This window comes from Providencia sp. 2024EL-00732, from assembly GCF_044006275.1.
GTDB lineage: Bacteria > Pseudomonadota > Gammaproteobacteria > Enterobacterales > Enterobacteriaceae > Providencia > Providencia huashanensis.
Genome location: NZ_JBIPDG010000001.1, coordinates 922,742 through 980,412, shown reverse-complemented (window position 1 = coordinate 980,412; position 57,671 = coordinate 922,742). Strand labels below are relative to the sequence as shown.

54 protein-coding genes (2 of these 54 running past the window's edge) are annotated in these 57,671 nt (G+C 39.8%); 33 read left to right on the top strand and 21 right to left on the bottom strand.

The genetic code is table 11. The features are described 5' to 3' along the window. From upp to hda, 3 genes are all read left to right on the top strand, one after another. On the top strand, positions 1–98 hold the 3' portion of the coding sequence (gene upp / locus ACHB7C_RS04525; protein ID WP_042843538.1) for a uracil phosphoribosyltransferase. It extends 529 nt beyond the left edge of the window; 98 of the gene's 627 nt are visible here — the last part of the coding sequence; its start codon lies off the left edge, out of view; its stop codon occupies positions 96–98. Between the two features lie 110 nt (positions 99–208). Continuing rightward, positions 209–1,504, top strand: coding sequence for a uracil permease (uraA, locus tag ACHB7C_RS04520; protein WP_042843539.1), 1,296 nt, complete (start codon positions 209–211; stop codon positions 1,502–1,504). Positions 1,505–1,630: 126 nt separating this feature from the next. Further along, positions 1,631–2,332 (top strand): DnaA inactivator Hda, encoded by a 702-nt coding sequence (hda, locus tag ACHB7C_RS04515; RefSeq protein ID WP_042843540.1) that lies wholly within the window; start codon positions 1,631–1,633, stop codon positions 2,330–2,332. A gap of 144 nt (positions 2,333–2,476) precedes the next feature. On the opposite strand, the gene arsC is transcribed toward hda, so the two are convergent. Both arsC and ACHB7C_RS04505 read right to left on the bottom strand, forming a co-directional pair. Further along, complete coding sequence (gene arsC, locus ACHB7C_RS04510; protein WP_048607347.1) at positions 2,477–2,833, bottom strand: arsenate reductase (glutaredoxin); 357 nt, start codon at positions 2,831–2,833, stop codon at positions 2,477–2,479. Between the two features lie 12 nt (positions 2,834–2,845). After that, positions 2,846–4,309, bottom strand: coding sequence for a M48 family metallopeptidase (locus ACHB7C_RS04505; protein WP_042843542.1), 1,464 nt, complete (start codon positions 4,307–4,309; stop codon positions 2,846–2,848). A gap of 197 nt (positions 4,310–4,506) precedes the next feature. Between ACHB7C_RS04505 and ACHB7C_RS04500 the strand changes: the two genes are divergently transcribed. Then, complete coding sequence (locus tag ACHB7C_RS04500) at positions 4,507–5,571, top strand: AI-2E family transporter (protein WP_042843543.1); 1,065 nt, start codon at positions 4,507–4,509, stop codon at positions 5,569–5,571. Between the two features lie 52 nt (positions 5,572–5,623). Here the strand turns inward: ACHB7C_RS04500 and bcp are convergent, their stop codons facing one another. Both bcp and ACHB7C_RS04490 read right to left on the bottom strand, forming a co-directional pair. Continuing rightward, positions 5,624–6,094: a thioredoxin-dependent thiol peroxidase gene (gene bcp, locus ACHB7C_RS04495; RefSeq protein WP_042843545.1), complete on the bottom strand. Its 471-nt coding sequence runs from the start codon at positions 6,092–6,094 to the stop codon at positions 5,624–5,626. Between the two features lie 14 nt (positions 6,095–6,108). Next, positions 6,109–6,666: a glycine cleavage system transcriptional repressor gene (locus tag ACHB7C_RS04490; RefSeq protein WP_042843546.1), complete on the bottom strand. Its 558-nt coding sequence runs from the start codon at positions 6,664–6,666 to the stop codon at positions 6,109–6,111. A gap of 324 nt (positions 6,667–6,990) precedes the next feature. Between ACHB7C_RS04490 and dapA the strand changes: the two genes are divergently transcribed. From dapA to purC, 3 genes are all read left to right on the top strand, one after another. Next, the gene (gene dapA, locus ACHB7C_RS04485; protein WP_042844313.1) at positions 6,991–7,863 is read left to right on the top strand and encodes a 4-hydroxy-tetrahydrodipicolinate synthase; all 873 of its coding nucleotides are present in this window, start codon (positions 6,991–6,993) and stop codon (positions 7,861–7,863) included. Between the two features lie 16 nt (positions 7,864–7,879). Beyond that, positions 7,880–8,932, top strand: coding sequence for an outer membrane protein assembly factor BamC (bamC, locus tag ACHB7C_RS04480; protein ID WP_042843547.1), 1,053 nt, complete (start codon positions 7,880–7,882; stop codon positions 8,930–8,932). A gap of 477 nt (positions 8,933–9,409) precedes the next feature. After that, complete coding sequence (gene purC / locus ACHB7C_RS04475; protein WP_042843549.1) at positions 9,410–10,123, top strand: phosphoribosylaminoimidazolesuccinocarboxamide synthase; 714 nt, start codon at positions 9,410–9,412, stop codon at positions 10,121–10,123. 66 nt (positions 10,124–10,189) lie between these two features. On the opposite strand, the gene ACHB7C_RS04470 is transcribed toward purC, so the two are convergent. The 5 genes from ACHB7C_RS04470 to ACHB7C_RS04450 are packed head-to-tail and all read right to left on the bottom strand — an operon-like array spanning position 10,190 to position 13,598. Then, entirely contained in the window at positions 10,190–11,011 is an 822-nt protein-coding gene (locus ACHB7C_RS04470) for an energy-coupling factor ABC transporter ATP-binding protein (RefSeq protein ID WP_166696688.1), read from the bottom strand. Next, a complete protein-coding gene (locus tag ACHB7C_RS04465; protein WP_395346512.1) occupies positions 10,995–11,861 on the bottom strand; it encodes an energy-coupling factor ABC transporter ATP-binding protein in 867 nt (288 codons plus the stop codon). The genes ACHB7C_RS04470 and ACHB7C_RS04465 overlap by 17 nt, the downstream gene beginning before the upstream one ends. After that, on the bottom strand, positions 11,852–12,556 hold the full coding sequence (locus tag ACHB7C_RS04460) for an energy-coupling factor transporter transmembrane component T (RefSeq protein WP_129465979.1): 705 nt from the start codon (positions 12,554–12,556) through the stop codon (positions 11,852–11,854). The genes ACHB7C_RS04465 and ACHB7C_RS04460 overlap by 10 nt, the downstream gene beginning before the upstream one ends. Next, on the bottom strand, positions 12,557–13,138 hold the full coding sequence (locus ACHB7C_RS04455) for a membrane protein (RefSeq protein WP_042843553.1): 582 nt from the start codon (positions 13,136–13,138) through the stop codon (positions 12,557–12,559). 34 nt (positions 13,139–13,172) lie between these two features. Then, a complete protein-coding gene (locus ACHB7C_RS04450; RefSeq protein ID WP_042843555.1) occupies positions 13,173–13,598 on the bottom strand; it encodes a PPC domain-containing DNA-binding protein in 426 nt (141 codons plus the stop codon). Positions 13,599–14,315: 717 nt separating this feature from the next. Between ACHB7C_RS04450 and ACHB7C_RS04445 the strand changes: the two genes are divergently transcribed. Then, positions 14,316–14,768 carry a DUF441 domain-containing protein gene (locus tag ACHB7C_RS04445; RefSeq protein WP_004911348.1) on the top strand — a complete coding sequence of 151 codons (453 nt, stop codon included), beginning with the start codon at positions 14,316–14,318 and terminating at the stop codon, positions 14,766–14,768. Positions 14,769–14,775: 7 nt separating this feature from the next. Continuing rightward, on the top strand, positions 14,776–16,797 hold the full coding sequence (locus tag ACHB7C_RS04440; protein ID WP_395346509.1) for a tRNA(Met) cytidine acetyltransferase TmcA: 2,022 nt from the start codon (positions 14,776–14,778) through the stop codon (positions 16,795–16,797). Here the strand turns inward: ACHB7C_RS04440 and ACHB7C_RS04435 are convergent. Beyond that, positions 16,778–16,969 carry a YpfN family protein gene (locus ACHB7C_RS04435; protein ID WP_042843559.1) on the bottom strand — a complete coding sequence of 64 codons (192 nt, stop codon included), beginning with the start codon at positions 16,967–16,969 and terminating at the stop codon, positions 16,778–16,780. The two genes, ACHB7C_RS04440 and ACHB7C_RS04435, sit on opposite strands and share 20 nt — an antisense overlap. 858 nt (positions 16,970–17,827) lie before the next feature. Here ACHB7C_RS04435 and ACHB7C_RS04430 point away from each other — a divergent pair. Further along, positions 17,828–18,220 (top strand): DUF454 family protein, encoded by a 393-nt coding sequence (locus ACHB7C_RS04430; protein ID WP_094301207.1) that lies wholly within the window; start codon positions 17,828–17,830, stop codon positions 18,218–18,220. Between the two features lie 57 nt (positions 18,221–18,277). Here the strand turns inward: ACHB7C_RS04430 and ACHB7C_RS04425 are convergent, their stop codons facing one another. The 4 genes from ACHB7C_RS04425 to ACHB7C_RS04410 form a co-directional block, all read right to left on the bottom strand. Next, complete coding sequence (locus ACHB7C_RS04425; protein ID WP_042844315.1) at positions 18,278–18,946, bottom strand: M15 family metallopeptidase; 669 nt, start codon at positions 18,944–18,946, stop codon at positions 18,278–18,280. 11 nt (positions 18,947–18,957) lie between these two features. Next, on the bottom strand, positions 18,958–20,088 hold the full coding sequence (gene dapE, locus ACHB7C_RS04420) for a succinyl-diaminopimelate desuccinylase (RefSeq protein WP_042844316.1): 1,131 nt from the start codon (positions 20,086–20,088) through the stop codon (positions 18,958–18,960). A gap of 13 nt (positions 20,089–20,101) precedes the next feature. Then, the gene (locus tag ACHB7C_RS04415) at positions 20,102–20,476 is read right to left on the bottom strand and encodes an ArsC family reductase (RefSeq protein ID WP_042843560.1); all 375 of its coding nucleotides are present in this window, start codon (positions 20,474–20,476) and stop codon (positions 20,102–20,104) included. Between the two features lie 168 nt (positions 20,477–20,644). Further along, entirely contained in the window at positions 20,645–21,265 is a 621-nt protein-coding gene (locus ACHB7C_RS04410) for a LuxR C-terminal-related transcriptional regulator (RefSeq protein ID WP_042843561.1), read from the bottom strand. Positions 21,266–21,880: 615 nt separating this feature from the next. Here ACHB7C_RS04410 and maeB point away from each other — a divergent pair. The 5 genes from maeB (at position 21,881) to ACHB7C_RS04385 (ending at position 30,656) form a co-directional block, all read left to right on the top strand. Further along, the gene (gene maeB, locus ACHB7C_RS04405; protein ID WP_042843562.1) at positions 21,881–24,160 is read left to right on the top strand and encodes an NADP-dependent oxaloacetate-decarboxylating malate dehydrogenase; all 2,280 of its coding nucleotides are present in this window, start codon (positions 21,881–21,883) and stop codon (positions 24,158–24,160) included. A gap of 128 nt (positions 24,161–24,288) precedes the next feature. Next, positions 24,289–25,161, top strand: a complete 873-nt coding sequence (locus ACHB7C_RS04400; RefSeq protein WP_166685068.1) for a ChaN family lipoprotein — start codon at positions 24,289–24,291, stop codon at positions 25,159–25,161. A 128-nt stretch (positions 25,162–25,289) separates the two neighbouring features. Next, positions 25,290–26,084 (top strand): energy transducer TonB, encoded by a 795-nt coding sequence (locus ACHB7C_RS04395; RefSeq protein WP_166685067.1) that lies wholly within the window; start codon positions 25,290–25,292, stop codon positions 26,082–26,084. A gap of 12 nt (positions 26,085–26,096) precedes the next feature. Continuing rightward, complete coding sequence (locus tag ACHB7C_RS04390) at positions 26,097–28,256, top strand: S9 family peptidase (RefSeq protein ID WP_395346505.1); 2,160 nt, start codon at positions 26,097–26,099, stop codon at positions 28,254–28,256. 141 nt (positions 28,257–28,397) lie between these two features. Next, positions 28,398–30,656, top strand: coding sequence for a TonB-dependent receptor domain-containing protein (locus ACHB7C_RS04385; RefSeq protein ID WP_395346503.1), 2,259 nt, complete (start codon positions 28,398–28,400; stop codon positions 30,654–30,656). Between the two features lie 62 nt (positions 30,657–30,718). Here the strand turns inward: ACHB7C_RS04385 and xseA are convergent, their stop codons facing one another. Next, positions 30,719–32,086, bottom strand: coding sequence for an exodeoxyribonuclease VII large subunit (xseA, locus tag ACHB7C_RS04380; protein WP_048607330.1), 1,368 nt, complete (start codon positions 32,084–32,086; stop codon positions 30,719–30,721). A 171-nt stretch (positions 32,087–32,257) separates the two neighbouring features. Here xseA and guaB point away from each other — a divergent pair, with 171 nt between their 5' ends. From guaB to ACHB7C_RS04360, 4 genes are all read left to right on the top strand, one after another. Continuing rightward, the gene (gene guaB / locus ACHB7C_RS04375) at positions 32,258–33,724 is read left to right on the top strand and encodes an IMP dehydrogenase (RefSeq protein ID WP_042843566.1); all 1,467 of its coding nucleotides are present in this window, start codon (positions 32,258–32,260) and stop codon (positions 33,722–33,724) included. 83 nt (positions 33,725–33,807) lie between these two features. Beyond that, positions 33,808–35,385, top strand: coding sequence for a glutamine-hydrolyzing GMP synthase (gene guaA / locus ACHB7C_RS04370; RefSeq protein ID WP_048607329.1), 1,578 nt, complete (start codon positions 33,808–33,810; stop codon positions 35,383–35,385). 309 nt (positions 35,386–35,694) lie between these two features. Further along, a complete protein-coding gene (locus ACHB7C_RS04365; RefSeq protein ID WP_395346500.1) occupies positions 35,695–36,882 on the top strand; it encodes a tyrosine-type recombinase/integrase in 1,188 nt (395 codons plus the stop codon). A 98-nt stretch (positions 36,883–36,980) separates the two neighbouring features. Next, positions 36,981–37,691 carry a DUF4238 domain-containing protein gene (locus ACHB7C_RS04360; protein WP_395346498.1) on the top strand — a complete coding sequence of 237 codons (711 nt, stop codon included), beginning with the start codon at positions 36,981–36,983 and terminating at the stop codon, positions 37,689–37,691. 281 nt (positions 37,692–37,972) lie between these two features. On the opposite strand, the gene ACHB7C_RS04355 is transcribed toward ACHB7C_RS04360, so the two are convergent. Further along, complete coding sequence (locus ACHB7C_RS04355; RefSeq protein ID WP_395346496.1) at positions 37,973–39,334, bottom strand: hypothetical protein; 1,362 nt, start codon at positions 39,332–39,334, stop codon at positions 37,973–37,975. Between the two features lie 29 nt (positions 39,335–39,363). Next, entirely contained in the window at positions 39,364–40,536 is a 1,173-nt protein-coding gene (locus tag ACHB7C_RS04350) for a hypothetical protein (RefSeq protein ID WP_243213234.1), read from the bottom strand. Between the two features lie 93 nt (positions 40,537–40,629). On the opposite strand from ACHB7C_RS04350, the gene ACHB7C_RS04345 reads away from it, so the two are divergent. The 9 genes from ACHB7C_RS04345 (at position 40,630) to ACHB7C_RS04305 (ending at position 46,502) form a co-directional block, all read left to right on the top strand. Beyond that, complete coding sequence (locus tag ACHB7C_RS04345; RefSeq protein ID WP_243213235.1) at positions 40,630–40,881, top strand: AlpA family transcriptional regulator; 252 nt, start codon at positions 40,630–40,632, stop codon at positions 40,879–40,881. Beyond that, on the top strand, positions 40,866–41,717 hold the full coding sequence (locus ACHB7C_RS04340; RefSeq protein WP_243213236.1) for a helicase RepA family protein: 852 nt from the start codon (positions 40,866–40,868) through the stop codon (positions 41,715–41,717). The genes ACHB7C_RS04345 and ACHB7C_RS04340 overlap by 16 nt, the downstream gene beginning before the upstream one ends. After that, positions 41,701–42,486 (top strand): ABC transporter ATPase, encoded by a 786-nt coding sequence (locus ACHB7C_RS04335; RefSeq protein ID WP_195569293.1) that lies wholly within the window; start codon positions 41,701–41,703, stop codon positions 42,484–42,486. Before ACHB7C_RS04340 ends, ACHB7C_RS04335 begins: the two co-directional genes overlap by 17 nt. A gap of 572 nt (positions 42,487–43,058) precedes the next feature. Beyond that, positions 43,059–43,424, top strand: a complete 366-nt coding sequence (traJ, locus tag ACHB7C_RS04330; protein WP_196544239.1) for a conjugal transfer transcriptional regulator TraJ — start codon at positions 43,059–43,061, stop codon at positions 43,422–43,424. 105 nt (positions 43,425–43,529) lie between these two features. Further along, on the top strand, positions 43,530–44,309 hold the full coding sequence (gene trbJ, locus ACHB7C_RS04325) for a P-type conjugative transfer protein TrbJ (RefSeq protein WP_124725527.1): 780 nt from the start codon (positions 43,530–43,532) through the stop codon (positions 44,307–44,309). 10 nt (positions 44,310–44,319) lie between these two features. Further along, a complete protein-coding gene (gene trbK, locus ACHB7C_RS04320; protein ID WP_166696696.1) occupies positions 44,320–44,556 on the top strand; it encodes an entry exclusion lipoprotein TrbK in 237 nt (78 codons plus the stop codon). A gap of 11 nt (positions 44,557–44,567) precedes the next feature. Then, positions 44,568–45,926 carry a P-type conjugative transfer protein TrbL gene (trbL, locus tag ACHB7C_RS04315; protein ID WP_395346491.1) on the top strand — a complete coding sequence of 453 codons (1,359 nt, stop codon included), beginning with the start codon at positions 44,568–44,570 and terminating at the stop codon, positions 45,924–45,926. Positions 45,927–45,938: 12 nt separating this feature from the next. Continuing rightward, positions 45,939–46,196 (top strand): hypothetical protein, encoded by a 258-nt coding sequence (locus ACHB7C_RS04310; protein WP_395346489.1) that lies wholly within the window; start codon positions 45,939–45,941, stop codon positions 46,194–46,196. A gap of 75 nt (positions 46,197–46,271) precedes the next feature. Further along, on the top strand, positions 46,272–46,502 hold the full coding sequence (locus ACHB7C_RS04305; RefSeq protein WP_260663966.1) for a type I toxin-antitoxin system ptaRNA1 family toxin: 231 nt from the start codon (positions 46,272–46,274) through the stop codon (positions 46,500–46,502). Positions 46,503–46,552: 50 nt separating this feature from the next. On the opposite strand, the gene ACHB7C_RS04300 is transcribed toward ACHB7C_RS04305, so the two are convergent. Next, positions 46,553–46,849: a hypothetical protein gene (locus ACHB7C_RS04300; protein ID WP_395346487.1), complete on the bottom strand. Its 297-nt coding sequence runs from the start codon at positions 46,847–46,849 to the stop codon at positions 46,553–46,555. 775 nt (positions 46,850–47,624) lie between these two features. Here ACHB7C_RS04300 and ACHB7C_RS04295 point away from each other — a divergent pair. The 4 genes from ACHB7C_RS04295 to ACHB7C_RS04280 all read left to right on the top strand — a co-directional run bounded on the left by ACHB7C_RS04295 (position 47,625) and on the right by ACHB7C_RS04280 (position 54,156). Then, complete coding sequence (locus tag ACHB7C_RS04295; RefSeq protein ID WP_395346485.1) at positions 47,625–49,970, top strand: AAA family ATPase; 2,346 nt, start codon at positions 47,625–47,627, stop codon at positions 49,968–49,970. Then, positions 49,967–50,692: an HNH endonuclease gene (locus ACHB7C_RS04290; protein ID WP_395346483.1), complete on the top strand. Its 726-nt coding sequence runs from the start codon at positions 49,967–49,969 to the stop codon at positions 50,690–50,692. The genes ACHB7C_RS04295 and ACHB7C_RS04290 overlap by 4 nt, the downstream gene beginning before the upstream one ends. A gap of 642 nt (positions 50,693–51,334) precedes the next feature. Then, positions 51,335–52,246, top strand: a complete 912-nt coding sequence (locus ACHB7C_RS04285; protein ID WP_395346481.1) for a hypothetical protein — start codon at positions 51,335–51,337, stop codon at positions 52,244–52,246. 1,040 nt (positions 52,247–53,286) lie between these two features. Further along, positions 53,287–54,156, top strand: a complete 870-nt coding sequence (locus ACHB7C_RS04280) for an SDR family oxidoreductase (protein ID WP_395346479.1) — start codon at positions 53,287–53,289, stop codon at positions 54,154–54,156. 55 nt (positions 54,157–54,211) lie between these two features. Here the strand turns inward: ACHB7C_RS04280 and ACHB7C_RS04275 are convergent, their stop codons facing one another. The 3 genes from ACHB7C_RS04275 to ACHB7C_RS04265 are packed head-to-tail and all read right to left on the bottom strand — an operon-like array spanning position 54,212 to position 56,130. Further along, positions 54,212–54,529: a DUF1634 domain-containing protein gene (locus ACHB7C_RS04275; protein WP_042843574.1), complete on the bottom strand. Its 318-nt coding sequence runs from the start codon at positions 54,527–54,529 to the stop codon at positions 54,212–54,214. Next, complete coding sequence (locus ACHB7C_RS04270; protein ID WP_272678875.1) at positions 54,526–55,377, bottom strand: sulfite exporter TauE/SafE family protein; 852 nt, start codon at positions 55,375–55,377, stop codon at positions 54,526–54,528. Before ACHB7C_RS04270 ends, ACHB7C_RS04275 begins: the two co-directional genes overlap by 4 nt. A gap of 3 nt (positions 55,378–55,380) precedes the next feature. Then, positions 55,381–56,130 (bottom strand): GntR family transcriptional regulator, encoded by a 750-nt coding sequence (locus ACHB7C_RS04265; RefSeq protein WP_264402774.1) that lies wholly within the window; start codon positions 56,128–56,130, stop codon positions 55,381–55,383. A gap of 407 nt (positions 56,131–56,537) precedes the next feature. Here ACHB7C_RS04265 and alr point away from each other — a divergent pair, with 407 nt between their 5' ends. Next, positions 56,538–57,671: the 5' portion of an alanine racemase gene (alr, locus tag ACHB7C_RS04260; RefSeq protein ID WP_395346476.1), read on the top strand. The gene runs 99 nt beyond the window's last position; only the first 1,134 of its 1,233 coding nucleotides appear in the window; it begins with the start codon at positions 56,538–56,540; the stop codon falls past the right edge of the window.

The window sequence follows — 57,671 nt, the reverse complement described above, 5'->3', positions numbered from 1 at the left end:
AATTATATACCGCTTCCATAGATGAGCGTCTTAATGAAGATGGTTATATCGTTCCGGGTCTGGGTGACGCGGGTGATAAGATATTTGGTACAAAATAATGATAAGCCGACTGAGAAGTCGGCTTTTTTTTGATTTATTCGTAGAGAACCACTGTATTTAAAGTGATAAGCCAATTCAGTAAAAAATTGCTAAAAGGGGATAAAATAAAATGACACGTCGCACCATCAGTGTTGAAGAAAGACCGCCATTACTCCAAACCATACCACTGAGCTTCCAGCATTTATTTGCTATGTTTGGCGCAACCGTTGTCGTACCGATTCTGTTTGGCGTAAACCCAGCCACAATATTATTGTTTAACGGGATAGGCACCCTGTTGTATTTATTTATCTGTAAAGGGCAAATTCCTGCTTATTTAGGGTCTAGTTTTGCTTTTATTTCGCCGGTATTGATTTTATTGCCACTCGGTTATGAATTGGCACTGGGTGGCTTTATTATTTGTGGTGTATTGTTTTGTCTTGTTGCATTGATTGTTAAAGTTGCGGGAAGGGGGTGGATTAACGTGATGTTCCCACCCGCGGCTATGGGGGCGATTGTTGCCGTTATCGGTTTAGAATTAGCTCAAACAGCAGCAAGTATGGCTGGCTTATTGCCTAAAGATGGCGCCACAGTCGATAGCAATACACTAATCATTTCCCTGACGACATTATCTGTAACTATCCTTTGTGCGGTTGTTTTTCGTGGTTTTTTATCTATCATTCCGATTCTAATTGGTTTTTTAGTTGGTTATGCACTTTCTTACTTTATGGGCATTGTCGATTTTACACCCGTAATCGAAGCACCTTGGTTTGCAATTCCAACTTTTTATACGCCACGCTTTGAATGGTTTGCTATCTTAACCATTTTGCCTGCTGCATTAGTGGTAATTGCAGAACATGTTGGCCACCTAGTTGTGACTGCAAATATTGTTGAACGGGATTTGATGAAAACACCGGGCTTACATCGTTCTATGTTTGCAAACGGTTTTTCTACTGTAATTTCTGGTTTTTTTGGTTCCACGCCGAATACGACATATGGCGAAAATATCGGTGTTATGGCCATTACTAAGGTATACAGTACTTGGGTTATTGGTGGTGCAGCGGTAATAGCGATATTACTTTCTTGCATTGGTAAGTTAGCTGCGGCGATCCAATTAGTGCCGGTACCGGTGATGGGTGGGGTATCACTCTTATTATACGGGGTAATTGGTGCATCGGGTATCCGTGTTTTAATTGATTCGAAAGTGGATTACAACAAACCGCAAAACTTGATTTTGACGTCAGTGATTTTAATTATTGGTGTCAGTGGGGCGGTGATCCATATTGGTCAAGCAGAACTTAAAGGTATGGCACTGGCTACGATTGTTGGTATTTGTATGGCATTGTTATTCCGCTTTATTACCTTTGTCCGGCCTGAGAAACAGTTTGTGACATCAGAAGTGCAAGAGCTTAATAGTCATAAAAAATAATTCACATTGTTTTCAATACGCCGCTCAAAATATTGGGCGGCAATTGGAAACCGTTCTTATTCATCTCTCCTCGTTTTTTATGGTAAACTGGGAGATGAAAATTGATTTGTACAGCCAGAGGCGCTTCTGAACACACCATCACAGCTTTCATTACCACTATATCTTCCAGATGATGAAACCTTTGCTAGCTTTTATGCTGGGGAGAATGGGGCGTTGTTGTCTGCTATTCAGTCTGCAATTATTCAACCACATGGTAGCTATATCTATTATTGGTCGCGTGAAGGTGGTGGGAAAAGCCATTTATTGCATGCTGCATGTGCTGAGCTTTCTGAACAGGGTGTTGCTGTAGGCTATGTACCACTCGATAAACGTGCATATTTTGTTCCTGAAGTATTAGATGGCATGGAACATTTATCATTGGTTTGTATCGATAACATCCAATGTATAGCGGGTGATGAAGAATGGGAAATGGCTATTTTCAATTTATATAACCGTATTTTAGAAATTGGCCGTACTTGCCTGTTAATTACGGGTGATAGACCCCCACGGCAGATTGAGTTGAAATTACCGGATTTGGCCTCTCGCCTTGATTGGGGGCAAATCTACAAGCTGCATCCACTTAGCGATGAAGATAAAATATGGGCTCTTCAATTACGTGCACGTATCCGTGGTTTTGAGCTTCCTGAAGACGTCTGCCGGTTTGTGTTAAAACGTCTTGATAGAAAAATGGGGACATTGTTCGATATTCTCAATAAACTTGACCATGCCTCGATTGTTGCACAGCGAAAACTCACCATTCCATTTGTCAAAGATATCTTAAAGCTCTAGTCAATATTATTGATTAAATCAATATATAAAACTAAAGGCGATAGACTCATGCATATCGCCTTTTAAACAATGTTTGGAAGAGAAGAAGTAACTTAAGTCAAACTCAATAATATATTGAGTACGACTTTTATCACCAAACAGTTTTTATAAAATTTCAAGTACCTGCTCAGGTGGCCGGCCTAAACGTGCTTTATCGCCGTTAACCACAATAGGGCGCTCAATCAGCTTCGGGTTTTCATGCATCGCTTTAATTAGTTGATCCTGTGTTAAGCCGTCATCACTTAAATTCAATTCTTTATATAAATCTTCTTTGGTGCGCATTAACTGACGAGCATCTTTAAACCCTAACATCTTGAGCAGTTTTTTGATTTCACCCGTTGTTGGGGGTGTTTTTAAGTATTCAACCACAGTGGGAACAATGCCTTTTTGCTCTAACAGGGCTAAGGTTTCACGGCTTTTAGAGCAACGAGGGTTGTGGTAAATCTTAATCGAATCCGTCATTATATTAACTCCTTACGGTTTTGCATTTTTATCACGTAATTGCAGTTTTATCAGTGCATCGATTCGCGCATCATAGCGCTGTTGTTCATAACTGCCTAATTTGCTCTTACGGCTAGCATCAGTGAGATAATTAATCGCAGTATCATAATTTCCGCGCAGTGCCATACCTTCAGCATAAGCTGCTAACTCTTCAGTACGGTTACCTTGTTTAGCAGACGCCTCTGCCAGTAGATCCCAACCGATGGGGTCATCTGGATAATCGAAAGTGTATTTATTCAGCAATGTTCTGGCTTCTTTATATTGATGGTCATTAATTAATGCATTCGCAAGATTAACAATAAACACCGTATTTTGAGGGGATTTCTTCAAGGCATTTTGCAAGCGCGTAACGGCTTTTGATACACGCTTTTGCTCAATATCAATATCCGTCATGGTATCGATAAACCAAGGGTTATCAGGCTGTTTAGCTAATAATTCAGCCATGATTTTACCTGCATCTGCGTATTTTTTATCTTGCGACAGAATCAAGGCTTTACCATACTGCGCGGCTATTTGTTCTTGTGCAGAGCCTTTCCCATAATTTTCAATAATCTGGTCTAATGCATGTTTTTGGTCTGAACTATACATTGCCAATATACGGACTCTGGCTAACATAAAATCCAGTGAAGATGGCACGCTGACTTTAGCGTATTGATTTGAACGGTTTCGAGCATCCGCTAAGCGGCTATCTGGTAAGGGGTGCGTTAGCAAAATTTCAGGGGGTTTAGACATATAGCGTGTTTGGTCTGACATCGTTTGCATAAAATCAGCCATTGCATGGGGGTCAAAACCAGAACGCCTTAGTGTTTGTAAACCAATACGGTCAGCTTCTTGTTCATTCGCTTGTGTAAAGCTGATCATGCCTTGTTGCACACCGGCCATCGTGCTTGTCAGTGCGGCAAAACCTGCTTGCGGATTTGCCATCACTAATAATAAAGAACCAATCGTCCCCGCAATCGCAAGAGGGGTGGTACTTTTTTGATCCTCCATCATCCTGGCAAGATGCCGTTGGGTGACGTGTGAAATTTCGTGGGCCATCACCGAAGCGAGTTGGCTCTCATTTTGGCTGTAACGAAATAGCGCGGAGTGTAATACGACATTACCGCCAAAATAGGCGTAAGCATTAATATTAGGGTTATTAACGAGATAAAACTTAAACGGTGTTTTAACTGAATCGGCATTCTTTACTAACCGCATACCAAGTTTGTTAACATATTGAGTCAACAATGGGTCGTAAATGAGTGGTGTACTAGCACGGATTTGGCGTGTAATAGCATCACCCATAATAATTTCTTGGTTGATGCTCAGTGTGCCCCCAGCTGTGGTTCCAATATCAGGTAAGGTGTCTTCTATGGCACTATAAGCAGGTAAAACTGCACCGTTCATCAGTGCGGCGATCATGAAAGCCAATAATGGGTGTTTGAATTTTTTCTTCATGAAACGTGAGTATCCCATACAACATTTAAAATTTAGGGTAAGTACCGACTTTATTTCGAGTGTATATAGGGTAAGGCAGCAAATAACTCGAAAAGTTTAAAACATATGATAGCAAAAGCTATCGTTAAATCTGTTCTTCGGTATAATTTTCGATAATTTAAGAACTGTCCTTTGTGTTATTTCCCCAGGAGCTACAAATGCTGGAATTGTTTTTACAGTGGTATCGTCGGCGTTTTGCTGACCCACAAGCCGTTGCACTTTTTACACTACTGGTTTCTGGTTTTGTGATCATCTTCTTTTTCAGCAGTATACTAGCTCCGTTATTGGCAGCAATTGCTTTAGCTTATTTACTCGAGTGGCCGACGCATTTACTACAACGTGCGGGGTTATCACGCTCTTTTGCTGTGAGTATCATTTTGACCCTATTTGCGGGAATAAGTGCCATGGTGATTTTAATTATTGCGCCGACAGCTTGGCAGCAAGGTATTAATTTGATGGCCGATCTACCGAATATGGTTAACCGTTTCAATGAATTTGCACAGAAACTCCCTGAGCAATACCCTGCATTGGTTGATGTTGGCATTATTGATATGATGGCTGATAATTTACGCAGTCGCATGTCAGGTATTGCAGACTCTGTCGTAAAAGCGTCTGTGGCATCACTAATTGGCATTTTTACTTTAGCTGTTTATTTGGTTTTAGTTCCACTGATGACATTTTTCCTATTAAAAGATAAAGAACGTATTAGCCAAAGTTTTTTAAAGCTATTACCTAAAAACCGTTTATTAGTAGGTAAAGTCTGGGTAGAAATGAACGAGCAAATTACCAACTATCTACGTGGCAAGGTAACAGAAATGGTGATTGTGGGTGTCGTCACTTATTTATGTTTTGCGTATTTTGACCTGCGGTACTCAGTATTATTATCAGTGTTGGTAGGGGTTGCTGTTTTGATCCCGTATATTGGTGCGGTAGCAGCAACAATTCCTGTCGTTATTGTTGGGTTATTTCAATTTGGTATTGGTAGTGAGTTTTGGTACTTGATGCTGGCTTATTTAGTGATCCAAGGGCTGGATAGCAATGTTGTGGTGCCTTTGTTGTTTTCAGAAGCCGTCAATCTACATCCACTAGTGATTATTTTATCTGTTGTCGTTTTTGGTGGTTTATGGGGAGTGTGGGGGGTATTTTTTGCAATCCCACTGGCAACGCTTATTAAAGCGGTTATTCATGTGTGGCCTGAAGACACCAACGAATTAGTAAAATAAGTTTAGAAAATAGTGCTGTATGGCCCATACAGCACTATATAAAGACTAAAAATTAAGCGTTCGCGGTAATGTATTCGAGGACGATTTCGTGGTGATTGCTGGTTTTGAAATTGTCAAATACGTGTTCTATTTTCCCTGTTGGGTCAATGAGGAAACTGATACGATGAATACCATCATAGGTTTTCCCCATAAATTGTTTTTCACCCCAAACCCCAAATTGCTCACATACTTGGTGCTCTTCGTCTGATAATAAAGTGAAGTTCAACATTTCTTTTTCAACGAAACGAGAAAGTTTCTCTGGTTTGTCTGTGCTAATCCCTAAAACCTCGACACCTTTCGCTTTTAGTGTGTCCATTTCATCACGCAAACCACACGCTTGAACGGTACAACCTGGAGTCATCGCTTTAGGATAAAAGTAAACTAATACGCGCTGACCCTGATAATCAGAAAGATTGATGATCTCACCATCTTGGTCAGGAAGGCTAAATTGAGGCGCCTTATCACCGGCTTTCAATGGGTTCATTACATATATCTCCGTTAACTCTGCATATTGGGGTTGTTGATAATGCTTATGTTGCCTTTAGCATTTAGCATTGTACATAGTTGTTGAAATTTGTTTTTTATAATTATGCCGTTATCGTCCAACGGGTCGTGTGCAGTAATCTGAATTTCCAGTTGAGCGGGCATATCATTATTGGCTGGTTGAGTCTTAGAAACAAGCTCTGCAATATTACATTGCGAAGTTGTGAATAAATTTGTGAATTGCTCGACAATCCGTGGTGCATCGTCGACAACCACGTTCACCGTTACTGTCGATGGGTAATAGGTTGTTTGAACACTTTGAGTTCTTTTCATGACAATCAGCAAGTCAAGTTCCGCCCCTTTAGGAGGCAATGTCGCCTCTAATAGAGTGATGGCATTCCAACTGCCGGATAACATCATAATAAACGTAAACTCCTTGCCAAACATCGCTAAACGACTATCTTCAATATTACAGTCACACTCACTAACGAGGCGAGTAATCGTGTTCACAATGCCCGGACGATCTGTTCCCAGCGCAGTAATCACAAGAAATTGCTGTTCAGTCTTAGGCAAAGTCTGTCCCTTAATGTTTTTGATTATGTCAGTTAAACACTTAATTAGAATATAGCAGTAAATACAGTTGTCATAAAACTGACGCCAGATGCAGGTAAGGAAACCATAAAAAATGGCATCTGCCAAGAGAAAGCACACACTCTTGCGAGAAATATCAGCGAATTATTACTTCTATTTAAGTTAATGTCTCTGGCATTAACAAAATTCATTAAAATCTTGCTGTTGGGTGGTTTTCTTCTTGGAAATGAAAAAGTAACATGGGGGTTCAATTATTAAGGGGGTATCGTCATGGCTAATGGAAACGCAAATTATAAAGATTTTTTAATGGGAAGCATTGTTGCAGTTATAACACCGATGGACTCAGCGGGGCGTTTAGATAAAGCCAGTCTGAAAAAACTGGTGGATTACCATGTTGAAAGCGGAACATCTGCCATTGTTTCTGTTGGTACAACAGGCGAATCAGCAACCTTAACTCACAAAGAACATGTGGATGTAGTGAAAGCCACCTTAGAGCTTGCTGATGGGCGTATCCCAATTATTGCTGGTGCAGGTGCAAATGCGACAGCGGAAGCTATCTCTTTAACCAATGAATTTGAAAATAGTGGGGTAGTTGCTTGCCTGACGGTAACACCTTATTATAATAGGCCTTCTCAGGAAGGGCTATATCAACATTTTAAAGCAATTTCAGAGAACACTAGCTTGCCACAGATTCTTTATAATGTACCATCACGGACAGGCTGCGATATGTTACCTGAAACCGTAGGGCGTTTAGCGAAATTGGCGAATATTGTCGCAATTAAAGAAGCGACAGGGAACTTAGCTAGGGTTCATCAAATCAAAGAACTGGTTGATGATGATTTTGTACTGTTAACCGGTGATGACGCGACAGCACTCGATTTCATGCAACTCGGTGGAAAGGGCGTTATTTCAGTAACTTCTAACGTTGCTGCACCGCAGATGGTAAAAATGTGTGACTTAGCGCTTGCAGGCAAATATACTGAAGCGCGCGAATTAAACAAAAAACTGATGGGGTTACATCTTCAGTTGTTTGTTGAACCAAATCCAATTCCAGCGAAATGGGGCTGTCATCGCTTAGGCTTGATTACAGATGGTACATTGCGGTTACCTATGACACCGCTAACCAGCTCAGGCCAGCAAAAAGTGGAAGAAGCCTTGAAACTCGCTGGGTTACTGTAAAATTTAGGGAATTTTAATGGCAACATTATTGCAAAAATCGAAGGTTATGAAGGTTGCTGGCCTGTCACTTGTCGTGTTACTGGCAGCCTGCTCCAGCGATCAGCGCTATAAACGTCAGGTCAGCGGTGATGAGGAATACCTCAATGCTGCGCCATTGAAAGTGTTAAATGTGCCACAAGGGCTTACATTACCAGAAGCAAATGGTGAGTATGATATCCCTAAAGCCACATCAACAGGCGCAGTAGGGAAAGCTTTAGATATTCGTCCCCCTGTACTGACAATTTCGCAATTAGCGGGTTCACGCACGGAAGATAGCGCGCAAGCAAGTCGTTTGTTGCTAGAAAATACACCTGAAAATAGTGCTCTTTGGTCACAAGTCACCATGATCCTAGAACAAAGAGGCATCCCAGTTTCATCGAAAGATGATGGCTCTCGCTCAATTGAAACCAATTGGGTCAAGTGGGATCGTGCTGACGAAAACGTGCCTATTGAAAGCCGTCATAAAATTACGGTTAAACCTGAAAACGGCATGATGGCATTAACAGTCACCAGTTTAGGGTTACGCCAAGGTGATGAAACTATTACTGATACTATTGAAGTTCAACGTTATAACAAATTATTGTTAAACGAATTAACTGATAATTTATATACGTTGCGTGATACTTCAAATAAAAACAGTATCCAAAGTGCCTATGGGATCATAGATGTTCAAACAGGTAGTGACGATACAGGCCTTCCTTTAGTCGTTGTCCGTGCGCCATTTGATGCGGTTTGGGAAAGGTTACCTCATGCACTAGAAAGTGTAGGCATGAAAGTTGGCGACCGTTCTCGCTCTAGTGGCTCTGTCACGGTAACTTACAAAGGCTTAAGTAGCTCAGAATGGCAAGCTCTGGGGGTTGATGACCCATCTATCCCTGAAGCGGATTATAAATTGCAGGTTGGTGACTTAAACAACCGTAGTACGCTGCAATTTATCACCACTAAAGGTGTCGCATTAACACAGAAACAAAATGATGAAATGGTCGCGGCATTAAAAGCGGCGTTTAGTAAAGTTCCAACGAATAAATAATTATATTTCATTTTGGTAAAACAAATAAAAACCGTGGCTTGCAATACAAGTCGCGGTTTTTTTTATGGGAAATTTTAGCCAAATTGGGTGTGTTCAAATTGGGGAAAAGGGATGAGTTAGCTCATCATAAGTTTATAGATAGATAATCATTTTAAATATTATTGCTATCTTGCCAATATGAGACGCCATAAAACGAATGGACAAAAAATCAGTGTTTATGCTGAAGTAATCGTTTGCGTCCGCCTGAGAATTTTATTATCATAATTAGCGCTAAAATATAAAATATTGTATATCAGTGGGTTAGCATAAGCTTTTACATTGGCATATAACTAGCTGAAACAGAGTAGAAAATTAACAGTGAACCGTATTTTTAAATGGTTTTTCTTCTGTTAATTATCTTTTCTGTAAAGACAGAATGATGACAGAATTCCCATATCATTTTTTATATAGATTAATCACATCTCTGGAGTGTGTAAGATGCAAAAGAAAGCTGAGTTGTATCGTGGTAAGGCAAAAACTGTCTATACCACAGAGGATCCTGATCTGCTGGTTCTGGAATTCCGTAATGATACATCAGCACTCGATGGTGAGCGTATCGAACAATTTGATCGTAAAGGCATGGTTAATAATAAATTTAACCATTTTATTATGAGCAAATTAGAAGAGGCGGGTATTCCAACACAAATGGAGGCACTGCTTTCTGACACTGAAGCACTAGTCAAAAAACTAGATATGGTTCCAGTTGAATGTGTTATTCGTAACCGCGCAGCGGGTTCACTTGTTAAGCGCTTAGGTGTTGAAGAAGGTATGGTATTGAACCCACCTTTATTTGACTTATTCTTAAAAGATGATGCGAAGCATGACCCAATGGTCAATGAGTCTTATTGTGAAACCTTTGGTTGGGTTAGCAAAGACAATCTGGCAACAATGCGTGAACTGAGCTACAAAGCAAATGAGGTTCTGAGCAAAATTTTTGCCGATGCTGGGCTCATTTTAGTCGATTTCAAACTAGAGTTTGGTTTATATAAAGGCCAAGTGGTACTAGGGGATGAATTCTCTCCAGATGGTAGCCGTTTATGGGATAAAGCAACCCTTAATAAAATGGATAAAGACCGTTTCCGTCAAAGCCTTGGCGGCTTGATTGAGGCTTATGAAGAAGTTGCTCGTCGTATTGGTGTACCGCTAGATTAATCAATTTTCCATTATTTTAGGTATGGATCAGCCTGCTATTCAGGCTGATTTTGACGAAGAGTTATGTTACTTAAGGGACGATTGGTTCAGAAAATTGGTTACCCAAGACGATGGGGTGATATAAGGTTGTTCCAGTTGTTCCAGTTGTAACTGTTGGCTAAGTGAAATCAGTGTTGGGGCCGGAAGAGACGACTCAACTTGCAGTTTAGGATGGCATAATATAGATAATGGCGGCCCATCAGCGATGAGCTCCCCATTTGATAAATGTAAGGTCCGCTGGAAATGGCGTGCTACAAAGTCAAGGTCATGGCTAATGGTGACCACCGTAACCCCTTTTTCACGTTGCAATGTTAGCCAATGCTCGAATCGGCGCATCCAACATGCATCGAAATCACGGCTAGGCTCATCGAGTAATAATAATTTAGGAGAGATAGCCTCTAAACAGGCAACAGCAACCATTCTTCGTTGGCCTGCATGCAAATCTAAAGGGTGTTTATCTGCAACATCAGTGAGGCCGCAAGTCTTTAGCGCATGTAATGTACGCGTTTGAATTTCAGCTTTAGCGTATTTTTGCCGCTTTAAACCAAAGGCGATTTCGTCTTTGACTCGACTATGAAAAATTTGTTTTTCAGCTTCTTGAAATAAAATACCGATCTGGTTTGCTCTATGGGGTGCAGTAATGGCACTGAGCTTTTGATTGTCGAGGTGTATATGACCGCTGGTGGGTTGCAATAAACCCGCTAAAAGTCGCAATAATGTTGATTTCCCCGCGCCATTATCCCCCACTAAAGCTACCCATTCTCCAGAGTATATGGAGACAGATAAGCTCTTAATATTATCATGACTAGAACTTGGCCAACGGTAAGTTAGCTTATCGAGTTGCAGCATACCGCTCCTTAAATGCTTGCACCAGTTGGCTTTCATTATGGGGGATATTACCAACCCAAAGACCTTGTTTGACTAGCTCTCCCACGGCTCGCCATGCGTCTGGCATATTAATAGTTTCAAATGCAGCAAGAAAAATATCATTCAAGCTGCCGACGGCTTGCATTTTTCCTGCTTCTAAAAATGCTTTACCAGAACTTAATAGCAAAAAAGTACTGCAAAAATGGGTTGCGGGTAATAAATTGCGCTCAAATAACATTAAGCTACAACCAGTTTGTTCGGTGTATTGCTTGAGTTGAATTAAAATATGCTGTGTCGCACTAGGCGTTAACCGACTAAATGCCTCATCGAGTAGCAGTAATTTCGGTTGCATTGCTAAAGCGCTGGCTAAGACGACACGCTGAGCTTCACCACCCGATAAGGTTGAAGGGTGCCGAGTACGTAACGGCTCACAGAAGGTTAAACGGATTGCTTGTTCAACCCGCCTATCTATCTCTTCTGGTGCTAACCCTAAATTTTCAGGCCCAAAGGCTATTTCTTGCTCGACGGTAAAAGCACAGCCTGATAGCTGTAAATGTGGGGATTGTTGAATGAGTTGCCGGCTAGTTGAAGCTTGAATTAATGAGTCTGTTGTCAATGTTCCCTGTAATACATTGGCGACACCTTCAATTTTCCCACGGATTAAATCATCATGCCAGCCCGCAAGTAGTTGGGCTAATGTACTTTTACCACTGCCATTGCCCCCGTATACACATAGCCACTGGCCTGGATCGAGATGTAAATCTATCGGCCCTAATAAAATTTGCTCTGTTCCTTGTGGAATAAAGCACATTTGTTGCAAATTCACCACCACAGAGCTAAACCACCTTCAATAAAAATAAATATGACTAACCCGTAGCGTAAGGATATTTGCCATAAACTGTCAGCGGGAGGGTTAAGGGTCGTACGGTTAGAGCTGTATCGAAAGCCACGCATATCCAGCGCGGCACTGCGGATACTCAACTCATTGAGTGTATTACTGGCTAGTGGAAATAATAAGGCCGGCAATGATGTGATGCGCTGCCAAATCCCGCCATTTAAGGGAACTCCGCGAGCAATTTGAGCTTCACGGATAGTTATCAACTGTTGGCGTAGTTGTTCAACGAGTAATAGTGGACCTGCCAATAAATAGGCAAAGCTTGCGGGCAACCTGCTAGCAAATAGGGCTCGAATAAACCGCTCCGTCGGGACAAATTGCAACCAAAGTTGGGAGCCACTAATAATAGTTAATAACCTAAACCATAATGCCATGGCAAAATCTGGGCGGCTATTTTTCAACGTATCCCCTGTGAGTATCTGGGCTAACCAACCACTATGGATAAGCCAGAGACCTGCCGCCATGGGTATCATAATCCACGCGACAACACGCCAACGATGACGAGCGGGTTGCCATAATAGTAATACCATAAAAGTACTACAACCTAGCAGAGCTAAAGGCCACCCCAAAGGCAAAAATAGTGAACTCGCACTCAGCCAGAGCCAAAGCGTCAGCGAGGTAAACGGGTGCATTTAACTTACCTTAGCCATATTGGGGTAGTTGCGTTGCACTCGCTCCGGCAATTGGCGAACCAGCAGCCAAGCAACAATAGCGGAAATAACTTTATCTGCGATGTTGGCACCTAGAACGGTAATCGCGACTGATTCAAGTAAGTTATCTCCAACGGCATGGAAATAGGCAACGAAAAAATCAGCTCCACTACCCGTCGTCCCTGCAAATAAGTAAGTGCGAATAGGGACAGCAACGAGCATTAATGCAAAGGTAATAATGACCCCGGATAAAATAACTCTAGGTAAGGTGCGAAAACAGCCGGCACGGGCTAACAACCCAGCACTGAGGCCGATCATCATGGCTACGGGGGCAAATGCTGCGGCGATAGGCCCGCTGAGTAATCCCCACAATAAATTGGTTAATAAGCCACTAAACAAGGCGACCCAAGGGCCTGCTAATAACGCACAAATTAGCGTTCCAATAGAATCGAGAAAAATAGGCAGTTTTAACATAGAGCTTAATTGCCCAATAATCATATTAATCGCGATCGAAAAAACAATTAAAGTCAGTGTGCGACTAGAAATAATCGACGTTTTGCTCATGACAACGTATTCCTTGCTATGATGGAATAATAAATTAACGAGAGGTGATAATAAGTTCTTCGTAACCTGAAAGAGGACACGGTTCACGTGTGAAATTGGTTTTTTCAAGTTCACCAATCACCAGTTCTAATGTGGTTCTCACTGTGCAACCGGGCATCATATGGCCACCAAGCACTTTGCCAGTTTCGTCAGCAACCGCCAGATGAAGGTGTTCACCTTGGGCATCCAACGTACCGATTAAAGAGACAATCTCAAATTTACCTGTTGTATGATGCGTTATATCCTGCCCAGCGAAACGTAGAGCAACATTGGTTAAGCTGCCAACACTCCCAGCAATAAACGCAGCTTGCAGACGATGATGTGCAATTTGTTGGCGTAAGGATAAAATCACATCTTCATCGGGTACTAAGCGGATAGCAATAAAACGAGCGTTGGAATAAAGGGGTAAAGGGTGGGTCATATCATTAATCCTAATTATTGTGCTAGTAATAAGTGCCACACAATTTAGTAAATTATCAATTATCTTGGTTTATGACTTTTTATATTAATAACTGATGGATATTATACTCAATAATTACCAATTGTCTGGGAACAAAGGTGTTTGAGTGCATCTTTAGTAAAACGCACTGTAAGTTGGTGTTTATGGTGATGAATATGGGAAAAATGAAGAAATAAAAAAATAAAGAGTCATGAATATCCCGAATATTTAGCTTAAGTTTTATTGCTTACAGGTGGATTTAAACTTAACGGTGTTTTTCTGAGCGCGATAAACGGATAACCATGGTTTATGCTAGCGAGTGTTTTCTTTAATATGGATAAATTGCTAAGGGAAATGTCTACTATTCCCGTTTAAACCATCCTCGGATGGTATAGCTTTGGGGATAGTTCAGTATGCTAGATGGGCAATATTCGTATTCATACATGCCTTTAGTTAGAATAAAGCTAAAAATATTAAACAGCATCAATTGATATTAATAAGTAATACAAGTGTAATTACTAAGTTAATATGATGGAAGGAGACAGTCAGTTTTATTATTCATTATAATAATAGGTTAGCAAAAACAAAATAGAGCATGTATATATTTGCTTCTTTGATGATGAGCCAATAACATGTTTTGAAACCAATCATTTTAGCTGTTCGTAAAATAATAATTACGCGTTCTACAGGGATAAATCTATGAGTCATGTTGATCCAACATTAATCATCCTACTGGTATTAGCTGGGTTAGGGATCATAAGTCATAATATGACGGTCACTCTTGCGATGTTATTTTTATTGGTGGTTAGGATCACGCCATTGAATAATTATTTCCCATGGATTGAAAAATATGGGTTAACAATCGGCATTCTTATTCTCACTATTGGGGTGATGGCTCCTATCGCAAGTGGCAAAATAACAGCGAACGAAGTCCTGAGCTCATTTTTAAATTGGAAATCAATCCTTGCCATCGTGATTGGTATTGCCGTCTCTTGGCTAGGTAGCCGTGGGGTGACTTTAATGTCACATCAACCTTCTACAGTCGCAGGGTTATTAGTCGGGACAGTTATTGGTGTCGCTTTGTTCCGCGGCGTTCCTGTAGGGCCGTTAATTGCGGCTGGGATCTTGTCGTTATTAATTGGGAAATCATAACATTACTATGGTTGAACTATTATCTCCCATTGTAGAACAGCTTCGTTTTCTGGGCATGCGGCGTCTTTTGCTCCTTCCAGGAGACGATGCTTGGGTCGAGCAACAACTGATAAACTTACAAGAAACACTAAAGGGGGATTGGTTAACGCTATCCTCTAGCTTACCGAGGGCGGTTCTACCTGAAAATGCACACTTGTTGTTAGGTCGGGAGTTTTTACACGGTATTTTTGACGCGCGTAAAGGCCTACATAGTGAAGCATTGGCAATATTATCTGGGGCATTGAAGGCTGGCAGTCTGTTGGTTTTATGTACCAAAGAGCCGTCGAAATGGGCAGCCAGTGAAGATGCGGATAGCCTACGCTGGAATGAGCAACACGGTATTATTCCCACTCCTAATTTTGTATCGCACTTACAACACACAATTCACTTATCGGATACCGTATTATTTTACCAGCAGGGGAATACCCCCAGTTTTTCATTGTTGGAAAATAAAACCAAATGGTTGCCAGCAACAGGTCAACCAACCAAACAACAACAAAAAATTATTAGCCAATTATTACATGCTCAAGGTGGTATTTGGGGGGTAATAGCACCTAGAGGGCGGGGGAAATCGACCCTTGCGGGGATGCTAATACAACAATGGCCTGGGGAGTGCTGGTGTTGTGCTCCAGCGAAAGTGGCGACAGAAGTGTTAACACAACGGGCAGGTAAGCCAATTACGTTTTGGTCCCCAGATAATCTTTTGTCGTTTTGTCGCCAGAAAAAAAACATTACTGCAGATTGGTTAATTATTGATGAAGCTTCAGCCATCCCAAGCTATATTTTGCGTGAATTAGTAGAATACTTTCCTCGAGTTTTATTGACGACGACCGTTGATGGTTATGAGGGAACTGGGCGTGGTTTTATGTTGAAATTTTGTGCTAGTTTGCAAAATTTCACAGCACTTCAGCTTGATGAGCCGATGCGTTTTGCTCGAAATGACCCTTTAGAGCTATGGCTTAACCAAGCACTCCTGTTACAAGAACCAGAATGTCAGAAAAAGAAGGTTGATGCCATTGAGTATTTAGGGATAACTCAAATGGAATTGGCGGCTAACTATACCCAACTTAGCGCTTTTTATGGCTTATTGATGAGTGCGCATTATCGAACATCTCCTTTAGATTTAAGGCGTTTATTGGACGCAAAGCAACAACATTTTATGGCGGCAAAAGCTGTCGGCCATGAAAGCACTTTCATTGGTGCTGTATGGATGGTAGATGAGGGGCAATTAACTGAAGCGCTAGGCTGGCAAATTTGGGCTGGTTTACGCCGGCCTAGAGGGAATTTAGTTGTACAGTCATTAGCCGCACACAGTTATTTTCCGAATGTTGCTCAATGGAAATCACGTAGGGTAATGCGTATTGCCGTTGAGAGCCATTATCGAAGAAAACAAGTTGGTTTAACATTATTAGAAAAGCAACAGGCTATTGCGAAACAACAGGGTTTGGATTTTTTATCAGTCAGTTTTGGGTTAACCCCGGATTTACTCGCATTTTGGCAAAAAGCAGGTTTTCGGTTAATTCGCATAGGGGACCATAAAGAAGCGAGTAGCGGGTGTTTTACTGCGATGGCAATATTACCGATTTCTAGCCGCGCATCTCAATTTTGTGAGCAAGGTGAATTGTTGTTACAGCGGGATGTAGCCTGGCGTGAGGATTTATCAGCGTTTAATTTACTAGTAAGTGACCAACAGCAGTTAATGGATGAAGATTGGTTAGAACTAGTCGGTTTTAGTGAGTTTAAACGCCCTCTAGCAGCAAGTAAAAGTGCCATTATGCGTTTGTTAACTGTAACTTCAAATGAACTACCTTTGTTAAGTAGGCATTTGCAATCATTAGAGCCGATAACTCAAATTTGCGCTGATATGGCATTAACAGGGAAAAAACAATGGCTACAATTAGCGAGAAAAGAGGTTGGTACACAAGTAAAAAAATACCAACCCGATTTGCTTAGCAAAATAAAACAAAAGATTATTTCTTTTTGTCATTAGGCCAGTCATCCTCATCGTCCCATAAGTGGTTATTATCTTTATGAGGAGGGAGTTCAGGTTTATCATCTAGGTATTTTTTTGGGTCAAGTCTCAGCATTTCTTTTACTGAGTTCCAAATAATACCGACTAGTAAGAGTAAAATTATCCACCAGTAGTCAGCTAGCCATTGCATATTCACCTTCCATTCGTCATTCTTTGAGCTGTCTGTGCGTTGATTTCGCTCAGTTACCCTAGTCACATACGGGTGTATGCTCCTAGGGATGCCTTCTCTTATCGCCTGCATACAACTCAAATAATTTAGAATGGGTATGGAACAGTCATTCTTTGAGCTGTCTGTGCGTTGATTTCGCTCAGTTACCCTAGTCACATACGGGTGTATGCTCCTAGGGATGCCTTCTCTTATCGCCTGCATACAACTCAAATAATTTAGAATGGGTATGGTACAGTCATTCTTTGAGCTGTCTGTGCGTTGATTTCGCTCAGTCACCCTAGTCACATACGGGTGTATGCTCCTAGGGATGCCTTCTCTTATCGCCTTCATACAACTCAAATAATTTAGAATGGGTATGGAACAGTCATTCTTTGAGCTGTCTGTGCGTTGATTTCGCTCAGTTACCCTAGTCACATACGGGGGTATGCTCCTAGGGATGCCTTCTCTTATCGCCTTCATACAACTCAAATAATTTAGAATGGGTATGGAACAGTCATTCTTTGAGCTGTCTGTGCGTTGATTTCGCTCAGTCACCCTAGTTACATACGGGGGTATGTGACTAGGCGAGTTTCCTATCACCTTTATTAGAAATTAAACGGCATGATAAAAATATAGCTATACCCGTTAAAATCGGACAATACCTTCAGCACGCTAAAATAAAGGTAATCATAATCATTTCAATCGGCAAAATCGACTTTTCATTACGCCTATTTACCATTACAGTATATCATTGATATTACTATGAGTTACCACAGATTTTGTAAGGTATTTTACCTTAGTATCTGCTTATTTCTTATTCTTTATAAAGGAGGAGGAGTTTTGAAAAAATTGTTCCTCATTACCATTGGATGGTTAGCTGTTGTACTGGCTTTTGCTGGTGTGGTGCTTCCCGTTTTGCCAACAACCCCTTTTTTATTATTAGCTGCTTGGTGCTTCTCTCGCTCATCACCGCGTTTCCATCACTGGTTGCTATATCGTTCGTGGTTCGGTAGTTATATTCGTCATTGGCAAAAACATAAAGGGTTACCAAAGGGGGCTAAACCTAAGGCTATTATTTTAATCTTATTAACATTTTCATTTTCTATTTGGGTTGTTAGTTACCTTTGGTTAAAAATAAGCTTATTGGTACTGTTATGTTGGTTGTTAATGTTTATGTATAGGCTTCCAGTGGTTGATGAACAAATTTCAGGGAAAAATAAGAAGGTTTCATAGACGGGGAATTCCAATCTATGAAACGCAATATAATAGGGGGAAATGTCTTAGCTAGTCTTATACATCTAGGCGAATATAACGCTCAAATACATAATTTAAGTTGTTGATTAGCCAATTTTTACCATAGATCTCTTCTTGCTGTAACACTTGTTTAATCACTTCAGGTGTTAATAATTGCTCAGCTTCATGCGCTAAAGGCCAATAACTAATATGCCACGGTTCGTATGCGACACCAGCATCAATTGCTGTGAACGGGCGATAAAAATCGAATGTTGACATATTTTCAGTAAGCCAATCATTTAGCTCTGCAAGGTAGCCCCCAGCCTCATATTCCCATGGTTCTAACTGCAATGTTTGCCCTGTAGGGATACGCAAAGGGTCATAAACATCAATCTCTGTGCCCCAGTGATGGCGACTGGCTCCGGGTAATGCGGACCAATGCAGAATAGCTTCACATAGTTCCCCTTCAGAAAGTTGGCTGATATCTAATGGTTGACTATGAGTATCAAGAACAGGGCGCAGGCCGGTAAATTTTTCATTCCAAATAAGTTGTTGACGTGAAAAATCACGAAAAGCGCTTGCTGACTGTAATTTAAAGCCCGCTTTAGTCGCGGTTTGTTGCATTGCAAGAAACGCTTTTGTTGCATTAAATTGCAAGCGATGTGACCCGCCAAGCGTAACTAAATGGTCTGTTGAGCGGCCAGTTAGCATTTCAATAGTGAGCATATTATTGGTGGTCATAGTATTAACAACTCCATGATCCTCTCATAGATTAAAGCTAATTGTTGTAGGTCATCCACTTTTACGCATTCATCAACTTTATGAATTGTTGCATTTAGTGGGCCTAGTTCAATCACTTGAGTGCCCATTTGAGCGATAAAACGGCCATCCGACGTACCACCACTGGTTGAAAGTTCAGCGTTTTGACCCGTTAATTCATGAATTGCTTGTAATGTAGCGGTAACTAATTCGCGTTTTTCTGTCAAAAAAGGTTGCCCAGATAGTACCCATTCAATTTTATACTCGAGTCCATGTCGTGATAACATTTCAGTGACCCTGTCACGTATTTGTGTGTCAGTCAACTCAGTACTAAAACGGAAATTAAATTGGACAGATAATTCTCCAGGGATCACATTACTTGCCCCTGTCCCTGCATGGATGTTAGCAATTTGCATCGTCGTTGCTGGGAAAAAATCATTACCAGTATCCCATGTGGTGGTCGTAAGCTCATGCAAAAACGCACTTGCGCGGTGAACTGGGTTAGTTGCTAAATGTGGGTAGGCGACATGGCCTTGTACGCCGATGATAGTGAGGTTAGCTGTGATTGAACCTCTGCGGCCATTTTTAACAATGTCACCTAATTGAGCTTGACTAGAAGGCTCACCGACTAAACAGTAGTCGACGCGTTCTTGGCGCTGCATTAAAGTTTCAACGACTTTAACAGTACCGTCTAACGCATCTGCCTCTTCATCTGAGGTGATTAAAAAGGCTAAACGACCCTGATGGTTGGGGTGTTTTTCAACAAATCGCTCTGCAGCGACGACCATTGCTGCGACTGAACCCTTCATGTCGGCAGCACCACGGCCATAAAGATGCTGATTTATAATCGTAGGTGTAAATGGTGGTGTTTGCCACTGAGCACTATTACCCGCAGGGACAACATCAGTGTGACCTGCGAAGGCTAAAGTAGGGCCTTTTGCGCCACGAAATGCCCAAAAATTTAATGTATTCCCAAAGGGCATGGGCTCAATAATGAAGCCAATTTTGTCTAGGCGTTCAATAAGTAAGGCTTGGCAGCCTTGGTCATCAGGGCTGATTGAAGGGCGAGCAATAAGTTCTTTGGCAAGTTGAATAACCGGACAATCCATTTTAATCACCTGATTATTTAATGAAGTTTTGGTACTCATCCGCATTAAACCCAACTAGATAACGGTTATCAGCGGAAACAAGTACAGGGCGTTTGATCATCGCAGGCTCTGCAAGTAATACCTTTTTAGCGCTATTAGCGTCGATAACGGCATTTTTTTCATCATCAGTCAATTTACGCCATGTAGTACCACGCTTATTAACGAGGATTTCCCAGTCAATGTTATCCATCAGTGTAGAAAGTAATGCATCACTAATTCCATCAACCCGATAATCATGGAACTGATAATCAACCCCATTATCCTCTAAGTATCGGCGAGCTTTTTTTATGGTGTCACAATTTTTAATTCCGTACATAATATAAGGAGAAGCAGCAGGGGTGTTCGACATACAATGGTCCTCAAAAAATAGCGATATACCTTATATAATGCGGGAAAATGCATTGAGGATCTACCCCAAAATGGTAAATAGATATCAAGGTTATTATTTGCTTGCATATAGTTTATTTCATAAATATTAAATGAATTAAACTGAGCGTTAATATTAAATTATATAGATTTATTTTGAGCGCATATATATTAAGCTTGCTTCAAGTCGTGAGCGGACACGTAGCTTCTTAAGAATATTGCGTATGTGAACTTTCACCGTTTCCTCTGAAATAAAAAACAATTTAGCTATTTCCCTATTTTTTAAGCCTAGTGCCATTTTGTGAATGATTTCACATTCGCGTCGAGTTAGTGTTGATAAAGGGTCAGTAGATTGATGCCGTGTAATAAGCAGTTGATATATTTTTTCACTAAACACATGCTGGCCTTCTGATGCTTTTTTCATACTATAAAATAGCATATCTAGATCACTGTTTTTTAATAAATAACCTTGAGCACCGGAATCGATAGCATTATACACATCAGTCTTAATAGTAGATGCAGATAACACTAATATATAACTATTTATACAATGCTTACGAAGTGAGCGTATGGTCTCAAACGTTTTATTTCCTCGAATATTAGTATCAATTATTATTAGGTTAGGGTGTAACTGTGTTGCGACATTCAAAGCGTCGTTACAGCAGCAACATTCAGCAATTATAGTAAAGTAATCATCGGTATTTATAAGTTGACGTAATCCGAAGTGTATGATCGGGTGTTCATCAATAATCATTACTGAATAATTAGACATAGTCGGTTCCTTTGTCATGTCTTAAGGAATATCATATTTTCCATATAGAGAGTGGGCTGTTAAATAATTTATTTAATATATAATTAATATATATAATAGTGTTTTGTCACTATGTATTAGGTTGTTATATATTGCCTGCATTGCTGAAATAAGTTACTGAAATATGTTATGAGAACACGACATAAAAATAATAATCACAAATTTTGATAATACATTAAATTGGTGTAAATAATATCTAATATTTTAATATGATAATGATAAAAAAATAATCATGAAAGTAAAAATAATATTTTCACAATTTAATTTGCATGTTTTTTAAATTGAAGGAGTACATAATGATATATGATTTATATAAAATTAATAAATATCTTAGTCTGTGAGAAATAGATTAATATCTTAAACGTGTTGCTATTATCACTTTTATTATTGGTAGAGGCAGAGGGACTTTGAATGGATAAAACGATAGCGCAGGTAAGGTATCTGCAGACATATTGCTGATAATATCATCGTAACCGAAAGATTTTTCTGGAAATTGCCAGCATGATCATGATTTGCTAGTGAGATGTGTTTATACTGTTAGCGCTCTTACCTTACCAATTTTGAAAGGACTTGACGATGGATGATAAATTAAAACAAAGTGCTCTTGATTTTCATGAGTTTCCACATCCTGGGAAAATTACTGTTACTCCAACTAAACCATTAACAACCCAGCGCGATCTTGCATTAGCTTATTCCCCCGGCGTTGCTGTTCCATGCCTTGAAATTGCTGAAAACCCACTTAAAGCTTATCGTTATACTGCTAAAGGTAACCTTGTTGGCGTTGTGTCCAACGGTACGGCAGTTCTTGGGTTAGGTAATATTGGTGCTTTGGCAGGTAAACCTGTCATGGAAGGGAAAGGCGTACTATTTAAAAAGTTTTCTGGCGTTGATGTCTTTGATATTGAAGTTGATGAAACAGACCCAGACAAACTGGTTGATATCATTGCTTCGCTTGAGCCAACTTTTGGTGGTATTAATTTGGAAGATATCAAAGCGCCAGAATGCTTTTATATTGAACAAAAACTGCGTGAACGCATGAAAATACCCGTATTCCACGATGACCAACACGGGACAGCGATTATCTGTACTGCTGCGGTTATCAATGGATTACGCATTGTAAAAAAAGAGATTGGTGACGTCCGTCTAGTGGTTTCAGGCGCGGGAGCCGCATCAATCGCTTGTATGAATTTATTAGTCGCATTAGGCTTAAAACGTGAAAATATCACAGTTTGTGACTCAAAAGGTGTTATTTATAAGGGTCGTGACGAAAAAATGGATGTCACTAAAGCGGCCTATGCGATTGAAGATAACGGCCAGCGTACTTTAGCTGATGCGATACCAAATGCCGATATTTTCCTAGGTTGTTCTGGTCCTCGTCTTTTAACGCCTGAAATGGTGAAAACCATGGCAAAAGACCCACTCATATTGGCGCTTGCCAACCCAGAGCCTGAAATTCTTCCACCGTTAGCCAAAGAGGTTCGTCCTGACGCCATTATCTGTACAGGTCGTTCTGATTATCCTAACCAAGTTAATAACGTTTTATGCTTCCCATTCATTTTCCGTGGTGCACTGGATGTGGGTGCGACAACCATTAACGAAGAAATGAAACTAGCTTGTGTGTATGCCATTGCAGATTTGGCTTTGGCAGAACAAAGTGAAGAAGTGGCCTCTGCGTATGGTAATCAGGACTTATTTTTTGGCCCTGAATATATTATTCCTAAACCATTTGACCCACGCTTAATTGTTAAGATTGCTCCTGCTGTTGCAAAAGCCGCTATGGATTCAGGCGTTGCAACACGACCAATCGAAGACTTTGATGTGTATATCGAAAAATTAAATCAGTTTGTCTATAAAACAAACTTGTTTATGAAGCCTATTTTCTCTCAAGCGAAAACAGAGAAAAAACGCATTGTTTTGGCGGAAGGGGAAGAAGAGCGCGTATTGCATGCGACTCAAGAATTAGTTTCATTAGGTTTAGCGTTCCCTGTTTTAGTTGGGCGTCCTAGTGTGATTGAAATGCGCATTCAAAAGCTTGGCCTACATATTGAACTAGGTAAAGATTTTGAAGTAGTAAACAATGAAAATGACCCACGGTATAAAGAGTACTGGCAAGAATACTACCAGATTATGAAACGCCGAGGCGTCTCACAAGAAATGGCACGTCGTGCTGTAATCAATAACCCAACCTTAATTGGTGGGATCATGGTATTGCGTGGCGAAGCAGATGGGATGATTTGCGGTACTGTCGGAAGTTATGGTGAACATTACGAAGTCGTCAAAGAACTATTTGGTTTCCGTGAAGGTGTTCATACCGCAGGTGCGATGAATGCCTTGCTACTACCAACCGGTAACACGTTTATCGCCGATACTTACGTTAATGAAGACCCTACACCTGAAGAGCTAACAGAAATTACTTTAATGGCGGCAGATACCGTACGTCGCTTTGGTATTGAACCAAAAGTTGCTCTGCTTTCTCGTTCTAGTTTTGGTTCTTCGGATTGCGCATCAGCACAAAAAATGCGCGACACACTTGCGATGGTTAAAGCACGTGATCCGCACCTTGAAATTGACGGTGAAATGCATGCCGATGCGGCCTTAATCGAATCAATTCGCAAAGATGTGATGCCTGATAGCCCATTAAAAGGTTCAGCTAACTTATTGATTATGCCTAATATGGAAGCAGCTCGTATTAGTTATAATTTACTGCGAGTGACTAGCTCTGATGGTGTTACTGTAGGGCCAGTATTGATGGGAGTAGCGAAGCCTGTGCATATTTTAACGCCAATTGCTTCAGTACGTCGCATTGTGAATATGGTGGCATTAGCCGTTGTAGAAGCACAAACTAACCCGCTATAGGTTTTGTGTTAATAACTTAACATTATCTGTAAAGACTTCTGTTTTTATAAAATAGAAGTCTTTTTTAATTGAAAATGATTCTCATTATCTGTATTTTGTAGTGTAGACTACAGCATACGGAAAGTATAATGATTTCAATTAGATTAATATCAAAAGTATCCATTTTTATCGTCGGGTTATTCATTATTAGCGGTTGTGTGCAAAAAGTTACACCGTCCATAGTACAACTAGATAATCAGCTTACTGGGCCAAATCAATTGGTTGATTTGTCTACCGGAAAACCAATTACGCCTCAACAACTTATCCAGCAACTCGCACAATCCACTCATGTGATTGTGGGGGAAAAGCATGACAATCTGTATCATCACCAAATAGAGCAGTGGGTTGCTCAGGAAATGCAACAGCTTCGCCCTCAAGGCTCTGTGTTACTTGAAATGATTACGCCTTCACAGCAAAACAATATCACCAAGGTGCAAGCTCAGATGCAAAGTAACCTTTATATACGTGATGAAAAGCTACAGGCGGCTATTAAGTGGAATACTGGCTGGCCTTGGGGCTTATACGGTAATCTGGTAAGGCATTTACTTAGTCAGCCATATCCTTTGTTGAGCGCTAATTTAGATAAACAGGTTATTACAGAGGCTTATGCTAATCCACCTGTACTAAAAGGCCAGTATTCAACGCAGTCAGTAGTACAAGATACAATTCGGAAAACGATTAAAAGCTCACATGGTGGGGAACTTACCGTTGAACAAGTAGAAAAAATGACTGTTATTCAGCAGATGCGTGATCGGGCAATGGCACAAGCGTTAATCAATGCGCCAAAACCTGCGTTGCTGTATGCCGGTGGGTACCACGCAACCCGTGCAATCGGGGTTCCTTTACACTTACAAGATTTAGCTCCTGAAATAGAATTTAAAGTTTTGATTATCTCCGAAGAGGGTAATCAAATTGAAAACTTACATGCTGATTATGTTTGGTATACGCCAAAGAATAATTAATTTCGCATAAGATAAGTAATATTCATTAATTATGCGAATGATTTAACATCAAGGTCAATAAATGCTTTTCATTTGCATTTGTTATTGATTATCATTTATATACTTTTTTTATGATAAGAAAGATGAAAATGGTGGCGATGACTTTAGGTTATGAACAAGCAACAAAAACCAGTAGCTCAGTTGTATTAGCGGTTCTTTTACACATAATGGTTATTGGTTTCTTTATTCGTACTATAGAAGATAAATGGGATGATTACTTACCATCACCTTCAGTGGTAATGGAACTCTCTTTTGAGTCAGAAGCAAAACAATTAACTGAAACTAATATTGGGAAAACACAAGAACTTTCGATAGCAAGCGAAGCAAAGCTGACTCCTGACGATGAGTTTCTTGAACCGGTTGTTCCAGTTAATGAAGATGCTGAATTATTAGTGGCGAAAATTAAAAATAAGAAAACACAACCAGAGGTCAAAAAAGCACATAAGGAAATTAGTAACAAACGAATAAGTGAAATTGAAAGCGATAATTCAAAAGCGAGTTCTGCACCGGTGACTAGTGAGGCGGTGGCTAAACAACAAACACAGCGCGTTGCTGCACAAGTTGATAGCAGTTCTCAAGCTGATGATAGCAAACGTCAATGGGAAGCAATGGTACTGGGGCAGTTGAACAAGTTTAAGCGCTACCCTGATGATGCGAAAAGGCGTAATAGAATAGGGCGTCCTATCATAAAATTTGAGGTTGATGCACAAGGTTATGTATTAGACAGTGTATTAATTAAAAACTCCGGGACGCAATCATTAGATAGAGAAGCACAACGTGTCCTTTTGAGAGCTGAACCATTGCCACCACCACCAATTGATATGTTAGTTAATGGAAAGGTAACGGTGAAGTTACCTATTGATTTTAATATCATCAATGATTAATCAGGGTAAGAAATGCTAACACATTTAAATCTATTGTCAGGCTTCTCTCAAGCCGTTAAATTTTGTCTCATTGTATTATTGGGACTACAGACAAACGCAAGTTTTGCGGAGGAAAGAATGATTGCACCAAAGGCACAAAAACAGCCTCATACGATGACTATTCATGGTGATACGCGTATCGATGATTACTATTGGCTGCGGGATGATGCAAGAAAGTCACCAGAAGTTATTGAATACTTAACACAAGAAAACAACTATACACAGCAACAACTTCAATCTGGAAGTTCGTTAAAAAAAGAAATTTATGATGAGTTGTTTTCTCGAGTAAAACAAGATGATGAGTCAGTTCCCTATAATTATAATGGTTATATATACCGTTCACGAGTCGTTGCGGGTAAAAACTATCCGATATATGAAAGACGCCCTATTAATAGTGATGGTGAATGGGTTGTCTTAGTTGATGGTAATGAACGCGCTAAGGGCACCGAATATTATCGCATGGGGGCATTAGCCATCTCGCCGGATAACACCACGCTAGCTATTGCTGAAGATCGCCAAGGGCGTAATGAATTTGCTGTGTCATTTCGCAAAATTAAGGGGGGCGAATGGCAAGAAAATATATTAACCAATACATCAGGTAATATTGTTTGGGCCAATGATAACCAAACACTATTTTATGTGAATAAGGACAAGCAAACATTGTTGCCTTACCAAGTGGTTAAACACCAATATGGTACACAACAAACCCAAGATAAACTGGTGTATGAAGAAAAGGATGACACTTTTTACGTTAGCTTAGCGAAATCGACGTCAAAAGATTTCATTTTAATTGGTATCACGAGTACTGAAACGTCTGAATACCGGTTAATTGATGCTAACCAGCCACAAAATGAAGTTAAAATTCTACAACCACGTCAAACAGGGGTTGAGTATTATCCTGATCATTTCAATGGTAAATTCTATATTCGCTCTAATCACCAACACCCATTATTTGGTTTATACATTGCAGACAATATTTCAGCGCCGTGGTTAAGCTTTATAGCCCCTCGTGATGGGGTAGATCTGGAAGATTTTGCTTTATTTAATAATTGGTTAGTTGTGGAAGAACGTCAAAATGGTTTGGTGAATATCCGCCAAATCAGTTGGTTAACGCATAAAGAAAACCAAGTAAGCTTTGATGACCCAACTTACATGGCGTGGATCGGGAATAACCCTGAGCCTGATACGGATACACTACGCTACGGTTATTCATCAATGACCACGCCATCTTCAGTATATGAAATTAATATGCTGACTCAAGAAAAGCAGCTTCTAAAACAAGAAGAAGTTAAAGATTTTAATAAACAAAATTACCAAAGTAAGCGTATTTGGGTTACTGCACGAGATGGTGTAAAAGTCCCTGTTTCCTTGGTTTACCGTAAAGATCTTTTCAAACAGGGTCAAAACCCATTGTTAGTCTATGGTTATGGCGCTTATGGTTACGGAATTGACCCATCATTTAGTTCATCCCGCTTGTCTTTGCTTGATCGTGGCTTTGTTTACGCGATTGCTCACATTCGTGGTGGTGGTGACTTAGGTAAAAATTGGTACATACAAGGTAAAACAATCCACAAGATGAATACCTTTACTGACTTTATTGATACAACCAAAGGGTTATTATCAGAAGGTTACGGTAAAGCAGGGCATGTTTATGCCATGGGGGGAAGTGCTGGTGGCTTGTTGATGGGGGCGGTTGTGAACATGGCGCCTAATTTATATGAGGGTGTGGTTTCCGCTGTCCCATTTGTTGATGTGGTGACTACCATGTTAGACCCGTCAATTCCTCTGACGACAGGGGAATACGATGAGTGGGGGAATCCAGAAAACGAAGAGGATTACTGGAGAATAAAAGCTTATAGTCCATATGATAATATCAAAGCACAACATTACCCACATATTCTAGTGACGACAGGGTTACATGACTCTCAAGTTCAATACTGGGAGCCTGCTAAATGGGTAGCTAAATTGCGAGATATTAAACAAGGTGATTCATTATTATTATTAGAAACCAATATGAGTGCGGGGCATGGTGGTAAGTCAGGGCGTTTTAATGCGCTAGACGACATAGCTCGTGAATATAGCTTTATCTTAATGCTTGAAGATAAACCCAAATATTTTCCATATTTAAAATAATAATTAACCTATAAAAATTAGGTGTTCTTAGGGCAGCAACAATATTAATGGCATTGTTGCTGGGCCTTTTCACAGGCACTATTTTGTTCTGTGTTAGCAATGTGAGCGTATGACACTCAGTACGTTTACAGGAATGGTTTAATGAATAATAAAACAATAATTATGGTAGCTGGTATTATTGCCACTAGCTACCAAGGGGTTGCTTTAGCTGAAAATACGCAGCAGAAAAATAAACAGAAAAATAATGTGGTTAATTTTAGCCAGTTAAAAGTTTCGGGTGCGCAGAAACAAACCCCGCTCGTCAAAGCATTAGAAAAACCCGGTGCTTACAATGCGGTTGGTACGGAAAATAAATTACAGTCGATGGACAAAATTATCCGCACGATGCCCGGTACTTATACCCAAATGGATGGCAGCCAAGGAACGGTGAATGTTAATCTCCGTGGTCTGAGTGGTTTTGGGCGCGTGAATATGATGGTTGATGGTATCACGCAGAGTTATTATGGAATTTCCCCGAGTCAATATACACATGGACAACAACCAAATAATGATTTTGGCGCTTTAATCGATCCAAATTTTATTGTTGAAATTGAAGTAGAAAAAGGGCAATTAAATGGAGGAAATAGTGTTAACGCTTTAGTAGGGAGCGCAAATTTCCGCACTATCGGTATTGATGATGTGATTTTTAAAGATAATTTATATGGGCTCCGTAGTAAAGCTAGTTGGGGAGATAATGGTCTCGGTTATAATGGAATGGTGGCGGTTGCAGGGAAAACATTATTACAAGATGATGGTTATTTTGGCGGATTAATTGCGGTTAGTGGCCATAATATTCCTGGTAGTTATAAAAATGGTGATGGGTTTGATAGTGACGACTTTGCCACTGATTCCACTTTCAAACAAAAGCCCCAATCGCAATTAGCCAAATTGAAATATAAACCTAATGACAGCCATGAATTAGAATTCAGTGGTCGTTTCTTACAAAATAAGCTCACGAGAAGAAAGATTAATAGTGAAGATTATTATATTAAATATAAATATACGCCGCTGAATGAGTTAATTGATGTTGAGGTTTTAGCTAGCCATGGTAAAAACGACCAACAATTTGAAGGTGACTCATTAGGTTGGGCATTAAGGCAAGGTAAGTCTAAAAATATTGGCGATGGACTTAATCTTTCTAATACAAGTCGGTTTTCATATGGTGATGTTGATTTTCAATGGAAAGTAGGTTCTAAGTTATCTAAAACGAAATATGAGCGCGAGGTTAGTTCTGTTATTGACCAAGATACGTTGAACTATAACCCATTCTCGCCAAGTGGGTCGTTAGATCTTGCGAGCGCCTATACACAACTAGAAGCAAAGTATGGTATCTATACAGCAATTTTTGATTTGAACTATATGAATTACCACTTAAAAGGTTTCAAACCTGCATGTGGCGATCAAGATTTTTGTTTTCCACAAGAAGCCGCGACTTTAAATTTACGGGGTAATGGTTTTAACCCCGGAGTTTTATTATCAGCAGAAATTATTCCTGAATTCCAGCCATTTGTTAGTTATGCGCATTCAATGAGAGTACCGAATACGCAAGAGGTTTTTTATTCTCAAGAAGGTGGTAATTCAATGAACCCATTCTTAAAAGAAGAGAAATCACAGACATGGCAAGTTGGTTTTAATAGCTTTAAACCGGATTTAATTTTTGAAGGTGACCAGTTTAATATGAAGGCATTATGGTTCCATACAAAAATTAAAGACTATATTACGAGTAAGCCTTATTTACTTTGTCGCCCAAGATCAAATGCTGAACTGGCTTGGTGTTTGATGAATGATGATGTATGGGACAAAGAACTCCCAGATTTTATGCGTAAAAGCTATATGTATGTCAATGAGCCTCATGATGTTAATCTACGTGGCTATGAATTACAGGCTAATTATGATGCAGGTATAGTTTATTCAACATTATCCTATACCAAAGAAACTGGGGATCAACCTAACTCTATAGCTAAAGTTGCTGATTTCAGTGCGGGGGACTTCACAGAGCTTCCCGATTATTATTTGACGTTAGATTCTGGTGTACGTTTATTGGATGAGAAATTAACCGTAGGTACAACCATTACATGGACAGGCCCCTCAAAACGAATTGGTGTACAGTCTATCGTTGATCATGATGGAAATGCGCTAAAAGATAACTATGAAAAACAACCTACAATTATTGATTTATATGCAGACTATGAAGTTAATAAAAACGTTAAATTGATGATGACGGTTAATAATGTAACCAATGAAAATTATTCGGATGCACTAAATCGTGCAAATTCTAACGCTTATATGGAAGAACGCGGTAAAAATAATGCAACAGCAAGAGGGCGTACTTATATGATTGGCGGACAGGTGCGTTTTTAATCAACGTATAAATTTAAAACCACTTATCCCGTTATTTTTATCGAGATAAGTGGTTAAAATAATCATTTCGATACTCTTTTGGCTTTAACCTTTTCAATATGGGTAACTTGGCTTTCAACCCAGCCATCATTAAGGCGAGTTTTCAGTGGTTGGCCGATTTTCACTTGGCTGGTTTTTTTCAACACTGTACCTTTAGCGGTTTCACTGATACTAAACCCGCGAGCTAAGGTAGCTAATGGGCTAACCGCTTCCATTTTTGAACAAGCTACTGCGAAACGTTGGCGGTAACTATTAACCAAACTCGTGACCATATTCTGCAAATGATACTGTGTCTGCTGCAACTGTCGCTGCTGTTTTTGCAATTGAGGGCGCAAATCATTTTGCAGTAAACGGCGATTAACTTTTTCGAATTTAACCGTTGAATTTTGTAGTTGTCGAGTCATCGACTGCGCCAGTTTTTGTTGCAATAAATTAAGCTGGTTATGTTGCCTTGCCAAACGCAATTGCGGGTGCTGTTGCTGTAAACGATGATGTAAACGAGCAAACCTTTGTTGTTGACCCGCTACGTAATAATCCATTGCCATTTCAAGATGTTGCTGTGCTGATTTTATCTGGCGTAGCATCTCTAATTGGTTACGGCTGACTAACTCTGCTGCGGCAGAAGGCGTTGGTGCTCGAACATCGGCAACATAATCCGCAATCGTCACATCAGTTTCATGACCAACAGCACTAATTATAGGCAGTTGGCTAGCAAAAATAGCCCTAGCAACGATTTCTTCATTAAAGGCCCACAAATCTTCAAGTGAACCACCACCGCGACCAACGATTAATACATCGCATTCTTGACGCAAATTTGCCAGCTCAATCATTCTCGCAATTTGGGCTGGTGCCAATTCACCTTGAACCGCTGTAGGGTAAATGATAATTGGCAGTGAAGGGTCACGACGGCGTAAAATGTTTAAAATATCATGTAATGCAGCCCCGGTTGCCGAAGTGATAATACCGACGCATTTAGCTGGGCTAGGCAAAGTTTTTTTATAGGTGACATCAAACAAGCCTTGCGCATTTAGAGTTTGCTTTAAAAGCTCAAAGCGTTGTTGTAACAAGCCTTCGCCAGCAGGTTGCATGCTTTCGATGATCAATTGGTAATCACCGCGAGGCTCATACAAAGTCACGGTAGCCTTGACTAAAACTTGTTGGCCATTTTGTGGGCGAAATGTCACACGCGCATTTTGCCCACGAAACATCGCTGCACGAACTTGTGCACGGTCATCCTTCAAGGTCAAATACCAATGACCTGAACTTGGCTGCGAAAAATTAGAAATTTCAGCAGTTAGCCAAATACGGCCCATTTGGTTATCAAGAAGTTCGCGAACCGCTTGGTTTAGTTTACTAACTGAGTAAATAGCACTATTTTGTGATGTCGACATGTGAGCTAGATCAAATTTTAAAACAAGGACTTAATTGATAGATACTAACGTAGCCATTGGAGTTATCAAGTTTTTTTTCAAAAAAAGGCTGGAAGCAACCGATTACGGTGTGTATAATTCCGCGGCAATATTTTATACCTTTCCATAACGCTGCCTGGTGGGATATTGCCTATGTTACGCATTAAAAAAGAAGCACTAACTTTCGACGACGTTTTACTCGTTCCTGCACACTCAACGGTATTGCCAAATACTGCAGATTTATCAACTCAACTGACTGCAAACATCCGCCTGAACATTCCTATGCTTTCTGCAGCCATGGACACCGTTACTGAATCTGATCTTGCAATCGCGCTGGCTCAAGAAGGCGGTATCGGTTTTATCCACAAAAACATGACCATCGAGCGCCAAGCGGAAGAAGTCCGCCGTGTGAAAAAACATGAAAGTGGCGTCGTGACAGACCCTGTTACGGTGACGCCAGATACAACAATTCGTCAGGTACAAGAGTTGTCTGAACGCAATGGTTTCGCAGGTTACCCTGTGGTAGCTAAAGACAATTCATTAGTGGGGATTATTACTGGCCGTGATGTCCGTTTCGTCACTGACCTTGACCAGCCAGTTACTGCGGTAATGACGCCGAAAGAGCGTTTAGTTACTGTGAAAGAAGGCGAAGCGCGTGAAGTCGTGTTACAAAAAATGCATGAAAAACGTGTAGAAAAAGCCTTAGTGATTGATGATAACTTTCATTTGTTAGGGATGATCACCGTTAAAGATTTCCAAAAAGCAGAACGTAAGCCTAATGCTTGTAAGGACGAACAGGGGCGTTTACGTGTTGGCGCAGCCGTTGGTGCCGGAGCAGGTAACGAAGAGCGTGTTGACGCGCTGGTTGCTGCTGGCGTTGATGTATTATTGATTGACTCATCTCATGGTCACTCTGAAGGTGTATTACAGCGTATTCGTGAAACGCGTCAAAAATACCCAGAATTACAAATTATTGGTGGTAACGTTGCGACAGCCGAAGGTGCAAAAGCATTGGCAGAGGCAGGCGTTAGTGCTGTAAAAGTAGGGATTGGCCCAGGTTCTATTTGTACTACACGTATTGTTACTGGTGTTGGGGTTCCTCAAATCACTGCTATTGCAGAAGCGGCAGAGGCATTGGCTGGCACTGGTATCCCTGTGATTGCAGATGGGGGAATTCGTTTTTCTGGTGATATTTCTAAAGCGATTGCCGCTGGGGCAGCTTGTGTCATGGTTGGCTCTATGTTTGCGGGGACTGAAGAATCGCCAGGAGAAACCATTTTATTCCAAGGTCGTACCTATAAAGCATACCGTGGTATGGGTTCATTAGGAGCTATGTCTAAAGGTTCTTCAGACCGTTATTTCCAATCTGATAATGCGGCTGACAAACTTGTCCCTGAGGGGATTGAAGGCCGTGTGGCGTATAAAGGCCGCTTAAAAGAAATTATTCATCAACAAATGGGCGGGCTACGCTCCTGTATGGGGCTGACAGGTTGTGGTACTATTGATGCGTTAAGAACAAAAGCAGAATTTGTTCGTATTAGTGGTGCTGGTATCCAAGAAAGCCACGTTCATGACGTTACTATCACAAAAGAATCTCCGAACTACCGTTTGGGGCAATAATCGATAACGTTTCAGGGTGGTGCGGTTAATTAATACGCACCACCGATTTTATTTTTGACTTGAATTTTTGGAATTCTCCTCAAATGACAACAAATATCCATAAGCATCGCATTCTTATCCTTGACTTCGGTTCGCAATATACACAGCTGATTGCCCGTCGTATCCGTGAAATTGGCGTTTATTGTGAACTCTGGGCGTGGGACGTTACAGAAGAGCAAATTCGAGAATTTAATCCAAATGGTATTATTCTTTCTGGTGGGCCAGAAAGCACCACGGAATCAGATAGCCCACGCGCTCCTGACTACGTGTTCAATGCAGGCGTACCTGTATTAGGTATTTGCTATGGCATGCAAACAATGTCAATGCAATTAGGTGGCGCAGTTGAGGTTTCAGGCGAGCGTGAATTCGGCTATGCAAATGTAGAAGTTACTGAGCAATGTGAACTGTTCCGTGATATTCATGATTCATTGAATGAAGCTGGCAAGCCTGTTTTAGATGTGTGGATGAGTCATGGAGATAAAGTGACTGCGATTCCAGCGGACTTCAAAACGATCGCAAGCACACCAAGCTGCCCATATGCCATCATGGCAAATGAGGAAAAAAGGTTCTATGGGGTTCAATTCCACCCAGAAGTTACTCACACACACCAAGGTTTAAATATCTTAAAACGTTTTGTACAAGATATTTGCCAATGTGAGGCACTATGGACACCAGCGGCAATTATAGAAGACACGGTTGCGCGCTTGAAAGAGCAAATCGGAGATGATCATGTATTGCTGGCACTTTCAGGTGGCGTTGATTCATCAGTAACGGCTCTGTTATTAAACCGTGCAATTGGCAAGCGTTTGACCTGCGTATTCGTTGATAACGGCTTATTACGTTTAAATGAAGCAGACCAAGTGATGGAAATGTTCGAGGGTAAATTTGACTTGAACATCATTCATGCTAAAGCTGAAGATCGTTTCTTAAGTGCATTAGCAGGGATCAGCGATCCTGAAGCTAAACGTAAGAAAATTGGCCATGTATTTATCGAGGTATTCGATGAAGAGTCATCGAAGCTTCCTAACATTAAATGGCTAGCACAAGGGACAATTTACCCTGATGTTATTGAATCCGCCGCTTCAGCGACAGGTAAGGCACACGTTATCAAATCACACCATAACGTAGGTGGTTTACCGGATGACATGAAGTTAGGTTTGGTTGAGCCGTTAAAAGAACTGTTTAAAGATGAAGTACGTAAAATCGGTCTTGAACTGGGCCTGCCATACGACATGTTATATCGCCATCCATTCCCAGGACCAGGCTTAGGCGTTCGTGTACTCGGCGAAGTTAAGAAAGAATATTGTGATTTACTACGCCGCGCAGATGCTATCTTTATTGAAGAACTACATAAGGCAGATTTATACCATAAAGTTAGCCAAGCATTTACCGTGTTTTTACCTGTTCGTTCCGTCGGTGTGATGGGAGATGGTCGTAAATACGATTGGGTTGTTTCTCTGCGTGCTGTTGAGACTATTGACTTTATGACCGCTCATTGGGCACATTTACCATATGATTTCTTAGGCCGTGTATCAAACCGCATTATCAATGAAATTAGCGGTATTTCTAGGGTCGTATATGATATTAGTGGTAAACCACCAGCAACAATTGAGTGGGAATAATCCCCCAATAAGAATCAGCTAGCAGTGACTGGCAAAATAACGACTTAAGCCCATGTAAAAGTGGGCTTTTTTGTTTTTATTGCTTGTCGTATCTGGCACTAATTAGCAGCATCAAGCACAAGTTGAATGTGGTATTAAAGTCGGTATTATCGCATGCAGATGCCATGAACACTGACTGATACCATGCGATGGTTTTTGATCCTCACATGGTATTAAAAATAAGTAATTGTTTGTTTTTAAAGGAATTGAATCATAGTTTCCTACGGTTGTTTTGCATGGTATCGAAACGTTAAAAAAGGATGAAAATGAATGCTGACTGATACCAAACTGAGAAATTTAAAACCGAAAGAAAAGCTCTATAAAGTGAATGACAGAGATGGGCTGTATGTCGCTGTAACGCCTGCTGGCTCTGTCTCTTTTCGTTATAACTATGCCATCAACGGCAGACAGGAAACGGTGACTTTTGGTCGTTATGGTATTGGCGGAATTACTTTAGCTGAAGCCAGAGAGCGGCTAGGGGAAGCTAAAAGAATGGTGACAGATGGTAAGTCCCCAGCTAAAGAAAAAGCCAGAGATAAAGCGAGAATTAAAGGTGCTGAAACATTTGGTGCATGGGCTGAAAAGTGGCTTCGTGGCTATCAAATGGCAGATTCTACACGGGATATGCGGCGATCAGTTTATACAAGGGAACTCAAGAGCAAATTTGGCAACCAAAAGTTAAATGAAATCACACACGAAGACTTACGGGCGATCACTGACACTATTGTTGAACGTGGTGCACCAGCGACTGCGGTTCATGCACGAGAAATCGTACTTCAGGTTTATCGCTGGGCGATTGAACGGGGCCAGAAGGTAGAAAACCCAGCAGATTTAGTTAGGCCTGCAAGTATTGCAAAATTTGAACCCAGAGATCGCTCGTTAACACCAGGTGAAATTGGTTTGATGTATCGCTATCTTGAGAAGGTTGGGACAACGCCCTCAATTCGGGTAGCTGTAAAACTGCTATTGTTAACAATGGTACGTAAAAGTGAGTTAACTAATGCCACCTGGAGTGAAATTAATTTCAGTGAAGCAATTTGGACAATCCCAAAAGAGCGAATGAAACGTCGTAATCCGCATTTGGTTTTCTTATCGCGTCAGGTAATGGATATTTTAGTTGCCTTAAAAACCTTTGCAGGAGGTTCTGATTTTATTCTACCATCGCGCTATGATTCAGATGCACCAATGAGTAGTGCAACAATGAATCGGGTACTGGATCTTATCTATAAAGCTGCACAAAAAGACGGACACGACCTTGCTAAATTTGGACCTCACGATTTACGCAGAACAGCGAGTACATTGTTGCATGAAGCTGGCTATAACTCGGATTGGATAGAGAAGTGCTTGGCGCACGAGCAGAAAGGGGTTAGGGCCGTGTACAACAAAGCAGAGTACCGCGAGCAGCGTACCGCTATGTTGCAGGATTGGGCAGATATGATAGATGAGTGGATACATTAAATTAAAGTTTTTATGGTATTATTTTAGGAACTGAGATAAATAAAAGGTGTGATATGATAATGCTAAAATTAAAAGGATAAAATGGGAATCTCTCTGATATGGAAGATAAGAACTCAAAGAAATTTATACTGAAATATATTATAGATGCCAATAAGAAAAAGTTACCCGAGGCTAAAAAACGTAAAAAAAATAGTGCTAATAAAACAATTGATCAACACTTTATCCCCCAATTTTATTTGAATTTATTTTCTAATGCCAATAGAGATATTCATGTGTTGAATGTGAAATATGGTGGGATTACTTTCAAGAAATCGGCTCAAATAATGTATGAAAAAATACTTTATGATATTGATGTTTTTGATGAATGTTTTGATGAGTTTGAAGAGTATTTCTGTAAGATGGAAGGCCTATTATCAACTATGCTAGAGCAGTTACCAAAATCTATTGGTGATAGTAAGGCTTTTAGGTTATGTAAATTTCATGTGATGTTACTTTCGGCAATACAATTTTGTAGAAACCCATATGCGGAATTATCAAACTTAATTTACATTAGTACTCACTTACATTTATTTTACACTAATTTAGTTAGGTTTCCTTATAAAGAATTTTTACCTCCTTTGAAAAAGAAAGAACTAAAATGGATATCAAAAAAAATAGCACAGTCATTAAAAAATGAAGGGATGCGTAATACATTTCCACTTATATGGACTGTCAGAATATTCATTTTTCCTTTTTTAATATTTGATTATTCAAATATTGATGAAGTAAAGATTTTAAAAATAAAAAATGATGATGAATTTATTATCTAGTGATAATCCTGTAGTTATAGATTCTACTGAAAAATTCTTGAATTTTAAATCATTTCAATTTCCACTAGGAAAAAAGTTAATTTTGTATCATTCTAATAATGATGCAAATCCAACAGTTAATGATCTGAATATGAAAACTTATAACAATGCTCATTTGAAAGTAATTTCTAGTGACCCACAGGTTTTGGATGAATTAAAATTAATCAATTTTTAATCTATTGATTAATTTTAATTTTAATTTTAGTTAATTTCACATCTAAGATATATGCATGGAAATTAAATTAGCATAAATCTCTTAAGCTAATAAGCTCTTCAAGCTTGTTTGCTTTAAAGTTATGAAAATCAAGGTCATAAAATAAATCACGGAAATTGATATGATATTTATGGCCACTAGAGTTAATCAATTTAAATGTAGTAAAGATAAATTGAGCCATATTATCATCAATTGGTAAATCTAATAATAAGCTTAATGCATGAGAATTTAAGTAAACAAATTTTTCCATGTCAATCTTGGATTTTAGGTAGAATTTGTAAAATTCAATACAGTTAGATATTTTTATCTTTTTAGATAACACTAACTCATTAAGCCCTCCAAATATAATAGATGAATTTAAGCCGGATAATGAATGTGGTTGTTCGAATTGTTTTGATGAAAGAAAAGTTTTAGTAGCATGTTCACCAGGATTTAGAAATGCATGTACTTGAATCCAATCACTTTCAAATGATTTTATTCCTAGATAATTTGCAATTACTTTGGCTATGAAAATACGTAAAAAATATAATGGGTAAATGTCATTAGATATTAATGGAAAAAATGGCTGTACTGGGTAAATAGCTTTATTATAATAAACTCTTCTTCCATGGGCTACAGAATTTCTAGATTCAATTAAATTTTTAACCCAGTAAGATGTACGGTCATCAAAAAGTTCGTATTTTTTTAAAAAAAAGGTTATTTTAGAGTATACTGAAATATCCTTATCTAATATAGATGAGATCAACTTTGTTTTTAGGGTGACTTCATTCTCTATTGTTGAGGAAGGTAATGAAAGAATAATATCATTATATTTTCTAAGAAACTCTTCAGTTAAAATTTTAGAATCATTTTTTATTTCACTAGATGATGTGTTTCCAAGTAATTCAAGGACATGAAAGTATGATAATGTAGCTTCATCATTAAAAATAAGATTTTCCTCTGTTTCTTTTTCTAAATATCTAGCTTTACGCCAACGATCTAACAAAGAAAAAATAAATTCTTTTTCATGTGTCGTTGAGTCTATGATTTTATTTATTAACTCACTTAAAGTTTGAGTGTAATCAGTGTTTTCTTTAATATAAATAGCATCTGAATTCAGGTTTGGAGGACTATCAATTATTTTTTTATGAGAAGAGTGACCAAATACATCTAGGGGTTCATCAATTAAGAATGATATTATTCCTAGGATACTTAAATATTTAGCTCGTACAAGAATAGTTGAGTCAGTAATAGATTGATAGTTTTTTAGTTGACATAGTATAGAGATTTTAAATGTAGTAGACTCAGCATCATTTTCAGTTGTAACAGAGCAGTTATCTATAGAAAAGGATAATTGCGCTACATTTTTTACTGGGACATTGACGTTGTATTCTACAAGACAATTTTTCATTAATTACTCCAATAAATTGAGTATAAAATTTATTCAGACTCTATATCTAGAGAGCCTTCTAACAAAAAATTCTTACACACAGACTGCATGGCCTTAGATACCGCTTGGTGTGATAATTTTTTACCGCTAAGTGAGCTGATTATTTCAGCTATCTCTCGTTGATTAAAACCTTTCTTGCGTAAAACTAACATGCGTTTTTTATTATCTGATAAACGTGAATTGACCATTTCACGGGCAATATTGCGTATCTTGTCTATATCATCAGGCCCCAAAGAAATTCCTGCATTTGTCATGTTATTAACAATACTAATTATTTCCTCACATGTTTTTTCATCAACGGTAATTGATCCAGAAAATGTATTTTGGATATGCTCAAAACATGTAAGTGATTGAGCGTAATTTATTGTTTTATTTTTAAGATAATAATAAAAATACTCATCTATGAGATTATCACCTGACATAGCGTTTAAACGCTCTGGTTTAGCTATTTGGCGACATAATCTTAAAACTTCCAATTCAAATTGTTTAGAAGAGCGCATTGCTTGTTTATAGGCTGGGTTCCAAGAGCCATCTTGTAATTGTGGTTTATGGTGAGCACAGTATTTATGGCTAAAATCTGGCCCTTTCTTTAGTCCATATTTTTCTTCAGTATCATCAATAAAACCGTCGTTATCCCAATTGGTAATAAATGAAGAAAACTCAGTTGGGTTGCCACAAAGACGACATAATCCTTTGCCTCTTATCGTATTAAAGTAGATATCAGGTGCAAGTCTTGATCTTTTGGGGTGTTTTCCTTTGCAGTGGGAAAATAAGCTTTTTAATGTTTCTTGAGTAGCTATAAATAATTTATCTGACTCTGTATACGTAGAATGTTCAATAAAAGGCCTAAGATAATCGCCAATACAATCAGAGCAGTAACGAAAACCTCTCATTTTGATTAAATCGCTGTAAGTTAGCTTAGCTGACGCTATTGGACTGTATCGCAGATAGTTGTCTGGAAGACTATTCAAGTATTCAGATACGGCTGGGTCAACTAATTCCCTGATTAATCTGGTTATATTATAGCTTTTGGAAACTTGAGAATATGAATGCCATTGTTCCCTGAAAATCTTAATAGCAGCCGCTACGGATTTATCACAGCCAACCCATATTGGAATGTAGAACTTACCTAATCGTTTTTGGATATCAAATTCCAGTTCCATTTAATAAATTCAACTTTTTTGTCCAATAGATATGATTAATGTACTAGCAAAGCCTGACATTATCTAGCAAATAATGTTTAGGAGGAGTAAGTAATGAGCATATCAGTGAAAAATAAAACGCTGATCAACCGTAAGACATTGTTGAAAATGATCCCATTATCAGACCGAACCATCTACAACCTGGAACAACGAGGGGAGTTTCCTCGTCGTATTGTGTTGACAAGTCGGAGCGTTGCTTGGGATTTGGCTGAAATTGAAAACTGGATAGAAGAAAGACGCAGGTCATTGTTAAAAGCGGCTAGGCCAGGAGATTTATGCAGGGAGTTATCATGGCGATTGAAATAATGTCTGCATTTACAAACGAACCACCTTCATTTGACTATGTTTTACCCAATATGGTCGCTGGGACTGTAGGGGCAATAGTTGCTCCAGGAGGTGTAGGAAAGTCTATGCTGGCTTTACAATTAGCTGTTCAGATAGCGGGTGGGCCTGATTTATTAGGAATGGGGGAGCTAATGACAGGTAATGTAGCATATTTACCTGCTGAAGATCCAACGATAGCGATATATCACAGACTATATGCTTTAGGTGCAAGTCTTACTTATAAGCAACAGCAATCCGTGGCAAATGCACTCATGATTGAACCTTTAATTGGTAAATCTCCAAATGTTATGTCTTCTGAATGGTTTGATGATTTACGTAATATTGCAAAAAATAGGCGTTTATTAATTTTAGATACTTTAAGGCGCTTTCATATTGAGGAAGAAAATGCCAGTGGCCCAATGGCGCAAGTAATTGCAAAAATGGAAGCGATATCAACCGAGACAAATTGCTCAATCATCTTCCTACACCATTCAAGCAAAGGAGCTGCCATGATGCGTACAGGAGACCAGCAACAAGCCAGCCGTGGTTCCTCTGTATTAGTCGATAATATCCGTTGGCAATCATATCTATCAGCTATGACGCCTGAAGAGGCGGCTGAGTGGGGCATAGAGCCTAGCCAAAGGAATTATTTTGTTCGCTTTGGTATCAGTAAAGCAAATTATGGTGAGCCTTTTACTGAACGCTGGTTTCAACGTCATGAGGGCGGTGTGTTATTGCCAGTTACTCAGACAAAAAAGAAATGCCAGAAAATGACTAGAAATAAAGCGGTGGTAATGAACGATGACGATAACTGGTAATGTGGTTGTTCCAACAAGCACGGTTTTACAGGCGAGAGTGGTTATTTATCAGCCGAGTAAAAAGCCTTTAGAGCGTAAAGGTCAGTGGATTGAGACTTCGTTTGGCAAGTGCAGAGTGACAGGAAGACTCGGTCAACGTCACGCTGACATTGTTGAAAGTATGCTTTTTGTGGCAGAACGTAGGCGAGACATAAACGATGGCGGTATAGAGTTATTGGTCGATCCAGCAAAACTTAGAAAAATGTTATCAGACCATCAATATAGCGGGGGAAGATTAAATAAATTACTTCTTGAGCTTAAGGCTGCAACAATCGAAATTGTGACGCCTGAGTTGGAGCAAATAGGAGAAAGTATTATTGGTGGTTTAATTGACCATGTTATTTCATCACCAATGACTAGATACAACCCGCTTACAAGAGGAACTCGTAGATTATGGAAAGTTAGATTAGGCATCGCACTGGTTATGTTACTGGAGCGTGATTTGTCTTTATATTATCGACCTGAATTAATTGCACGACTGAAACATGGCATTAGCCAAGCGGTGGCTCGTCATGTGCTGACACATAAAAATAATCCCCCTGGAGGTTGGTATCTTGATACGCTGCTAGTTGCAGTTAGTGGTAATGATGTGAATGCGAAAACAATGAGTAATTATCGAAGCAGAATTAAAGATGATATTGAGAGATTACGTGAGATAGGTGTTGATATTAGCTCGGTAAATCGAGTTAAACGTCTCACAGGGGCCCAGTTGAAACTCACGGAGGCCTGAGTATAACTTGTAAAGGCCCGAGTTGAACTCACAAAGGCCCGATAATTTTGGGTTTTGGCAGGATCTTTAGAATTATTCAGGATATACAAAAGGTGTATTGCCCGCTTTATGCGGACATAACACCTAAATTCAATCGGCATACGCCGATGGTTTGAACGCCAAGAAAGGAACAAAGTTTTGTCTGTGAAATAAAGCTTCTTTCCTGGCGTTTGGTTCGCCCAAAGGGCGAATCAATAAAATGATGTTTTAACACTACCAGAACACAACTCAAACGCTATTGAAACGCTATTTGAGCACTATAACGACACTATTTAATCGCTGTTTTATCACTAAGTTATTAAATGATAGTAAGAATGTGGCGATATAAAGCAGTTAATTTAGGTATAGCGAAAAAATAGCGATTTATTGTATGAGTATGAAGTGAAGTAATGAACTCTGAAGTTAGGGCAGGATAGGTGAAGTAGGACTACCAACAAGTTGTTAGTCGCTCTTCACTCGATTTTATTCGCACTTCGGTGCTCAACAATAAATCCTGCTCTACGAGGTTATAAGCTACCGCTATTAATGAGGTGATGATGAATAAAGAATTAAACGAAACACGGAAGAATAGCACGCCTATAAAAGTTTATTGTTTGCGAAGTGAAAAAGAGAATATTGAATCTCAAGCTAGAAAAGCAGGTATGAGTGTTGCTAAATATTTACGAGAAGTAGGTCAAGGCTATCGAATAACAGGGATAGTTGATTATGAATGTGTTAGAGAGCTAGCAAAAATAAATGGTGATTTAGGTCGGTTAGGAGGGCTATTAAAATTATGGCTAACAAATAATATCAAAACAAAAAACATTAGCAGTGTAACCATAAGAGCAGTATTAAACAAAATAGAATCTAATCAAAATGAAATAGGAAGAATAATGAAAGATATTGTAATGCGAAAATAATAGTAAATTTTAGCGGCTAAAATTTACTTCAGACTTAAAAAATAAATATCCAGTAATTAAAAGCAGCATCTTAATGTTAATTATCTTTTATAAAGAGGTATACCTATGCAAAAAATAAAAATTTTAGCGGCTAAAATTATGTTTGTCGCTTCAATTACAACTGTGACTTACATACAGTCACCAATTGCTATGTCAGCAGGCATTCCCGTACTTGATGGTACGAATTTAAGCCAGAACATTATGTCTGCTATGGAAGCTGTAGCCCAAACAGCGAAGCAAATTGAACAGTATCAAACTCAACTACAACAATATGAAAATCAATTACAAAACACATTAGCACCTGCGGCTTATATCTGGGATCAAGCTCAAACTACGATTGATAATTTATTACAAGCAACAGATACACTTCAGCACTATCAGAATCAATTAGGAAGCTTAGATGCATACCTGAGTAAATTCCAGGATGTTTCATATTATCGGGGATCTCCTTGCTTTAATGGTACAGGCGGATGTACGCCATCAGAAAAAAAAGCAATGGAAGAAAATCGCATATTGGCTTTTGAATCGCAGAAATCTGCGAATGATGCGCTATTTCGTGGATTAGATCAGCAGCAAAAAAATATACAAGCAGATGCAAGGCAATTACAACGTTTACAGCAAGCAGCCCAGGGAGCGAATGGACAATTAGCGGCAATTGGTTATGCAAACCAATTGGCGAGTAATCAGGCAAACCAGCTACTACAAATTCGTAGTTTATTAATTACTCAGCAGAATGCCGCTGCGGCTAGGCTATCTTCTGAACTGGATGATGAGGCTCGCGGCGCGGCAAGAGAAAAGCAATTACGGACATGGAATTATCAACCAAGCCCAACCGATAATTATTGAGGTAATAAACATGAATAATTTATTTTTTATCGTGTTGACTTTATTTTGTGTTTTTTTAACTGGATGTGAAAGGACAATAATAGAGGCTAATAAAATAACATGCCTTGAAGATAATTATGAAAAATCTTTATTGGAAATTAAAGATAAGGGGTTGCAGGAAGTATTTATTAGTGAATGTAACTCCATAAAAAAATCGAAAGAAATGAGAGAGTGGAAATTTAAATCAAGTCCGGAAGACAACTTTTAAGGGAATAAATTATGAAAATTACTATCTCATGTTGTTTCTTAATTATATTAGGGTTATTTCCTGATATCGCGTTGGCACAAGAATTAAGTAGTAGTGGCGTGATGAATGATGTTCTCAATCGTTTTCATAGCGCAGCTTCAACCTGGGCTCCAACAATAGAAGGTGCTGCCAGTCGGTTATTTTGGATATTAGTAACCATTTCTATGGTGTGGACGTTTGGCATGATGGCGCTACGTAAAGCGGATATTGGTGAGTTCTTTGCTGAATTGGTTCGTTTTACTATTTTCACTGGTTTCTATTGGTGGTTACTCTCGAATGCAACACACGGAATGAATATAGCAGGTTCAATAGTGGATTCATTGCAACAGTTGGGAGCAGAGGCGGGAGGGCTTAGCAGCAGTAAATTAGGACCTTCCAGCATTCTTGACATGGGCTTTGAATTATATGACAGGACTGTTGAGGCAACTTCAGAATTAAGCTGGAAGGAGTTTGCCACAGCTTTAATGATGGAGCTAATGGCATTGGCAGTACTGGTTGTATTAGCCATTATCTCAGTGAATTTGTTATTACTGTTAGCTGCCAGTTGGATTTTGCTATACGCAGGCGTGTTTTTCCTTGGTTTTGGCGGCTCCAGATGGACTTCTGACATGGCAATCAACTATTACAAATCCATTCTTGGTATTGCTGCACAGCTATTGTCTATGGTGCTTATCGTCGCTATTGGTAAGCAATTCTTGCTGGATTATCACAATAAAATTAGTGAGAACATGGCAAGCCAGGAATTGGCCGTGATGTTAGTTATTTCTCTTTGCTTACTGTTTTTAGTGAACAAGGTTCCACCGATGATTTCAGGTTTAGTTTCTGGCGGTAATATCGGAACGATGGGGATTGGTTCATTCGGTGCAGGAGCCGCGATGGGGACAGTGATGACAGCAGCAAGTATGGGTGCTGCGGGGGTGAAAATAGCAGGTGGTGCGATAGCAAGCGGTGCTGCTAATGCGACCAGTGGTATCAGCGCGATAAAGGCGGCTTTTGAGCAAGCACAAAGCAGCATGGCTGATGGAGCAATGCTAAGTGGAGGTAGTGAGACAACACAAAATAGAAGTGGTGGGTCTAGTACTGATTCAGGCGATTCACCTTTCAGCAAAGCCGCTGGTTTCGATAGCACGGATAGATCTTCTGTAAGCCCCCAAAACCGCACTAAGGATGCAGACTCGTCCATTCGTGATGATATGGCAGAGACAAGTGCTGATAGGGCCGAGTTTTCCGATAATGCTTTGTCAGGAGGTGATAAGCACAGTATGGATCAATCAACTGAGGATAATGATGAGGTTAACAACTTTGTTAATCGTAACAAATCAGATAAATAAGAGGCATTGAACATGAAACAAAGTAGCTTCTTGGTCGCATTCGATTTACTTGACCAGACTGCAGATTTAAATGCAAAAGTTGCCTATGAGCCGATTGATGTTGTGCTCGCGGAAGAAAAAGTAGATGCAACAGAAGAAATAGCTAATTTTATTAAAAAGCGTGAAATCAAAGTTAAAAATGAGCAATTTTGTAGTGAACTAGCCAGTAATGTGTTTGAGGGGAAATCGGAAGATAGTCCATTTTCAATAGCTGCGGAGCTTACTAGCTAGTGTTTTTAAAGCACGCAGGCCAGTGATGGTGCACTGACCTGCATTTTCACAGACCACCTGAATATGAGGTGATATATGACAACTCCATATAATACAGAAGTTCAAAAAACAATTCATCACGTAGCGAGCGAACTGGCAGCTTTAGAGTTTGTAAATCAAGATGCTGCACGCGAGATCTCACAAGTTGCCGAAGCAGTTACCAACATGTTTACGGTGCTTTATTACCAAGCAGAAACTGGAGATGCAACAAAACAGGATTTTCAGGAAGCACGGATTAAGCTTCAGGAAGTGTTATTAACATTATGATTTGTCGATTCAAAGGCGGTAATTAGCCGCCTTTTTATCTATTGAAGTAGTTAATTCTGTCGAAAATATTGATTTTTTCTTCTGGAGTTATGCTTCCAGCTTTTTCCAAGCTTATAAGTCATTGTTGGGTAGTCATCCCAGGGAGTGGCCAGTTGCTTTCCTCTAGCAGAGCGTAGTCTTAACGGGTAATCTTTATACTCAAATTTATGTAAAAAGTAGTAACCTTTCTCTTGTTTGGTACTGAAATTTTTGTGTATCCAACTGCGAAGGAACGGGTAGTATTTCCATTCCCTTTTTATTCCAAAATAAGTTTCAGGGTTCTGGTACTGCAATTTTAGTTTTTTCATAGTGTTCCTAGGTTTCTTTAAGTTACCTAGAAGTGATCTTTTGCGTAGTAGTTCATATATCGCTTATCTTATTTATATTCCCCAGATAGTTTTATCGATTTCCTCAAGTGAATATATATGGCTTAATATTATTTATGTTCTTTTTATTTCATTAAGAAGAATAAGGATTCTTTTGGTTGAAATGTTATTTATTTCCTTGAATAATTAATTTGTTAATGTAATTACTACTAAACCTGCGCTCGTTATGGCGAGCAGCGTATCCATATCTCTGCTGCGCAGAGAAGGTTAATTAATTAGCCATAAGAAAAACCACCGTATTTATTGTCAGGAAAGGCTGATTCTGTGGACAAAGCGCTCCTGGTGGCATGTCACAGCCAGATGCATGAAATAGAGGCCAGTAAAGATGACAGTGAACAGTGTTGGAGTATGAATTTTGTTGCTGATAATCTGTTCAACAGGCATCTGATTTTGGCACTGAATGTAGCCGATAATTTGGGGTGGGAATGTCTGGTGATAGGAATATAATCGGCAAAGACCCCATCCCTCGTTAAATGACTAGACTTCGGAGGGATTTGTCCGAAGTTTATAAAAAGATCTGGATCGCTGATTTAGCCTAATGCTTATTTGAGGAAGATATCATGGTAAGTAACTATAAGTAAAGGGAACTGCAACTTAAATCGGAGGCATGTTAGCCAAGGAATTACGTAAAACGAATGGTTGTAGATTTCAGAAATGCCAATTTCAATAAGTTAAGGTAATAAGGGGCTACTACGTTATGGAAAATATAGACGAACGAGATATCGACGCCGCTCGCTTTGAAAAGCGTATTTTGACGATGGGTCGTAATTTATCAAGTCAAACACCAACTACGGTGCTTAAGTTAGCTATATTCATGTTATTCACTGAACTGAATGAAAATTTTCTATCGCTTCCTTGGTCACGATACGATATTAAGACTATTGATGGCTTGATAGCAGCCAAGATTCGCGCTACCAAGTGGCTGGGACTCAAAGATGATGGAATCACGATAGAATGGAGGCGCTTACCTCAACACGGGCTGGACGAATTCTTTGACTTTATTGTTGACAGTAGCCATAGCCGCGAAGTTTGTCTGAACCGACTGGATTATCTTGTCAAAAGTTTGAGTGTTCTCCGTAGCTCCAATAGTTGGGCTCAAAAGGTCGAAAACTTCGTTGCTCACTTTTCAAACGGTTGGTCAACCAAAGGTCACGTAGTCGCCGATTTGAACACTATGACAACTGGTGAACTCGGGATAAAACTGAGCGATTTTCGGGCAACTGAAAATTACCTATTGCCTAATGTTCTCAAGCCCCATATCTTCGAAGTCTGTCTTCGCCTTCGTGCCTATGATGTTCGATATCATTTCGTTCCAGAAAATGGAGATGACTATGCTTGGGATAATGTTGGCACAACCTTTAAATTTGCTTGGCCAACACGCAATCGTAAAAGAAGAGAACCATATGAAAATTGCCTACCTTTTAATACAGATGGTCTTGATTTTGCACAATGGTTTCTTAGCAGTAATTATACTCAGCGTATGACGATCATAATCCTTCCTTCGGCTGATTTACGAGCCAGGGGTTGGCGTGCCGAAATTAGACATAATATGCTAAGAGGGAAGCATATTATAGGTGTATTGGAGCTACCTGTTCGGGTTTCTGGTTCTGCACGGCTTTCCATGTTAATCATGGCAACTGGGCAATCAAGTATAGGCGAGCCAATTCTACTGATGGACGGTCGCGCTGTAGACGGGTTAAGAGATGAACCTCTCGACCGCTTAGCTAAATTTTTAAGCATTCCATTTATGCGAAAAATGGTGAATGATGGAAGATCTCGACAAATCCATAACTTCTCTTTGGGAGATGGACTACTAAGTCGCGCCAGGAAAATGTTTGGGTCAGATTCAGGTGAGATACCAGGTTTTTTTCGTTACGTGATGCCAGACGAAATTTTGAATGACGAGCATACTGTACTCAATCCTAGTCATTGGATTACTGAACGCCAACCCATGGTCACAAGCGATCTGCTAGATGGTTCACCTGTTTATAAGCTGTTAGAAGAACGAGAACTTGCACGCTGCATATATGTCATCGGAAACAATGGTGCGGGAAAAAGCATGCTCTTGTGTCAGCTTGCCAGAGCCTATGTTGCATCTGGGAGACCCGTGCGTGCGATTGCTTCCGCAACCAGCGACAGATTTGATACCAAAATGAGTACAAATTTTGATTATGCCTACTTAGGTTCACGTACCAGTGAAAGATCTACACAACCACGCAGACTTGGGCGTAAGTTAGCTGAGTTGATGGTTTCAATCCACGCAGATCACACCAAAGTTGTAGCTGTGAATAGAGTTTTAGAGCAGCTGTCCTTCGCTGGTCAGCATTACCTCCTTCCTGAGACGGCCACTTCCGATATTCTTGAATCATTGCGGCAACTCGGTAGCGATGCTATTCCAGCCAACATGAATGGCTGGAAACTAGGTTTTCGTAAGACCCATGAGAATACAATTATTCCCTTTGATCACCTTAGTACAGGCGAACAGCAGTTACTGCTTTTGATAGCAAGGCTTGTTGAATACGCCAAACCTGGCGTTATATTCCTGATCGATGAACCTGAGACAAGTTTGCATGTCGCTTGGCAGCGAGCACTACCATCAGTTTTTCAGACCATAAGTCGGGACTTCAATTGCCAGATGGTCATTGCTACACACTCACCGATTCTTATTTCGACCTCACGTGGGAGCGACACATTCCGATTTATGACTGATGGCGGTGTGCTAGAAGCAATTGGTGAGCAAACTGCGAGCAGTGTCGAGCGAGTACTTTTTCAGGGATTCGATACCTACACAGGCAACAATCGAGAGGTTCACGAACGCTGTGCTGAGTTGGTTTCGCGGGCAATCGAGTTTGCCAACACGGAGAGAAATGAAATGTTGCCAATGGTCCTGGATGAATTGCGGCAAATGGAGGATAAAGTTGCTAGAGCTGTCCCAGCACTTGGCTCGGATGTGCCAGCGCTGCACCTTGATCTCATTCGTAGAGCTACGCAAGCGATAGCGGAACTGACAAGCTCCGCCCAGTCTGAGGAAGCCAGATCATGAATCAACTTGTGATCGCTGAGATAGATTTCGGGATGAACGTACTGACCTCGGTCGAAGCTCGAGCTTTCTATCGTACATGGAGAAAGCTTGCGCCAAATAGAGCTGGATCTTGGTCTGCCATTCGTGATGCTACATTTACAGTAGCAGGCAAAAAAAAATGGACTGGTGTTGATGTCATGTCAGCACTTCGCGATCACCTTGCTGCTTTGCAGGATGACCGCTGCTGTTATTGTCGACGTCGGCTTGGTGGAATTGCCTATGCGCGCCCCATTGAGCACATTCTTCCTAAAAACATTTACGGACAATACACGTTCACCTACCGTAATCTTGCAGTGGCATGTTTTGACTGTAACCACGTCAAGAGTAAAGCTAACTGGTCAGACTGGCCACAAAATCGTAGGGGGTACCTCAATGAAAAGTGCTGCAACAGTTTTTTCCATGCTCGCTTCCATGATTATGACTCCCATGTCAGATATCTTCACTTGGAGACGAATGGCGCATCGATCAGCATTTATGCTGGCTTGACTCCCCAAGGACGGCATCTTTGCGTTCAGCTGCTGAGAAAGTCCTCGGAAAGAATCCTTGCGGAAAGTGCCAACCCACGATTTTCTGCGACAATGAGCAAACTCCGAGGTCAAGTTCAGCAAATGGCGGTGGCTACAGATGACACTAAGTTGTTGGACTTCATGGAAGCGTTGGAACTTGCCGCTGATCCGCCGTAATGGAGTGACAGTCTAATAAGGGCTACAGTAAGAAAATTTAATTATGGGTGCAGTGGACATTACCAGGTAAAGACGGTTTTTAAAGAAATTCTACTCCACTTGTTCCAGATTTTGGACCTACTATATGAGATCTAACTTCGGCGAAACGGGCCGATAATAAGCTGCAACGTGACCCTTTACAAACTATTTTGAGACGATAAGCATATTCTTGAATAGTATTTTCTACGGTTTTCTCATTGTGAACATCATCAGGAAAGAGATGAGAGGTTCCCTGCTTTATTAGAAAAGGTCGTATGGTCTAACAAAATAGAGGTATTTCCAAACATACTGGTCGAGTTCGCTTCCAAGGGTATGATGAGAACGGTTGAATAAATCAACAATATGAGACATTGGTAGTTTGGTCGACGCAAGTAGTTAGAAAGGGTAGGGACGTGTGCTCGTATATTGATACACATTTCCATATATATCTGACTGATTATGGTAAAGCATAGTCAGCGTAGATCTTGCGACTCCACGATGGACAAACGTATTTTAGTCCATTAGCCTGAACGTTTCTAGTCGGGTTAAAAAAATATGTTGATACCTTGAGCGTTTGTTATATGCGTGGTACGCTGTGGTTTTGGACTGTAAGATGATATAAAAATGAAGTTAGAACAATATCTTAGTGAAATTAAAGCAAGCCCACTGTATAACAGTAAAGGCTACTCAGGTCAATTCCCTAATTCTACGACGTTGCAAGAGAAGCCACAACAACACCTAAAAATAATTGTTGAACAAGGGGAGTTATTACTTAACGCCTTAGAAGAACCTCAATTGCTTGAACCTGTCTTAGGAATAACACCAATTAAAAATGACATTGAGCAACTTTGTGAACAATTGGTTTGTGATATTGAGCAATTTTCAACTAAATACTCCCATCTAAAGCTCTTTGAAAATTCATTAGTTTATGGACAAGAATGGTTACCAAGTCATACATTGTTTAACCTAGCACGCGCAAATTTGTTGCAAGGTACATATAAACAACATGTTGACTTAAATTGCCAATCAAGTGTTTATAAAATCTACTCAATCCCATTTATTTTAAGATTAGCTATCGAAAATAAGTTAAAGGCAATGGTTGGCTTTAACTCATCTACAATAAAATTAAGTGACAATCAAACTAAGACATCTAATCAATTCCCTGCACTTAGTGTGATTAATTTCTTAAAAGATAGTGAGTTTGTTAACAGTCCCTTAGCCTTTAGTGAACTTAAAAAAGTTTACAACTGGTCGTGCTCTTTTGTACATACAGGTCAGAAAGAATATATATGGATGATATTGAAAGCTACTTCACATATTAACAAACTTTTTTCATTGGATAAATCTCGTTATTCCGGACAAGCGATTGTATATCTAAAGGAAGGCGTAACCATAGAAGACCTCCAACAAGCTATTAATACTTCTGATAGTTTTGCTAATCCACAAAAATCAAAAGTTACCGAAATGTCAATAAAGTTAAACTGTGTTTGTTGTAACTTTGATATAACTTCAAGCTTTTATGACAATAGGTCTTGATTGGATATAACAGTTATTAGGTAGACAATGCCCACCTGAAATTGTTTATTATCAATTTTGCGTAATCTTTTCAACTCTTCGTTTATTCCGACTAAATTTGGCAAAAGCTCGCTTCATAGAAGTCATTTTTGACCAGTCAGATCATAAAATGCAGATATTTTCCGTCTAATACATCGTACATAAACGATGTACATAGCTAATCATTACACAAAGTAGGTCAACTGATAACAACTGTATCGAGTCAAGGTTGCAGAGTTAGAATCAGTTTTAGTACAAAAATATATGATAGTTTTTAGAATAAGAGTCGCTACCACATACTCTGACTCGACATTAGATTCAGAGTGTTTCTTAGGGGGCTTTATTGTTCCGTCGTCGTTTATCTAGTTTGCCTGTCGACTTGGCTATTGATTTTAGTACAGATGGAAATCAATGAGCTAACTTCTTTTTGTGTGGTTATTTCCCATCGTATAATCTTTGGATAGCGCTGGTAGCTTTTTAGGTGTATATGAAAAATAATCTATTGATATCTCCACTGCTTTTTGTTGGGAACTCACGTTTTGACACACTATTTAAAATTGTCAGTGATAAGTTGGAAGCACAAGCCGAATAGAACTACATCTGACCCGCGTTTACTCTCAGCGAAAATGTGGTATTGCTGAATCTTCCGTTTGTATCAAAATTGAACTAAAACGTCGACAAAATGCAAAAAAATCAAAAAATTCCGTGTATGGTATAAATGATGGTATCGATAACGTCTGCTATTCTAACTAGCTGTTATATAAATTTATTTCCTTATCATTGATATTAGAGTGGGAATAATATAGCTATTGTTGATAACAGTTTTTAGTTGTCGATAAATCCAAAGGCATCAGTTACTTACTGGTGCTTTTTTGTTTTTTATCGTTTTTAATTACGAGTAATAGTAGATAATTTTGACGGTATTATTGACGGTATCACAGAGCATAGAGTAGGGTTAATTTTGAAAGACGATAATGTCAGTATTCAATTAACTTAATTTGTGGCTACCCTAAGGTTTAAATGTGAAAAAAGTTTTAGTTGCAGGTGCTACAGGCTATTTGGGGCAATATCTCGTTGCAGAATTAAAAAAACAAGGTTATTGGGTCAGAGCGCTTGTCAGGAGACAAAACCAACAAAGGGTGGTGGCTAGTGCCGATCATATCTATGTTGGGGAAGTGACGGAACCGAACACACTGCATGGTGTTACTGAGGGAATAGACGTCGTTATTAGTGCGGTTGGAATAACCCGACAAAAAGATGGTTTGACCTATATGGATGTTGATTATCAGGGTAATATCAACCTATTAGATGAAGCAATAGCTGATGAGGTAAAGCAATTTGTTTATGTTTCAGCTATCGATGGCGATAAAAACCGACACTTAAAGATATTTGAAGCAAAAGAACGTTTTGCGGATGAACTCAAACAATCTTCTCTTTCTTCTATTATCGTTCGTCCCAACGGCTACTTTAGTGATATGGGTGATTTTTTGAAGATGGCAGCTTCTGGGCGAGTTTATTTGTTCGGTGATGGTCATGTGCAAATTAACCCAATTTCGGGTAAAGATTTGGCTGAATTTATCGTTAAGGCCCTTAATCAGGGGCAAGCAAGGCAGGAACTATCTGTGGGAGGGCCTGAAGTGCTTTCTCTAAATGATATTGCCAATTGTGCAGCCCAAGCCTTAGGACAAGATATCAAAATTAGCTATCTCCCTGACTGGGTTCGTAGGGGAAGTATTTTTGCAGTTCGGCATTTCACGCCGCAAAAGTTTTATGGCCCAATTGAATTTTTTCTGACATTTATGGGGGAAAGCCACTTAGGTGAACCTGTAGGAGGTGATCGACTCGAAGATTTTTATCGTAACGAAGTTAATATGCTGAAAAAAAGTAGATAACTGACTTGAAATATCTAGTTCGCTGGGTAAATAGGGAAATAAGCAGGGATCAATATTACAGTTCAATAATAACGCCTGCGGCGATAAAGACGAGTACAAGAGTCGTAATCGCGACATAAACATAATCTCGGTCACGTATAAAAAAGGCTAGCATTAAAATAACGCGTAATACAGGCAAAAGAATAAACAATGCAATGCCCGCACTCACAATGTCAGAGCCATGTAGTGGAAGTAGGGATGTGCCCCAAAATGGTTTTAAAGCGGTTAAGGCTACACCAATGGCAATCAAGGTTGTCGCTAACCATGTTCCGTAGCGAAGTAACAGAGCGATGACTTGGTCCCGTAATTCTAAATACCCTTTCTCAGACTTCATAGTGTCCCAGCAAAAATGTGTATATCAAAAGCGCTCATAAGCATTTGAAATGCTAAAAACGCCAGAATGATGACAAAAAAGATACGCAATTTATCGGCAGGTAGCCCTATAAGTAAGCGTGCTCCGATAATTGAGCCAATAACTGAACCTAAGGCGATAGGGCCAGCAACATTAATGTCAATATCCCCTCGAACAAAATAAGCCCCTGCACTGGTTGCTGCTGTCACCCCAATCATGAAATTGGATGTAGCGCTTGAAACTTTAATGGGAAGACGCAAGGCGCTATCCATGGCAGGTATTTTGAGTACACCAGAGCCAATTCCTAATAATGCCGAAATCAACCCCGCCCCGTACATGAATATCATCCCAAGAGGAACACGACTGACGTAATAGGGGACTTCCTGCCTAGATTGGCTTTCTGGAAAACTGGAATGTAGGCGTAAGGTTGTAGCCCAGCGAGTTTGATTGATTGGAGTAGCAGCAATGACTTCATATCGGCGAGTTAACATCTGTTTAGCTGAAATTGTGAGGATCATGGCAAAGAGGCCATACAGTACAGGGGGTGATATGAGCCCAATTAACAACACGCCTGTCAAGGCACCAAATGTAGTGGCTGTTTCAAGTACAATGGCTAGACGGGTATTGGTTAGGCGATTTTTGAGAAACTGACCTGCACTACCACATGAACACGCTATGACGGAGACCAGGCTTGCTCCAATGGCGATGTGGATTTCTACACCAAAAATTTGCGTGAGAATTGGCACAATAAAAATGCCACTTGCCATCCCCAGTATTCCACCAAGCGCACTTGCTGCACAAGCCGCGATAAACAGTAATAGAGCGTCCATTATTTAGGCTTTCGGTGAGGTGCGTGGACGACGTGTTAAACGCGTGGCGAAGCTAATCAGATCACCGCGATAGTAGAGCTTTTCATAATCAATGGGCTGGTGGCCTGTGGTATAGGATGTTCGTTCGATTAAAAAGATCGCACTACCTGTATCAATATTGAGAGCAAGAGCGACATTAGAAGGGGCTGTAATAGCTGCAAGGCGATATTCTGCCTCAGTTAATGGGATAGCGTATTTATCTTCGAGTAGAGAAAAGATGGGTTCAGCATCTAAATCGTGTGTGATAATTTTTTCTCCAATTTCTTGAGGAAGATAGGTTTCATCGAAAGACATGGCGATGCCATCGGCAAGGCGGACACGCTGGAGCCGCATTACGGCACTTCCAGGTAAGATGCCAAGTTGCTCAGCTACATGTGTATCGGCAGATACGATTTGCTTGTCTAATAGGCGAGCCGTTGGGATACGACCAAGGGCTTGCATATCCTCAACAAACCCAGTCAACTCAGTGAGTTCTTGGTTGATTTTAGGCATGGTCACAAAGGTCCCTTTACCACGCCGGATTTCAATTTGTTCGCGCAATACAAGGTTCTCAATCGCCTTGCGTACTGTTGTGCGGCTTGCATTAAACCTTTCTATTAGGCGATCTTCGGGAGGCAATTGGCTGCCTGGGGGGTATATACCATTGGAAATATCAGCCGCGAGAGCTGATTCGATTTTTGCGTAAAGCGGTAAATGTTCAGGATTAATATTCATATCATCATCATGACATCATGATGTCCCTATGTCAGTGTTGTCTATGAGGTGACGAATGTAATTAAAAATAGCCCTATAGAGCCCCAATAATGGGCGAATATGATATGCAAGATAGCCATGTGGTAAGCATTAAATAAGCTGCTATCAAGCCACCAAGAAATAAGCCAAATGGATGGTAACAGTGTAATAAATATAAGTAATGGGTTTGGGAGGATTAGGGGCGATAAGAAACATTGATTATGTTTATGCGTGTAGTGTGACTTTTTATGCATTAAAAGTGAATTATTACTTGTTCAAATTATTCAAATTGATATTATCACGGTGAAATGTATTTATGCAGGTCAACGTCCCCAAAATGAGAACAACAACGGATTGGGGTGAATATCACTATAGTTAAGGAATAATTTGTGGCTTTTCGTTTAAAATATCTTGCATTACTACCGCTATTTGTTGCTACGACAGCATGCCAACAACCGTTTAATACTAATGCTAATGATGTAGCAACACCTGTAGTACAAACCCAATCCGTAGTGGTTAATAACTCATGGATTGAAATCTCACGAGGCGCATTAGAATTTAATGTGCAAAAAGTTCAAGCTCTATTAGGCGATAAATCCTCTCTTTGCGCGGTATTGAAAGGGGATGCTTACGGTCATGACCTTTCATTAGTTACCCCCATTATGATTGAAAACAATGTTCAATGTATTGGCGTAACAAACAACCAAGAATTAAAAACAGTGAGAGACTTAGGTTTTAAAGGCCGTTTAATGCGAGTGAGAAATGCGACTGAGCAGGAAATGGCACAAGCGACACAATATGACACGGAAGAACTCATTGGTAATTTAGCAATGGCGCAACGTTTGAATGCGATTGCAAAACAACAAAATAAAATCATTCCTATTCATTTAGCGCTAAATTCGGCAGGGATGTCCCGTAATGGACTCGAAGTAAGCCATGCCGCTGGTTTGAATGAAGCGAAGCAGATTTCAGAATTACCGCAATTAAAAATCGTGGGAATTATGTCTCACTATCCAGAGGAAGATGAAGCTCAAATCCGTAAAGATCTCGCAAAATTCAAGACAGGATCACAACAAGTCTTGGCGGTAACTGGAATAAAGCGTGAAGATGTGATGCTGCATGTGGCGAATACTTATGCAACTATTACTGTCTCCGAGTCGTGGCTAGATATGGTGCGTGTAGGAGGGATCTTTTATGGTGACACCGTTGCAACGAACGACTATAAACGCGTAATGACGCTTAAATCAAATATTGCTGCGGTGAATCATTACCCTAAAGGAAATACTGTGGGTTATGACAGAACTTATACTTTGAAACGAGATTCTGTTTTGGCCAATATTCCTGTTGGTTATGCTGATGGCTACCGTCGAGTATTTAGTAATACTGGTCATGCATTGATCAATGGCCAAACTGTTCCTGTGTTAGGAAAAACATCAATGAATACCGTTATGGTGGATGTTACTGATTTAAAACAAGTCAGCCCAGGTGATGAAGTCGTATTTTTTGGTAAACAAGGGAATGCC

Coding starts and splice junctions, on each gene's coding strand:
- uraA (WP_042843539.1), top strand. CDS start 209: ATGACACGTCGCACCATCAGTGTTGAAGAAAGACCGCCATTACTCCAA.
- arsC (WP_048607347.1), bottom strand. CDS start 2,833: ATGACGGATTCGATTAAGATTTACCACAACCCTCGTTGCTCTAAAAGC.
- ACHB7C_RS04505 (WP_042843542.1), bottom strand. CDS start 4,309: ATGAAGAAAAAATTCAAACACCCATTATTGGCTTTCATGATCGCCGCA.
- ACHB7C_RS04500 (WP_042843543.1), top strand. CDS start 4,507: ATGCTGGAATTGTTTTTACAGTGGTATCGTCGGCGTTTTGCTGACCCA.
- bcp (WP_042843545.1), bottom strand. CDS start 6,094: ATGAACCCATTGAAAGCCGGTGATAAGGCGCCTCAATTTAGCCTTCCT.
- dapA (WP_042844313.1), top strand. CDS start 6,991: ATGGGAAGCATTGTTGCAGTTATAACACCGATGGACTCAGCGGGGCGT.
- bamC (WP_042843547.1), top strand. CDS start 7,880: ATGGCAACATTATTGCAAAAATCGAAGGTTATGAAGGTTGCTGGCCTG.
- purC (WP_042843549.1), top strand. CDS start 9,410: ATGCAAAAGAAAGCTGAGTTGTATCGTGGTAAGGCAAAAACTGTCTAT.
- ACHB7C_RS04470 (WP_166696688.1), bottom strand. CDS start 11,011: ATGCTGCAACTCGATAAGCTAACTTACCGTTGGCCAAGTTCTAGTCAT.
- ACHB7C_RS04460 (WP_129465979.1), bottom strand. CDS start 12,556: ATGCACCCGTTTACCTCGCTGACGCTTTGGCTCTGGCTGAGTGCGAGT.
- ACHB7C_RS04455 (WP_042843553.1), bottom strand. CDS start 13,138: ATGAGCAAAACGTCGATTATTTCTAGTCGCACACTGACTTTAATTGTT.
- ACHB7C_RS04450 (WP_042843555.1), bottom strand. CDS start 13,598: ATGACCCACCCTTTACCCCTTTATTCCAACGCTCGTTTTATTGCTATC.
- ACHB7C_RS04445 (WP_004911348.1), top strand. CDS start 14,316: ATGAGTCATGTTGATCCAACATTAATCATCCTACTGGTATTAGCTGGG.
- ACHB7C_RS04440 (WP_395346509.1), top strand. CDS start 14,776: ATGGTTGAACTATTATCTCCCATTGTAGAACAGCTTCGTTTTCTGGGC.
- ACHB7C_RS04435 (WP_042843559.1), bottom strand. CDS start 16,969: ATGCAATGGCTAGCTGACTACTGGTGGATAATTTTACTCTTACTAGTC.
- ACHB7C_RS04425 (WP_042844315.1), bottom strand. CDS start 18,946: ATGCTCACTATTGAAATGCTAACTGGCCGCTCAACAGACCATTTAGTT.
- dapE (WP_042844316.1), bottom strand. CDS start 20,088: ATGGATTGTCCGGTTATTCAACTTGCCAAAGAACTTATTGCTCGCCCT.
- ACHB7C_RS04415 (WP_042843560.1), bottom strand. CDS start 20,476: ATGTCGAACACCCCTGCTGCTTCTCCTTATATTATGTACGGAATTAAA.
- ACHB7C_RS04410 (WP_042843561.1), bottom strand. CDS start 21,265: ATGTCTAATTATTCAGTAATGATTATTGATGAACACCCGATCATACAC.
- maeB (WP_042843562.1), top strand. CDS start 21,881: ATGGATGATAAATTAAAACAAAGTGCTCTTGATTTTCATGAGTTTCCA.
- ACHB7C_RS04400 (WP_166685068.1), top strand. CDS start 24,289: ATGATTTCAATTAGATTAATATCAAAAGTATCCATTTTTATCGTCGGG.
- ACHB7C_RS04395 (WP_166685067.1), top strand. CDS start 25,290: ATGGTGGCGATGACTTTAGGTTATGAACAAGCAACAAAAACCAGTAGC.
- ACHB7C_RS04390 (WP_395346505.1), top strand. CDS start 26,097: ATGCTAACACATTTAAATCTATTGTCAGGCTTCTCTCAAGCCGTTAAA.
- ACHB7C_RS04385 (WP_395346503.1), top strand. CDS start 28,398: ATGAATAATAAAACAATAATTATGGTAGCTGGTATTATTGCCACTAGC.
- xseA (WP_048607330.1), bottom strand. CDS start 32,086: ATGTCGACATCACAAAATAGTGCTATTTACTCAGTTAGTAAACTAAAC.
- guaB (WP_042843566.1), top strand. CDS start 32,258: ATGTTACGCATTAAAAAAGAAGCACTAACTTTCGACGACGTTTTACTC.
- guaA (WP_048607329.1), top strand. CDS start 33,808: ATGACAACAAATATCCATAAGCATCGCATTCTTATCCTTGACTTCGGT.
- ACHB7C_RS04365 (WP_395346500.1), top strand. CDS start 35,695: ATGCTGACTGATACCAAACTGAGAAATTTAAAACCGAAAGAAAAGCTC.
- ACHB7C_RS04360 (WP_395346498.1), top strand. CDS start 36,981: ATGGAAGATAAGAACTCAAAGAAATTTATACTGAAATATATTATAGAT.
- ACHB7C_RS04355 (WP_395346496.1), bottom strand. CDS start 39,334: ATGAAAAATTGTCTTGTAGAATACAACGTCAATGTCCCAGTAAAAAAT.
- ACHB7C_RS04350 (WP_243213234.1), bottom strand. CDS start 40,536: ATGGAACTGGAATTTGATATCCAAAAACGATTAGGTAAGTTCTACATT.
- ACHB7C_RS04345 (WP_243213235.1), top strand. CDS start 40,630: ATGAGCATATCAGTGAAAAATAAAACGCTGATCAACCGTAAGACATTG.
- ACHB7C_RS04340 (WP_243213236.1), top strand. CDS start 40,866: ATGGCGATTGAAATAATGTCTGCATTTACAAACGAACCACCTTCATTT.
- ACHB7C_RS04335 (WP_195569293.1), top strand. CDS start 41,701: ATGACGATAACTGGTAATGTGGTTGTTCCAACAAGCACGGTTTTACAG.
- traJ (WP_196544239.1), top strand. CDS start 43,059: ATGATGAATAAAGAATTAAACGAAACACGGAAGAATAGCACGCCTATA.
- trbJ (WP_124725527.1), top strand. CDS start 43,530: ATGCAAAAAATAAAAATTTTAGCGGCTAAAATTATGTTTGTCGCTTCA.
- trbK (WP_166696696.1), top strand. CDS start 44,320: ATGAATAATTTATTTTTTATCGTGTTGACTTTATTTTGTGTTTTTTTA.
- trbL (WP_395346491.1), top strand. CDS start 44,568: ATGAAAATTACTATCTCATGTTGTTTCTTAATTATATTAGGGTTATTT.
- ACHB7C_RS04310 (WP_395346489.1), top strand. CDS start 45,939: ATGAAACAAAGTAGCTTCTTGGTCGCATTCGATTTACTTGACCAGACT.
- ACHB7C_RS04305 (WP_260663966.1), top strand. CDS start 46,272: ATGACAACTCCATATAATACAGAAGTTCAAAAAACAATTCATCACGTA.
- ACHB7C_RS04300 (WP_395346487.1), bottom strand. CDS start 46,849: ATGAAAAAACTAAAATTGCAGTACCAGAACCCTGAAACTTATTTTGGA.
- ACHB7C_RS04295 (WP_395346485.1), top strand. CDS start 47,625: ATGGAAAATATAGACGAACGAGATATCGACGCCGCTCGCTTTGAAAAG.
- ACHB7C_RS04290 (WP_395346483.1), top strand. CDS start 49,967: ATGAATCAACTTGTGATCGCTGAGATAGATTTCGGGATGAACGTACTG.
- ACHB7C_RS04285 (WP_395346481.1), top strand. CDS start 51,335: ATGAAGTTAGAACAATATCTTAGTGAAATTAAAGCAAGCCCACTGTAT.
- ACHB7C_RS04275 (WP_042843574.1), bottom strand. CDS start 54,529: ATGAAGTCTGAGAAAGGGTATTTAGAATTACGGGACCAAGTCATCGCT.
- ACHB7C_RS04270 (WP_272678875.1), bottom strand. CDS start 55,377: ATGGACGCTCTATTACTGTTTATCGCGGCTTGTGCAGCAAGTGCGCTT.
- ACHB7C_RS04265 (WP_264402774.1), bottom strand. CDS start 56,130: ATGAATATTAATCCTGAACATTTACCGCTTTACGCAAAAATCGAATCA.